The organism is Qipengyuania sp. YIM B01966, assembly GCF_016461955.1.
Classification (GTDB): domain Bacteria; phylum Pseudomonadota; class Alphaproteobacteria; order Sphingomonadales; family Sphingomonadaceae; genus QFOP01.
Genome location: NZ_JADMNM010000002.1, coordinates 1 through 55593, shown reverse-complemented (window position 1 = coordinate 55593; position 55593 = coordinate 1). Strand labels below are relative to the sequence as shown.

Below are 55593 nucleotides of genomic sequence, written 5' to 3'. Positions count from 1 at the left end.
TGGAGCAATGGCGCGACCATCTGGCGCAAGGCCTGCGCCGCTCGCCGCATACGGTGCGGGCCTATGGCGCGGCGGCGGCGCGGCTGCTGCGCGCGCACGATATCAGCGATTGGCCGACCCTCGCCGCGCTCGATGCAAAGGCGCTGAGGGCCCATCTGGCCGCGCGCCGCGCCGAGGGGTTGAGCAATGTCAGCACCGCGCGCGAATTGTCGGCCTTGAAGGCGCTGCTGCGCTTTGCCGGTCAGCAGGCCGGCACGCCCGACGCGGCCCTCCCCCGGCTGCGCGGCCCGCGCATCAAGAAGGGCCTGCCCCGCCCCGTCACGGCCGACGATATCGAACAATTGACCGCGCTGGTGGCGGATGAACCCGAAGCGGGCTGGATCGGCGCGCGCGACCGGGCGGTGCTGCTGCTGATGTATGGCGCGGGGCTGCGGATTGCCGAGGCGCTGAGCCTGACAGGCGCCGACCGTGCGCCCGGCGAAACCTTGCTGGTCACCGGCAAGGGCGGCAAGCAGCGTGTGGCGCCGATCCTGCCGATCGTGCGCGAAAGCATCGCCGATTATGTCGCGCGCTGCCCCTACCCCATCCCCGCTGACGAGGCGCTGTTTCGCGGGGCGCGCGGCGGGCCTTTATCGCAAGGGATGGTCCAGCAGGCGGTCGCCCGTGCGCGCGCGCTGCTGGGCCTGCCGGCTAGCGCCACCCCGCACGCGCTGCGCCATTCCTTTGCCTCGCACCTGCTGTCCGAAGGGGCCGATCTGCGCAGCCTGCAGGAATTGCTCGGCCATGCGAGCCTTGCCAGCACGCAGATCTATACCAAGGTCGATAGCGCGATGCTCCTCGCCACCTATCGCAGCGCGCATCCGCGCGAGCGGGAGTGACGCCTACTCGCCGGTGCAATCCTTGGGTCGCCAGGTGATGACGCGGTAGATATAGGCCACGAACGCCACGCCCAGCATAGCCAGCACGGCATAGCCTGCATATTGCTCGAAATTCTCCAGCGAGCCCGAGGCCCATTTGCCGGCCAGGATCAGCGCCGCATTCCAGATGGCCGATCCGGCAAAGGTGAACAGCAGGAACCGCCAGACGTTCATCTGCGCCAGCCCCGCGGGCAGCGAGATCATCGTCCGCATCAACGGGAAGAAGCGGAAAAAGAACACGATCACCTCGCCATAGCGGCGGAACAGCCGGCTTGCGCGGTCCACCTCGTCCATATCGACCGTCAGCCAGCGGCCCCAGCGATTGACGAAGGGTTCGAGCCAGCGATAGCCCCATTTGGCGCCGATCCAGTACCAGAAATAATTGCCCGCCGTGGTGCCGATCGTGCCGACGATCAGCAGCGGCCAGAACGCCATCTGCCCCTGTTCGACGAGATGGCCGCCCATGCCCATGATCACCTCGGACGGCAGCGGCGGAAAGATATTCTCCAGCGCCATCAGCACGAAAATGCCGAGATAGCCGCCGCGCGCGATGGCATCGATCACGAAGGAATTCATGGATCAGTCCTGAAAGGGTCAGCCGCCGGCCATCGCGGCGTGGCGCCGCTCGATCGCATCCCAGATGCGGGCAGCGGTGTCGGTTCCGTAGAAGGCATCGATGGCGACGATCCCGGTGGGCGAGGTGACGTTGATTTCGGTGAGATATTCGCCGCCGATCACGTCGATCCCGACAAACACCAGCCCGCGCCGCTTGAGATCGGGGCCTAGTGCTGCGCAGATTTCCTCCTCGCGCGGCGTCAGCGTGGCGGCTTCCGCCGAACCGCCGCGGGCGAGGTTCGAGCGGAATTCGCCCGCGCCCGGCTTGCGATTGATGGCGCCAGCGACCTCGCCGTCGATCAGCACGATGCGCTTGTCGCCCGCCGCCACCTCGGGAAGAAAGGCCTGGACCATGTGCGGTTCGGGCCAGGCATTGTCGAACATTTCGGACAGGGCCGACAGATTGGCCCCGTCCGCCTCGACCTTGAAAATAGCCTTGCCGCCATTGCCGTGGAGAGGCTTCACCACGATCGCGCCATGCTGCGCGTGGAAGGCGCGGATGTCGTCCAGGCGCCGGGCGATCAGCGTCGGCGGCATGAACCGCGCATAATCGAGCACCAGCATCTTTTCGGGCGCGTTGACCACCTCTCGCGGATCGTTGACCACCAGCGTGCGGCCCTTCAGCCGGTCGAGCAGGAAGGCGGCGCTGATATAGGCCAGGTCAAACGGCGGATCCTGTCGCATCAGCACGACATCGGCATCGGCCGCCAGATCGAGCAGGCGATAATCGCCGGCGGTGAAATGCCGCCCCGCCTCGCGCTGTACCGTCACCGGGCGGGCCCAGGCGGTCAGCCGTTCGGGCACATCGCCCCCACCCTGCCAGGCGAGCGAGCCGACCTGATATTCGAACAGGCGATGCCCGCGCGCCTGTGCCGCCAGCATTAGCGCAAAGCTCGAATCGCCGCTAATCGCGATATCTTCCAGCGGGTCCATCTGGACGGCGACGGTGAGGCTCAAGGCGCGTGCTCCTAGGGTTGCCAGGCGTTGACGATATGCGTCGGCGCGGTATCGGGCGCCAGCAATATCACGTCGACCCGCATATCGTCGCCGGGGCGCAAATAGTCGTGCGCGACCGCTTCGGCCGCAGCGGCCACGCGGCGCAGGCGGTATTCGTCGATCGCTTCGGCAAGCCCGGCGGCGCTGGCGCGGTATTTGACCTCGACGAAAGCGACCAGCGGGCCGCGGCGCGCAATCAGGTCGATCTCGCCCAGCGGCGTGCGCCGGCGGCGGGCGAGGATGGACCAGCCCTGCCGCTCGAGCCAGCGGGCGGCCTCTTCCTCGGCGACGCGGCCGGTGCGTTCGGCGCGGCGGCGGGTGGCGGGCGCTCTCATGGGCGGCGCAGTGCGAGCGCGCGGGCATAGAGCGCCTTGCGATCAAGCCCGGTCGCCCGCGCCACCTCGGCCGCAGCCTGCGAGGGTTTCAATGTTTCGAGCGCCGCCAGCAACAGCGCGTCGGCATCCTCGGGCGCCTCGGCCGGGCGGTCGGGCGGCGGGGCGATGACCAGCACGATTTCGCCGCGCGGCGGGTGGGCTGCGTAATGCGCGGCGAGCGCCTCGGCACTGCCGGTGCGGCATTCCTCGTGCAGCTTGGTCAGCTCGCGCGCCACCGCGACCTCGCGGCCCGGCAATATCTCGCCAATCGCCGCCAGCGTGCGCGTCAGGCGCGGGGCGGCTTCGTACAGCACCAAGCTTGCCGGGACATGCGCGAGGGCCTGAAGCGCATCCTTGCGGCCCTTGTCCTTGGGGGGGAGAAAGCCGGCAAACAAGAACCGGTCGGTCGGCAGGCCGGCCAGCGTCAGCGCGGTGATGGCCGCCGACGGGCCGGGCAGGCTGGTGATGGCAATCCCCGCCTCGCGCGCGGCGCGGACCAGGCGGTAACCGGGGTCGGAAATCAGCGGCGTGCCGGCATCGCTGACCAGCACCACCGCCTGACTCCGCGCCGCCTCGATAACGCGGGCGCGGTCGGCGTCCGAGGCATGGTCGTCATGACGCCACAGCGGCTTCGACAGGCCCAGATGATTCAACAGCTTGCCTGCCACGCGCGTATCCTCGCACGCCACCGCATCACAGGCGGCGAGCGTTTCGACCGCGCGGCGGGTGATGTCGCCGAGATTGCCAATCGGCGTGGCCACAATATACAGACCCGGCATCAAGGCTGGAGGAGGCGGGCTGAGGCTCACCGGCGCAGCTTTGGCGACAGGATGAGGGTGCGGCAAGTCATGATGACACGGATGTGGAACCGGCGGCAGTTCGCCGCGCTGGGGGTATCGGCCTTGCTGGCTGGCTGTCAGGTGATCCCCAGCAGCGGCCGGGTCGAACCTGTCCGCCCCGCCCCGCCGCCGCCGACGACCACCGTGCCCGCCCCCGGCAGCACCCTGCCGCAGGATGGCACCCGCCACCGGATCGCCTTGCTCGTGCCGCTGACGGGCAATTCGGCGGCGGTCGGCCAGTCGATCGCCAACGCGGCCAATATGGCGGTGCTCGATACCAGCGCCGACAATATTCGCATCACCACCTACGATACCGGAACCGATCCCGGCAGCGCGGCCGCGCGGGCGATTGCCGATGGGAACACGGTGATCCTGGGACCGCTCAACGCGGGCGACGTTCCCTCGGTGTCGGCCGCCGCGCGCCCTGCCGGGGTGCCGGTGATTGCCTTCACCAACGACATGACTGCCGCGCGCGGCGATGTGTTCGTGATGGGGCAGATGCCCGAACAATCGATCCGCCGCACCGTCGGCCATGCGCGCGCGCAGGGCGTCACCCGCTTCGCCGCGCTGATCCCGCAGAGCGATTACGGCCAGCGTGCAGAGGCGGCCTTTGGCGCGGCGGTGCGTGACAGCGGGGGGACGCTGGTGGCAGTCGAACGCTATGCGCCGGGCACTACTGAAGTCGCGGCGGCCACCGCGCGGCTGCGTCGCGCCGGTGGGTTCGAGGCGGTGCTGATCCCCGAAAGCTCGCGCATTGCGGCGCAGGCGGCGGCGGCGATCAAGCCCGCGACTGCCGCCAGCCCGCGCATTCTCGGCACCGAATTGTGGAGCGGCGCAGCCGATGTTCCGCGCGCGGCGGCGCTGCGCGGGGCGTGGTTCTCCGCCATGTCGGATGCGCGCTATCGCCGCTTTTCGGATACCTACCGCACGCGCCACGGCGCTGCGCCCTATCGGGTGTCGACCATCGGCTATGATGCGGTGCTGCTGGTGCTGCGACTGGCGCAGGACTGGCGCCCGGGCCGCCCCTTCCCGCTCGCGGCGCTCCGCGGCGACGAGGGCTTCCTCGGGCTCGACGGCCCGTTCCGCTTTGGCCGCGACGGGGTGATCGAACGCACGATGGAAGTGCGCGAAGTCCGCACCGGCACGGTGACGATCATCGATCCCGCCCCGCAGCGATTCTGAGCCTTCTGCCGATAACTTGCGGCGCGCTGCTTGATGCGTGGTGAGCCACCGCCGTATAGCGCGCGCCATGCCTGACGACGATCTGTTCGCCAACACGCCCGCCAGCTCGGGCGATTACGATGCCTCGTCGATCGAGGTGCTCGAAGGGCTGGAGCCGGTCCGCCGCCGGCCGGGGATGTATATTGGCGGCACGGATGACCGCGCGCTGCACCACCTCGCCGCCGAGGTGCTCGACAATGCGATGGACGAAGCGGTCGCAGGCCATGCCACGCGGATCGAGATGCAGCTCGATACCGGCAACCGGCTGACCATCGCCGATAATGGCCGCGGCATCCCGGTGGCAGAGCATCCCAAGTTTCCCGGCAAATCGACGCTCGAGGTGATCCTCTCGACGTTGCACTCGGGCGGCAAGTTTTCGGGCAAGGCCTATGCCACCAGCGGCGGCCTCCACGGCGTCGGCGTGAGCGTGGTGAATGCGCTGTCGAGCCTGACGCGGGTGGAGGTGGCGCGCGACCGCCAGCTTTATGCGCAGGAATTTGCTCGCGGCGTAGCGCGAGGGCCGCTGCAATCGATTGGCCCCACGCCCAACCGGCGCGGCACCACGGTCAGCTTCGTACCCGACACCGAGATTTTCGGCGACCGGCAGTTCAGCCCTAAACGCCTGTTCCGCCTCGCCCGGTCGAAGGCCTATCTGTTCGCGGGCGTGGAAATCCGCTGGAAATGCGCCCCCGCGCTCGCTGGCGACGATGTGCCGGTCGAAGCAGTGTTCAAGTTCCCCGGCGGCCTCGCCGATCACCTTGCCGAGCAGGTCGGCGAGCGCGAATGCGTCACCGCGCAGCCCTTCACCGGGCGGCAGGACTTTCCTGACGATCAGGGCCGCGTCGAATGGGCGATCGCCTGGCCGCTCTGGTCGGACGGCGCGACCAGCTGGTATTGCAACACCGTGCCGACCCCCGATGGCGGCACCCACGAGCAGGGCCTGCGCGCCGCGCTGACCAAGGGGCTGCGCGCCTTTGGCGAGTTGATCGGCCAAAAGAAGGCCAGGGACATTTCGGCCGACGATGTGATGGTCGGCGCCGAGATCATGCTGTCGGTGTTCATCCGCGATCCGCAATTCCAGAGCCAGACCAAGGACCGGCTTACCAGCCCCGAGGCCGCGCGGCTGGTCGAGAACGCCATGCGCGACCATTTCGACCATTTCCTGACCGACAATATGGAGCGCGGGCGCGCGCTGCTGGGCGCGGTGATGGAGCGGATGGACGAGCGGATGCGCCGCAAGGCCGAGCGCGAGGTCAAGCGCAAGACCGCGACCAATTCCAAAAAGGTTCGTCTGCCGGGCAAGCTCACCGACTGTTCGGGCGAAGGCAAGGGCGAGACCGAGCTGTTCATCGTCGAAGGCGACAGCGCCGGCGGCAGCGCCAAGCAGGCCCGCGACCGCAAGACCCAGGCAATCCTGCCAATCCGCGGCAAGATCCTCAATGTCGCCAGCGCCACCGCCGACAAGATCCGCGCCAATCAGGAGATCGCCGATCTCGGCCTCGCGCTGGGCTGCGGCTTCCGCAAGGACTGCAACGCCGACAATCTGCGGTATGACCGGATCATCATCATGACCGATGCCGATGTCGACGGGGCGCATATCGCGACGCTGCTGATGACGTTCTTCTTCCAGGAAATGCCCGAGATCGTCCGGCGCGGCCATCTGTTCCTCGCCCAGCCGCCGCTTTACAGGCTGACGGCGGGCAAGGAGAGCGCCTATGCCCGCGACGACGCGCACCGTACCGAGCTGGAGGCGACCCGATTTAGGGGCAAAAAGGTCGAGGTTGGCCGCTTCAAGGGGTTGGGCGAAATGAACCCAGGCCAATTGCGCGAAACGACCATGGACCCGGCAACCCGCAGCCTGCTGCGGATCACCCTGCCGCCGGAATACGAACAGCGCGCGGCGGTGGGCGAACTGGTTGACCAGCTGATGGGCCGCAACCCCGAACACCGGTTCAACTTCATCCAGAACCGCGCCGGCGAGCTCGACCCGGAACTGATCGACGCCTGAACGCCGCTAGCCGGGCGGTGGATGTGGCACCTCCCCCTGCCCGCGCGTCTTCCACAGCGACACCAGAATACCGCCCGTGATCAGCGCGAAGGTCACGCCGAGGCTGAATAGCGGCGGCACCTTGCCGCCGGGCATCAGGAAGTCGCCGATAAAGATTTTCGAGCCGATGAAGATCAACACCAGCGCCAGCGCATATTTCAGATATTCGAACCTGTGCACCATCGCCGCGAGCGCGAAATAGAGCGCGCGCAGGCCGAGGATCGCCATGATGTTCGAGGTATAGACGATGAAGGTGTCCGTCGTGATCGCGAAGATCGCCGGCACCGAATCGATCGCGAACACCAGGTCGGCCAGGTTGATGACGACCAACGCCAGGAACAGCGGGGTGGCCGCCAGCACCATCTTGCCGGTCTTCTCGCTCGGTACGCGGACGAAGAAATGCTGCGCGTGGAGCTCGGGCGTTACCCGCATCCGCCGCGATATCCACTGCACTACCTTGTTCGAGGCGAGATCGGGCGCATGGTCGCCGCTCATCAGCATCTTGATGCCGGTGGCAATCAGGAAGGCAGCGAACAGATACAGCGTCCAGTAAAATTCCTGCACCAGCGCCGCGCCCAGCGCGATCATGATCCCGCGCAGCACGATCACCGCCAGGATGCCCCACAAGAGCGCGCGGTATTGGTATTTCGGCGGGATGGCAAAGAAGGTGAAGATCAGGGAGATAACAAACACATTGTCGATCGACAGCGCCTTCTCGATGAAGAAGCCGGTATAATATTTCATGCCCAGATCGGCCCCGCGCTCGACCCAGATCCATGCCCCGAAAGCGAGCGCCACGGCGATGTAGAAGGCCGACAGCTTGAGGCTTTCGGCCACGCCCATCTCGCGGTCTTCCTTGTGCAGGATACCAAGGTCGAATGCGGTGAGACCAAAGACCAGCCCGGCGAAGGCCAGCCAGAACCAGACCGGCGTTCCCAGCCAGTCGACCATCAGAAATTCCATCGCGCAGCTCCCTGCCGAACTCGTTGAATTCGATCGGACGCACCGATGCCGGCCAGCTGCGCGAGAATGGGGGGAACGCGTCGGGCCAGCAGCATCGGTGCAATCCGATGCGGTCCGACATCACAAGGCAGGGAAACACTCCATGCCGTGCCAGAGGGGCCCGGTCCGCAGGCGCGGCCATAGCGCCATGCCGGCCCGGTGGCAACAAATCACGCGACAGCGACGTAGCGGCCGGCCCATGCAGCTATGACCGCCGCAGCAAAATCGGCGTCTTCCCCATCGGTCAGCAGATGATCGGCACGATCGAGGCTGACGAAGCTCTTGGGATGGCGCGCCGCCTTGAACAGCGCCTCGGCATTCTCGATCCCGACCTGCGTATCGGTCGGCGCGTGGAGGATCATCAGCGGTTTGCGCAGCCGCGCCACTTCGCCCAGCAGATCAGTCTGTTCGGCGCGCTCGACGAATTCGCGGCTGATCGAGAACGGCCGGCCGCCAATCGTCACCTCGGCTTCGCCCTGCCGGGTGATCGCCTCGACATCCCCCTTCAGATTGCCGAGCACGTGATGCACCTCTGCCGGGGCGCCGATGGTGGCGATCGCGCCAATCCGGTCGCCGCCAATATCGTCGGCCGCCGCGAGCACCGCCGCCCCGCCGAGGCTATGCCCGACCAGCAGCAGCGGCCCGGCAAAGCGCGCGTGCAAATGCTGTGCGGCGGCCACCAGATCGGCGACATCGGTGGTGAACCCGGCGCGGCCGAACTCGCCCTCGCTCCCGCCAAGGCCGGTGAAATCGAACCGCAAGGTTGCCATCCCGCGCGCCGCCAGCGCCCGGGACAGGGCGACGGCGGCCCGGCTCTGCTTGGTGCAGGTGAAGCAATGGGCAAACAGCGCACAGCCGCGCACCTCGCCCTCGGGAAGTTCGAGCGAGCCCGACAGCTTGTGTCCGGCCTCGGTGGTGATGGTCAGCGGCTCGGTTGCCATCGGCAATCCCTATGCGCCGCACCCTGGCGTTGCAACCGGCGCGGCGCTGCGGCATCAGCGTGGCAGGACGCTGGAGGAGCAGAGGTTTGCGCATTCATGATCTCGCCGCGATTGCGCTGGCGCTTGCGGCCGTGAGTGCGCCGCCTGCCGCCGCTGGACAAACCGAAGCTACCGCCGCCAGCCCGCTGGATGAGCGCGCGGCCGATATTGCTGCGGTGCTGCGCGGTGAGCGCGATCCGGCGCAGGTGTTCACTGCCCAGTTCATCGCTGCGGTTCCGCCCGACCAGCTCCGCGCCATAGGCACGCAGATGATTGCGAGCCACGGCCCGCTGCTCGGCGCGTCGATTACCGGGCGCGAAAGCGAATTTGCCGCGACGCTTGTGCTCGACTTCGAGCGCGCAAGGGTGAGCGGGCCGGTCCAGCTGTCGGCCACGCCGCCGCATCAGGTTGCGGGGCTGCTGATCCGGAACGTCGAGCCCAAGGGCGACAGCCGGGAAAAGATCATGGCCGATCTCGGCGCGCTACCGGGTTCGTTCACAGCGTTCTACGCCCCGCTCGATCCCGCCGCCACGCCGCTCTTGGCGCACCGGGCCGAACAACCGATGGCGCTGGGTTCCACCTTCAAGCTCTACGTGCTGTCGGCTTTGGCGCACGAGATTGCCGCGGGGCGGCGGCAGTGGGACGAAGTCGTGCGGCTCGACCAGCGATCCTTCCCCAGCGGCGCCATGCGCGATTGGCCACGCGGCGCGCCCGTCACTCTGCACAGCTTAGCCACCGCGATGATCTCGGTCAGCGACAACACCGCCACCGACCAGCTCATCGCCGTGCTGGGGCGCGACGTGGTCGAACGTGAAGTGCGCAGCACCCACGCCAAGCCGGCGCAGATGCTGCCGCTGCTGACCACGCTCGAATTCTTTGTGCTGAAAGCCGACCCCGCCCTTGCCCGGCGCTTTGCCCAGTCGAACGAGCAGGAGCAGGCGCGGCTGATCGCAGAACTGTCTGCCCGCCTGCGCGGCGATGCCGACAACGCCCCACCGCTCACGCTCGACCGGCCGACCGCGATCGACAGCGTGGAATGGTTTGCAACCCCCGCCGACCTCCAGCGCCTGCTTGGCCGACTGGCGGCCCTGTCCGACCCGACCGCGCGCGCGATCATGGCCGTCAATCCCGCGGTGTTGGCCGGGCGCAAGGCGGACTTTCCCTATATCGGTTACAAGGGCGGGTCCGAACCAGGCGTGCTCAACCTAACATGGCTGCTGGAGGCGCCCGGCGGCGAGTGGCGGATCCTCACACTGGGGTGGAGCAACCCCGCCGAGGAGGTCGATGCCGCGCAATTGACCGCCATGGCACAACGCATTCTTGCCCTTGGCGCCCCGGCCCCTTAACGCCCGCGTAAAGTTGCAAGGAAAAACCCATGACCCAGCGTTTCGAAGGCACCAGCTCGTATATCGCAACCGAGGACCTCAAGGTTGCGGTGAATGCGGCGGTGACCTTGCGGCGGCCGCTGCTGGTGAAGGGGGAGCCCGGTACAGGCAAGACGGTGCTGGCGCACGAGATCGCCAAGGCGACCGGCGCGCCGCTGATCGAATGGAACGTCAAATCGACCACCAAGGCGCAGCAGGGCCTGTACGAATACGACGCGGTTGCGCGGTTGCGAGATGGTCAGCTGGGCGAGGAGCGGGTCCACGACATCCGCAACTACATCAAGAAGGGCAAGCTGTGGGAGGCGTTCAATTCCGACCAGCTCCCCGTATTGCTGATCGACGAGATCGACAAGGCCGACATCGAGTTTCCTAACGACCTGCTGCAGGAACTCGACCGGATGAGCTTCGACGTTTACGAAACGCGCGAGCGGATCGAGGCGAAGGAACGCCCGATCGTCGTTATCACCTCGAATAACGAGAAGGAACTTCCCGACGCGTTCCTGCGCCGGTGCTTCTTCCACTACATCAAGTTTCCCGACCGCGAAACGATGCGCGAGATTATCGAGGTGCACTTCCCCGGCATCCAGAAGCAGCTCGTCTCGAAGGCTATGGACGTGTTCTACGACATCCGCGATGTGCCCGGCCTCAAGAAGAAGCCGTCCACCAGCGAATTACTCGACTGGCTCAAGCTCCTCCTGAACGAGGATATGCCGCTCGAGGTGCTGCAGGACAGCAACCCCAATCGGGCAATCCCGCCACTCCACGGCGCACTGCTCAAGAACGAGCAGGACATCATGCTGTTCGAGCGGCTCGCCTTCATGGCTCGCCGGCAGGTTTGATCAGCGCGCCAGCGCGTAAGCCAGCTCGAGATCGCCCCAACGGCGGCCGCGGATGATCATCGGAACATACACGTTGCGTACCACGCGGTAGCTGCTGGCGCTCTCGTCGCGGCGATAGACGGCCATCATGTAGGGGGCGTTGCTGGCCTTCGCCTTCCGGTCGCTCGCATCGAGGATGATGCGACCATTGCGGCAATAACGTGTGTCATGCTCGAGGTCGCCCGTCGGCTCGCGCGATTGCGCCGTCAGATGCGTGGGCAGAAAACCGTTCATGTCGGTGCACGCGCTGGCGAGAATACGCGCATCGGACTGTTCCATCCGGTCAAGCACATGGCGCCAGTTGTCATGCGCCCAGTCGGTCAGTCTGGTCCGGTAGCGTCTGGGATTACTGCCAGCGATTTCGATGTAATTCTGATCGAACAAGTCCGCTTCGGCGAGCCGGCCGGCATCGATCGCCTTTTCTGCGAGCTTGACGGCTTCTTCGGCAACTTCCTGCGCTCGCGACACCATGTAGCTGTCTTCGGGAGACAGCCCCGCCTGGACGATGCCATCGAACATGTCGTTGGCAATGGCTTCAAGGCCGCCAATCTGCGTATTTGCCTGCTGCAGCAGCGCTTCGTTGGCCTGTGCGGCACCCTCGTAACTCTCCAGCACGGTCTGAACCCTGCCGACATGGTCGGAGATCGTACCGGTGGCGCGGGTGATCCGGTCGTTATGGCGATCGACCTGTTCGACGAGATCGACAACTTCGGTAATGGTCTGGTCGATCCGCGCGACCGAGTTTTTCGCCTCACCGCTTGCACGCGCGCCGTTTTCGATCTGCGCGATGACCTGGCCTGCCTCCAGCCCCAGCATATCAATGGTGCGGGCAATCTCGTCCGTTGCCCTGCGAGTGTCGCTGGCCAACCCCTTCACCTCACTCGCCACCACCGCGAAGGTCCTCCCGGCATCACCGGCCCGGTGCGCTTCGATGGTGGCGTTGAGAGCGAGGATATTGGTGGTCTCGGCGATCTGCTCGATATCCTTGGAACAGCGCCTCACTTGGTCCATCGCGGCAGCAAAGCCGGTGACGTGGTGCGTCAATGTCTCGACCAGATCGAGCAGCTCGCTGACCTGGCCGAGCGATGACTGGATGAGCGCGGCACCCTCGCCAAGCCGCTCGATCGCCTGCTCCGACAAACCGCGCGCAGCATCGCTGGCGACGGATACCTTGCGCTGATCTTCCTCAAGTTCGGAAACGGTAATACGCAGCGCCGAGTGCTGGTCGCGCAGCGCGCTGTAGCTGTCGAGCACCGAACCAACTATCCCGGCGACATCGGCGCAGCCGACCGTGACCCTTCCGCAGCTTTCGGGAATGAGGTCGATGGCATTGCGCCCATCAACTGCGATTGCGCTGTATTCCATAGGCTTGTGCAGTCCCCTTGCTACGCGGAACATACGTCGCCCATGGTTAGCAAAGATTTAAGCTGATGGCTGGCGCGGTACGCGCCGGCGGGTTACGGTGGGCCCATGTTCTTCAATTTCGTTGACGAGTTGCGCGCTGCCGGCATCCCTGCCAGCTTCAAGGAACATCTGACGCTGCTCGAAGCGCTCGATCGCGATGTCATCGAGCAGACGCCCGAAGCGTTCTATTACCTGAGCCGCGCGACATTCGTGAAAGATGAAGGCCTGCTCGACCGGTTCGATCAGGTGTTCAACAAGGTCTTTAAAGGTCTGCTGACGGATTATGGGCAGAATCCGGTCGATATTCCGGAGGACTGGCTGAAAGCCGTGGCCGAGAAATTCCTCACGCCGGAGGAAATGGAAGCGATCAAGTCGCTCGGCTCTTGGGACGAGATCATGGAGACGCTGAAAAAGCGCCTCGAAGAGCAGCAGAAGCGCCATCAGGGCGGCAACAAATGGATCGGGACTGGTGGCACCAGCCCGTTCGGCAATTCAGGCTACAATCCTGAAGGGGTGCGGATCGGCGGCGAAAGCCAGCATAAGCGCGCGCTTAAAGTGTGGGAAAAGCGCGAATTCGCCAATCTCGACAACACGCGCGAACTGGGCACGCGGAATATCAAAATGGCACTGCGCCGTCTGCGCCGCTTCGCCCGCGAAGGCGCCGCAGACGAACTAGACCTTGACGCCACCATCGATGGCACGGCGCGGCAGGGCTGGTTGGACATCCATATGCGGCCCGAACGGCACAACGCGGTCAAGCTGCTGCTGTTTCTCGATGTCGGCGGATCGATGGACCCGTTCATCCGACTGGTGGAAGAATTGTTCAGCGCCGCAACGGCCGAGTTCAAGAATCTCGAATTCTTCTATTTCCACAACTGCCTGTATGAAGGCGTGTGGAAGGACAATCGCCGCCGCTGGCAGGAGCGGACCAACACCTGGGACGTGCTCCATAAATACGGCCATGATTACAAGGTCGTGTTCGTCGGCGACGCCGCGATGAGCCCGTACGAAATCACCCATCCGGGCGGCAGCGTGGAACACATGAACGAGGAAGCCGGCGCGATCTGGATACAGCGGGTGGCCAACACCTACCCGGCAACGGTCTGGCTCAATCCCGTGCCCGAAAAGCAATGGGGCTACTCGCAGAGCACGAAGATCATGCGCCAGCTGGTCAACGACCGGATGTACCCGCTGACGCTGGACGGGCTCGACGATGCAATGCGCGAGCTGAGCCGGAAACACGGCGCCTGATCCCGCTTAACCGGACATTCTCATATGATCGACGCGCCGCTTGTCGCGATCCTGCTGTTGACCGCGATAATCAACCTCATCGGCGCGCTGGCTTACGCCGCCCGCATTGCCGGGGTCCGAACCAAGCGCATTGCGATGTCCTTTGCCCTGTTTAATATCCTCGTTTTGCTATCGCGGACCTCGAACTCGTTTCTTGGGCCGTTCCTGGCCAAGCGGATCGAAACGCGGCTGCATGACGGGACGGGCGATCAGCTGTTCTTCGACATGCAACTCGTCCTCGCCGCCGCGAGCGTCGCGACGCTGATCGGCATCGTGCTCGTGCCGACCGCGCAGCGGCTGTTCAGCACCGCCATTGGCCAGTTCCAGCGCGACCGTTCGACTATCCGCCTGGTTACAGCCGCTGCCACCGCGCGGGGGCGCAAGGCAGTGCGACGATCCTTGCGGTTGCCGGGCATTCGCAATGTGCGCCAGCTTGGTCAGGGATCGGGCATCGGCTGGGGGGTGCTGGTAGCCAACTGCCTCGCCCAGTCGCTGCTTGCGGTGGGCGTGGTGGCCTCGCTCTATGCCGGTTATCTCGCGCCCGAATTCCGCGTTACCGCCTCGCAATTGTCGGCGGTGGTGAACGGCGTGGCCACCATCCTGCTGTTCGCCTTCATCGACCCGCAGCTTTCGGTGATGACCGACGACGCGGCGGAAGGCAAAGTGGGCGAAGCGGCCTTTCGGCGTACGATCACGCTCATCTCGCTCAGCCGCCTGGCCGGGACGATACTCGCGCAGGTCTTGCTGCTGCCCGCGGCGCTGCTGATCGCGTTCATCGCCAATAATGTCTGAAACAACCCGCGCGCATTCGCGCTTCTATCGGTTTCGCCGCGCTCTGGAGGCTTACGATCCCGGCAGCGGCTGGCGGCTGTGGCTCTACGAATTCCTGCTGTTCGGGTTCAAGCAGGCCTGGGCGTGCCTGTTCGGCGCGCTGTTGCTGGTGCTCTTGCTCGGTACGCACCTGTATTACCCCTTGGAGGGCACGCTCCACCGTTACGATTTCCTGACCCTCGCCGCGCTGGGCATTCAGGCCGCAATGCTGGCGCTAAGACTCGAGACCTGGCGCGAGGCGCGGGTGATCCTGATCTTTCATGTTGTCGGCACGGTGATGGAACTGTTCAAGACTGCTGCCGGCTCGTGGACCTATCCGGAAGCCAGCGTCCTCCACATCGGCGCGGTGCCGCTGTTTTCGGGGTTCATGTATTCGGCAGTCGGCAGTTACATCGCCCGCGTCTGGCGGATCTTCGATTTCCGCTTCACGCATTATCCGCCCCGCTGGACGACATGGCTGCTGGCGGCGGCGATCTACGTCAACTTTTTCGCGCACCATTGGACGCTGGACATCCGCCTTGCGCTGTTTGCTCTGACGGCGCTGCTGTTCGGGCGAACGCGTGTCTATTTCCGCAACTGGCGCGACCATCGCTGGATGCCCCTCCTGCTCGGCTTCGGCTTGGTGGCGCTGTTCATCTGGCTGGCCGAGAACATCGCCACCTTTGCCAATGCCTGGCGCTATCCGGGGCAAGAAGGCGTTTGGAAAATGGTTTCGTTCGCCAAGCTGGGCAGCTGGTACCTGCTGATGTTGATCAGCTTCGTGCTGGTCGAGTGGGTGCAGCCGGCGCGCGGGCTGGCTAGGTGTGACGATCCAGCTCCGCATTCATCCTGAGGCTGGCGCGCCAGAAGAAAAACGCCGGGATCAAGCCGAGGAAAGCGGCTCCATAAAGCACGTAGCGCACGCTCTCGTCCCCGAATTGCGGGCGCAGGACATCGGACAGGATACCGAAGAACAACGGCCCCAGACCTAGCCCGATGAGGTTCTGGAAGAACAGCACGATGGCCGACGCCATCGCCCGCGTCCGCACCGGCACCAGCCCTTGCGCGGCGGAATAGGTCGGACCGTAATAGAGTGAGTTGCAGATCGTCGGAACGACCAGCAGCGTCAGCGCTGCCCACCAGCTCGCTTGCTGATAGGCGAGGAATGCCACCGGCGCGGCGAGTGCCATGCCGATGGCTGGAGCGGTCAGCACATGGCGGCGATTGATGGCGCCAAAGCGGTCGGCCAGCCAGCCGCCCAGCCAGGTACCGAAGATACCCGCCGCGCCGTTGACGACGCCAAACCAGAAGCCCACCTCCCCTGGTGTCATCCCGTGGGTGCGCTGGAAGAAAATCGCGGTCCAGGTGGTCTTGCCGTAAGCTAGGAAGGCGGCCGTCGAACCGGCGACCAGCAACAAGACGAAGGCGCGCGACCTGGCGACCGAGCGCAAGGCCTCGCCCAGCGACATTTGCGGGGCGTGGGTCGGCCCGGCGACACCCGTCGCAGCGAGCGCCTTGGATGCGTCGTGGCGCGGATCGCGCATAAGCCACGTGACAATCAGCGCGAGGGCTATACCCGGCAGGCCGACGAGCAGAAACGCCCGGCGCCAGCCGACGAGGTCGGCCAATACCCCCCCGATCAGCATCCCCAGCAAGGTGCCGATGGGAATGCCAAGCGCATAAAAGGCCAGCGCCGAACTGCGTCGCTCGGGCGGCACCAGATCGCTGATCAGCGAGTGCGATGGCGGCGTGCAGCCCGCCTCCCCTACGCCAACCCCGATCCGCGCCAGCAGCAACTGAACGAAATTATGCGCCAGGCCGCACAGCGCTGTCATCAACGACCATATCGCGAGTGCGATAGCAATGATGCGTGGCCGGCTGCTCGTCGGCCGGTCGGCATAGCGCGCGATGGGGAGGCCGAGCGCGGTGTAGAACAGCGCGAAGGCAAGACCCGTCATCAGCCCGATCTGCGTATCGCTGAGGCCGAGATCGCGCGCGATCGGTTCGGCCAGAATGTTGACGATCTGCCGGTCGATGAAGTTGAAGATATAGACGATCAGCAGCAGCCACAGGGTCAGCCTGACACCGCGCTGGGTATTTGCAGCGGGCGTCTTCGGTGCTGCTGATGCCATTGCCGCTGTCCCCTCAATGCGCGCCGATTGTTCGGCTGGCGAAAGGCTCGGCTACAAGGCTGGTTAGGTCAACCCGCGATTATCACCGATAGAGTAGAAACTCGGCCGTGGCGTCGGGCCATGCCGCTTCATCCGGCCCGGCCCGCGCTTCCAGCGCGCCGGCATCGGCCGTCGGGTCATCGACCCATTGCCGCAGCGCCGGGCCGCCATTGATGACGTCGATCGCCAGCCGGTCGAACTCGTATTCGTAGGCAAAATCGCGCCACAGCGGATAGGCAGGGTATAGCGCGCGGATCGCCTTGAACGCCAGCGCCTGCAAGCGCCACGGGCGGAACGCGGCGTGATCGTAGAACGGCCTTTCGGCGTGGATCATCAGCCCGTGGCACAATTCACCCGCGTGCTTGTGGAAGGTTGGCGTGAACCAGCATTCTCGGATTGCACAACCCCCCAGCCACTCCGGCGCGATGCGGCGCATCTCGGCATGGATCGCCGCCGCATCGACATCGGGCGCGCCGAACAGCACTTCAAGCGGGCGGGTGGTGCCGCGCCCCTCGCTCAGCGTGGTGCCCTCGAGCATCACCGTGCCGGCATAGGCGCGGGCCATGTTGAGGCTGGCGGCATTGGGGCTGGGGTTGATCCAGATGCGATCTGTCGGCCAACCGAAACCAGGCGCGGACGTCGGCTGCCAACCGTCCATTTCCACCACACGGTAATCAACGTCGAGGCCGAAATGGTCGATAAACCAGCGCCCCATCTCGCCCATGGTCAATCCATGACGCATCGGCATTGGCGCGGCACCGACGAAGCTTTCCTGCCCCGGTACAAGCAGCGTCCCTTCGACCGGGCGCCCGGCGGGATTGGGCCGGTCGAGTACCCACACCCCCTTGCCCGACTTCGCAGCCTCCTCCAGCAGATAGAGCAGCGTGGTGACGAAGGTATAGATGCGGCAACCGAGATCCTGGAGGTCGAACAGGAACACATCGGCGCTCGACATCATCTGGCCGGTGGGCCGCCGCACTTCGCCATAGAGGCTGAACACGGGGATGCCATAGGTCGGGTCGGTCTCGTCCGCCGTCTCGACCATATTGTCCTGCTTGTCGCCCTTCAGCCCATGCTGCGGGCCGAATGCGCTGGTGACGTTGACCCCGGCGGCGATCAGGGCGTCGAGGCTGTGGGTCAGGTCGCACGTGGCCGAGGCAGGATGGGCAACCAAGGCGACCCGGCGGCCTTTCAGCGCATCCAACAGCGTTGGGTCGGATAGCAGCCGGTCAATGCCGAAGAGGGTCTGGGTCATGTCGCGCGCGCTGCCGGAAGGCGCGCGGTGAAGCAAGCCGGGTCGTGAAAATCAGGTGCCTCGCCGGTATGGGCGAGCGCCCAGTAGCTTTTGACCCCGCCCTCCTCCTCGATCACCGCGCACAAACCCAGCTCGCCAGCGATGGGGAGACCGGACGAGGGAATCGCCGCATCGAAGATCGCGAACGAACTGCCGATCCGCATCGTGCAATCGGGTTCGCGCAACAGCGGCGCTTCTGCCATCCCTTCACGGTAGGCCGAGAAGGAATAGAGGTTCCATCGCTCGGACGGGGACAGGTTCAGCTCGAGATAGCCGCAATCACTGCTCCCAACGGGCATGAAGGCCTCAAAGCAGGTGGTCTGCCACAACCCGTCCTCGCGCCCTCGCCCGGCAAAAGGCGGCACGATCAGGCGGCCCACCCCTTCCACCCGCCAGCGCAGCCGCAGCCAGTTGGCGTCGCGCCCGATGACACGCGCCTCCACCCCGCTGACAGCCAGCGGGGGGTGAGCGGGATGGGCGACAAGCTGATGCGTTTCCATTGCCGCCCCCCCATGCTAACCGCGCGGCGCCAAGACAAGCCGGGGCAGCCAATTCAATGTCGCAATACCAGTCCGATCTCCTGCGCGTACTCGACGAACGCGGCTATATCCACCAGCTGACCGATGCGGCCGGGCTCGAATCACTGGCCGCAAAGCAGGTGGTGCCCGGCTATATAGGCTTCGATGCGACCGCGCCTTCGCTTCACATCGGCAGCCTTGTGCAGATCATGATGCTCCGGCGTTTGCAGCAGGCCGGGCACAAGCCCATCGTCCTGATGGGCGGCGGAACTACGCGGATCGGCGACCCGACCGGGCGCGATGAAAGCCGCAAGATGCTGACCGATGCGACGATCGACGAAAATATCGCCGGCATTCGCACCGTGTTTGACCGGCTGCTGACCTTTGGCGATGGGCCGACCGATGCGGTGATGGTCAACAATCAGGACTGGCTGGGCGGGCTCGGCTATATCGAGATGCTGCAGAAAGTGGGCACGCATTTCACCGTTAACCGGATGCTGACTTTCGATTCGGTCCGCCTGCGGCTCGAACGCGAGCAGCCAATGACGTTTCTCGAATTCAACTACATGATCCTGCAGGGCTATGATTTCCGGCACCTGGCGCAGGAAATGGGCGCGCGGCTGCAGATGGGCGGCAGCGATCAATGGGGCAATATCGTGAACGGGGTGGAACTTGGCCGGCGGATGGACGGGGCCGAACTGTTCGGCCTCACCACCCCGCTGCTGACCACTGCGGACGGGGCCAAGATGGGCAAGACCGCGGCGGGCGCCGTGTGGCTCAACGAAGCGCAATTGCCGGCTTATGATTTCTGGCAATATTGGCGCAATGTCGATGACCGCGATGTTGGCCGGTTCTTGCGCCTGTTCACCGATCTGCCGCTGGACGAGATTGCGCGGCTTGAGTCGCTCGAAGGCGCGGAGATCAATCAGGCCAAGATTGTCCTTGCCAACGAGATAACTGCGCTGGTGCGTGGCGCAGAGGCGTCAGTTTCGGCAGCAGCGACCGCCGCCCAGACTTTTGCCGAGGGCGGCACAGGCGAGGATTTGCCGAGCCTCTCAGTTGGCGCCAACGGTATGCGCATCGGCGCGATCCTGACCGCGCTCGGCTTCACCGCGTCCAATGGCGAGGCCAAGCGCAAGGTCGCCGAAGGCGCGGTTCGCTTGGACGATGCAGCGGTCACCGACGCGGCTCATCTGGTCGCTATCGCGCCGGGGGAAACTGCGCGCTTGAGCCTCGGCCGCAAGAAGCACGCGGTGCTGCACTCCTGACAGAGTAACGCAAAATCAGGATTTTTCCGCGATAACTCCAGGCGAGGATTGCTGGGGAAGGAACGCGCGATGAGCGCAGGCGCACAACTTACCGTGACCGATCTGCGGCGGGCCGCCCGCCACCCGGTCGATCATACCGTGATCGCCGAGCACGCCCAGAAGGGCGAGGTGACGCTACATATCGCAAACCTGTCGGCGCATGGGTTCATGACCGATGACGGGATCGAATATGCGCGCGGCGACCGGCTGATCGTGCGCTTGCCGTCGGTCGGCCGGATCGAAGCCTACGTCATCTGGACAGCCATCGAACGCACTGGGTTTCAGTTCGAGCGGATCATCCGATTGGACGATTTCAATCGGATGATCGCCGCGATGCAGCCCAATCCGCGGCTCACCCGCCACCGCTGAGGAACAAGTTCGCCTAGCTGGCGGCCAAGCACTCGCCGCTTGGCAGCCATTCCCGCCGCTGCCATGCGGGGGACGTGCCCGAACCGACCACACCCCTCCAGATCGCCGATTACCGCCGCCTGTGGCTGGCGCGCTTTCTGGCCACGATGGCGACTCTCTCGCTGGTGGTGCTGCTGGGCTACCAGGTCTACGATGTCGCGCGCAGCGATTATGGGATGAGCAAGGCGGAAGGCTCGTTCTATCTCGGCCTGCTCGGGCTGGTCCAGTTTCTGCCGCTGTTTATGCTGACGCCGGTGGCCGGCCTGGTCGCCGATAAATATGACCGCCGCCACGTCGTCGTCGCGGCCAATGCGGTCGATTGCTGCATCGCTGCGCTGCTGGCCCTGCTAACGTGGCAGGGGGCGCTGACCCTTCCCATCCTGTTTGCGCTCGCCGCAGCGCATGGCGCGGCGCGGGTGTTCAATGGCCCGGCGCTGTCGGCGATCGCGCCCAATATCGTGCCCGCCCCTCTGCTGCCGCGAGCGATCGCGCTGAGTTCGATGGCCTGGCAGTCGGGATCGATGATCGGCCCGGCCGCAGGCGGGCTGCTGTTCGCGCTGAGCCCAGCCCTGCCCCACGCCGCATCGGCCGTGCTGCTGATCGTGTCGGCGGCTCTGGTGGCGATGATCCGCCCGGTACGCGCCGTACACGAGGGGCCGCCGGTGCGCCCGTGGCAGCAGATCGTCGATGGGTTCCGCTTTGTCCGCCGCGAGCGGTTTCTGCTCGGTTGCATCACGCTCGACCTGTTCGCCGTGCTGCTCGGCGGGGCGACCGCCATGCTGCCGGTCTTTGCCCGCGACATCCTCCATGTCGGTCCCGAGGGGCTTGGCCTGATGCGCGGCGCGACGGCCCTTGGCGCCGCGGTGGTGGCCGCATGGCTCGCCTGGCGTCCGCTCGAGAACAATGTCGGCGTGAAGATGCTGTGGGCTGTCGCAGGCTTCGGCGCGGCCACCGTCGCCTTTGCCCTGTCGCGCAATTTCGCCCTGTCGTTGGCGCTGCTGGCATTTCTGGGCGCGGCCGATATGGTCAGCGTGTTCATCCGCTCCTCGCTGGTGCAACTCTACACGCCCGACCAGATGCGCGGCCGCGTCTCGGCCATCTCCGGCCTCGCGATATCGGCTTCCAACGAACTGGGCGAAATGCGCGCCGGTGCCTTCGCGGCGATCATGGGGGCGACTGCGGCGGTCGCCGTCGGCGGTGTCGGCGCTGTGGTGATCACCGCGATGTGGGCGGCGATTTTCCCGGAACTTCGCCGCGCGCGAACCTTTGCCGTTCAGTATAACGCTTTGCCCGAACAAGACAGGGAAAGGGATCCAGCATGAAAGTCCAGTCCGTCCTCGAAACCATTGGCGGCACACCGCACATCCGCCTCGCGCGCCTGTTCCCCGATCACGAGGTTTGGGTAAAAAGCGAACGTGCCAATCCCGGCGGCTCGATCAAAGACCGCATCGCGCTGGCGATGGTCGAGGCCGCCGAACGCGACGGAAGGTTGCAGCCGGGCGGAACCATTATCGAGCCGACCAGCGGCAATACCGGCGTCGGGTTGGCCATGGTGGCGGCGGTCAAGGGATACCGGCTGGTGCTGGTCATGCCCGAAAGTATGTCGCTCGAACGGCGCCGGTTGATGCTGGCCTATGGCGCCAGCTTTGATCTCACCCCGCGCGAAAAAGGCATGAAGGGCGCGATCGAGCGCGCGCAGGAACTGGCCGCCGAAACGCCCGGCGCGTGGATCCCGCAACAGTTTGAAAACGCAGCCAATGTTGAAATTCACCGTCAGACCACCGCGCTGGAGATCCTGACCGATTTCGCCGATATGCCAATCGACGCGCTCATCACCGGCGTCGGCACAGGCGGGCATCTTACCGGCTGTGCCGAAACGCTCAAGAAAGCCTGGCCGCAGATGCAAGCCTTCGCTGTGGAGCCTGAACTCTCACCGGTCATTTCGGGCGGACAGCCAGGTCCCCACCCGATCCAGGGCATCGGGGCCGGGTTCCTTCCCGGCAACCTCCATACGCAAGCGATTGACGGCGCGATCCAGGTCGGTGCTGACGAGGCCAAGGAGATGGCCCGCCGCTCCGCTCGGGAAGAGGGATTGCTGGTCGGGATTTCGAGCGGCGCCACGCTTGCTGCGATCGCGCGCAAGCTACCCGATCTGGCAGCCGGAAGCCGCGTGCTGGGCTTCAATTACGACACCGGCGAACGGTATCTGTCAGTGCCGGATTTCCTGCCGGAGGCATGATGGCGGGGGGAACGCACAGCTACATGGATGGCGAAACCGCGCTCACCGCAGAGGTGTGGCATCCTGCCGGTCCGCCGCGCACAGCCGTGCTGGTGTTCCCCACGATCATGAATGCGACCAAAGCCGTCGAAGAAAAGGCCGCCCGCCTGGCCGAGGCAGGCTACCTTGCCATACTGTGCGATCTTTATGGTGCGCAGCCGGAGGATTTGGACGCCGCGAAGCGCCTCGCGACCGGGCTGCGCACCAACCCGGTAGCCTATCGGCGGCGATTGCGCGCGGCCGAGCAGTTTGGCCGCTCTCTCGCGCCCGACCTACCCATGGCAGCAATTGGCTTCTGCATGGGCGGGCAGGCGGCCCTGGAGCTCGCGCGCGACGGGGCGGAGGTGCTCCTGTGCGTAAGCTTTCATGGGCTGCTGGATACTGACCTTCCCGCGCAGCCGGGTGCAATTCAGACACGTATTCTCGTCTGCCATGGCGATGCCGACGCGCTTGTCCCTCGCCCGGCCGTCCTGGCGTTCTGGGAGGAGATGGATCGTGCCGGCGCCGACTGGCACTTCCACGCCTACAGCGGGGTGCCGCACGGCTTTACCAACCCCTACCCCTCCCCGGCGGACGGTCGCATCGCTTACAACGCCAGCGCCGACCGGCAGAGTTGGCAGGCCATGCTATCCATGCTCGACGAGGTGCTTATACCGGCCACTGGTGAACCGGCATCCCCGAGCGTTGGTGCTCGAGATAATCCGCCGTCAGCCTGAACAGATCGCCGTGGCGCCGATGATGCGCCAGCTGCCAGGCTGCGCCATTGCGCCCGCTGGCTGTGCGCGAGGCGACGATATCGAGATAGCGGTCGATCAGCGAGTTTTCGACGCCGTGCCGCTCCAGCCCGTCGCGCGCGGTCGTGCACAGTTCGTCGATTACCCCGCGGACGGGTCGCTCTTCGCCGCCAAACCATGCGATGCTGGCGTCCATCCCGTGCCGGGCGGCCGCGTAGAAATTGGCCTTGGCAATGTCGAACGGGAGCCGCGCCTCGGCGGGTCCGCGTTCGCGCGCCAGCATATGGACCGCGCCGTAATACAGCGCTGCATTGGCAAACATATCGATCACAGTCGGCCCCGCCGGCAGCACGCGCTGCTCGATCCTCCAGTGCGGCCGGCCATCCCCGGCAAACCCGATCAGCGGGCGCACCCAGCGCAAGATCGAACAACGGCACGCGCGTCTCGTGCCAAAGCGCGTGGCCGAACAGGAACGGGGAATTCGCGCCCAGCGTCAGCAGCGGCGCGCTGAGCAGGGCAGTGCCGCCCGCTATCGCGCTGTCGATCTCCATCACCAGCGGCGCATCGCCCCGCGCGCGCATCGTCTCGCGATTCAGCGCGTAATAGCGGTTGCTCGGCGTCATCTGCTCGAGCGACAGGTCGCTGTCGCGCAAGGTCGGCAGCGTGCCGATTGCGACGACCGTATCGACATCGTCATGCGCGTTGGCCACGCAGCGGCGAAACGTGGCGTCCGCTTGCTGTTCCATCAGCCGCAGACCGTCGCCGGCCAGCGGCTGCGGCGTGCCATTGATCTCGATATTGAACCGAGACAGCTCAGCCACCACCAAATGATCGGCCAGCCGCGTCAGGAAGCTCTGATTGTGCGGTGCCGGGAAGCAATGGCGATCGATCAGCCAGGCTTCGAGTTCAAATCCGATCCGGGCGCCGCCTTGTGCGAAAAGCGGCCCCGCCGGTCATGGTCGATCAGCAGGGCGGTCTCTTCGTGGAGGCGCGCAACGAACGCCCGGTGGTCCGCTTCGGTAAAGCCTGCCGCCCCGATTTCCTGGCCCGACCGCCCCGCCCCCTGCCCAGTTTGCCCGCCAAGCTAGGCGAGGCGGGCCCGGTTAACCAGAGCCCGCCCGTGCGCCTTCAGGCGGCGGTGGCGAAGGCTTCAGGCTCCAGCGCCATCATCGCCTCGGCCCCGGCTTCGAGCTTGCGGCGCAGTGCCCCGGTATCGGGCAGGAAGCGTTCGGCATAATAGCGCGCCGTGGTCAGCTTGCCGCGGTAGAAATCGGCATCGCCAGCGCCAGCGGCCAGCTTCTCCTGGGCGACCTTGGCCATCCGCAGCCACATCAGGCCGAGCGAGACGATGCCCATGATGTGCATATAATGGTGGGCGCCGGCCCCCAGATGGTTCGGGTTGGCCATCGCATTCTGCATGAACCACATGGTCGCCGCCTTCTGTTCGCCCACCGCCTTTTCCAGGCGCTCGGCAAAATCGGCCAGCTCGGCCACGCCTTTCGCCTCCGCGATCTCGCCATCGATCAGCGCGAAGAACGCCTGAATCGCCTTGCCGCCATCGCGCGCAAGCTTGCGGCCGCACAGATCCATCGCCTGGATGCCGTTGGTGCCTTCGTAGATCTGGGCGATGCGCGCATCGCGGACGAACTGCTCCATACCCCACTCGCGGATATAGCCGTGCCCGCCAAAGACCTGCTGCATATTGACCGCGGTGTCGAAGCCCTTGTCCGTGCCGTATCCCTTGATCACCGGCGTCATCAGGCTGATGATCAGGTCGGCCGCTTCGCGCTCCTCGGCGCTCTGCGCCTTGTGCGTCAGATCCACTTGCAACGCGCCCCACAGGCACAGCGCCCGCATCCCTTCGTTGAACGCCTTGGCGTCCATCAGCATGCGCCGCACATCGGCATGCACGATGATCGGATCGGCCTTGGCTTCGGGCTCTGCCGGGCCGGTCAGCGCGCGGCCCTGCCGGCGATCGAGCGCATAGGCGACCGCGTTCTGATAGGCGACTTCGGCCTGCGCGAGGCCCTGAATGCCGACCCCGAGACGCGCGGCGTTCATCATCACGAACATCGCGGCGAGGCCCTTGTTCTCCTCGCCCAGCATCCACCCGGTCGCGCCATCGTAATTGAGCACGCAAGTGGCATTGCCGTGAATGCCCATCTTCTCTTCGATCGAACCGCACGAGACGCCATTGCGTTCACCCAGCGAGCCATCCTCGTTGATGAGGTACTTGGGCACGATGAACAGCGAGATGCCCTTGGAACTGTCCGGCGCGCCCGGAGTCTTGGCGAGCACGAGATGAATGATCTGGTCGGTCAGATCGTGTTCGCCGGCAGAAATGAAAATCTTGGTGCCGGTGATCGCGTAGCTGCCATCACCCTTCGGCTCCGCCTTGGTGCGGATGAGGCCGAGATCGGTGCCACATTGTGGCTCTGTCAGGTTCATCGTGCCGAGCCATTCATGCGCCACCATCTTGGGCACGAACCGCTCTTTCTGTTCCTGCGTGCCGGCAGCAAGGATCGCCGCTGTCGCCCCGTGGGCAAGACCGGGATACATTCCGAACGCCTGGTTGGACGCCGAAACAAACTCCTCGATGACGGTGCCCAGCACGTGCGGCAAACCCTGGCCGCCGAACTCCTCGGGCGCGGTCAATGTCCCCCAGCCCGCTTCCCGGTACTGGTTGAACGCGTCCTTGAATCCGGCCGGCGTGGTAACAGTGCCATCAGGGTGGCGCGTACAACCCTCGTGGTCGCCAGCCGCATTGATGGGCTGGAGCACCTCCGCGCAGAAACGGCCGGCTTCGGAGATAACCGTATCGACCATGTCCTCGGTAGCCGCCTCAAACCCCGGCAGGTTGTTATAGCTCGCGACATCCAGCACCTCGTTGAGGATGAAGCGGGCATCGCGGGCGGGAGCGGTATAGGTGGGCATCGTTCAATCCTCGGACAGGGTTGTAAAGGTTACTGGCCAGCGGCGGAGTCAGCTGTCCAGTTGTTCGATCTGTTTGATGAAGGCGGTTAGGTCGTGAATCGACGAATCGATATCCGCCCGCTGCCGCTTGAGCTTGGCGACGTGGGCACGGCATTTCTCGACCGTGACGCGGCGCTGTTCGACCCGGCCGTCGCCCAGATCATAGAGGTCGATCATCTCGCGGATTTCGGTCAGGCTGAAACCGACATTCTTGGCCCGCATGATCCACGCAAGCCGCGCACGATCACGCTTTGAATAAATCCGCGACAATCCCTCGCGGCGGGGCGCGATCAGCCCTTCATCTTCGTAAAATCTCAGCGCGCGTGCTGTGCAGTCGAATTCTTCCGTCAGGTCGGAAATCGTATATTGCTCGCGCTCCAGCTTGTCCGGCCGGTCGATATGCGCCCCCGCGTGAGCGGCGGTCAAAGAGGGGCTGCTGGGCATCACCCCGACATAGCCGCAGCTTACGTAAGCGTCAATCGTCGAGCGACGTCAGCACGTCGCCCGCCACCTGCCGATAGAAACACGACCGCGCGCCTGTATGGCAGGTGGGGCCGGCCGGTTCACAGAGCAGTAACAGCGCATCCTGATCGCAATCGACACGGATCTGACGCACGGTCAGGCGGTTTCCGGAACTTTCCCCCTTCATCCACAACCGCCCGCGGCTGCGGGAATGGAAATGGGCAAATCCGGTGTCGCGCGTGGCCTGCAGTGCCTCCCGATCCATGTGGGCCACCATAAGCACCTCGTTATCGGCCATATCGACCACGACCGCCGTCAGCAGTCCATCATCACCGAAGCGCGGTTCGAACGTGTCGCCTTGCTGGTCGTTGCGCCTCATCGTGATCCCGCTTGTACGAGGAATTGCCAGTCCTCCGCCGATGCAATGTTTGTTGCACGATAACAACAATCATCAGTCAAAAATATCGCGATCAGTCGAGCAGGCTTTGCGCCGGGTAGGAATGATGGAAGATTGTGCTCACCAGAATTGTGGTGCCGAAAGAGCGCCGGGGTTCAGGGAGTGCAGCGCGGTCAAGATCGCGTGCACGGCGATGGTTTAGGATCGAGGCAGCGTCTGGGGGGAGGCTGCCGTGCCGCCGAGGCCGATCCGGCAATTTCGTCACGTGGCGCCCGGGGCCGATGGCTCCGGGCGTTTCGTTTGGCGGCTCACAGCTGATCGAGCACCCGCGCCCAGCAGGCAATCCGCACATCGCGCGCACCGGTGTGCTTCAATGCCGTGACACAGGCATCGGTGGTGGCGCCGCTGGTCACGACATCGTCCACCAAGACCACATTCGCCCCGGCGATCCTGTCGGCGCGCCGCCGGTTGACGGCGATGGCTCCGGCAAGTTCCTTGCGCCGCGCCTTGCGGCCGAGCCCACCCAGGCTACGGGTCCGCCGCTGGCGCAGCAGTGCGTCCACCACCAGCGTCCCGCCGCATCGCTGCTGCACTTCGCGTGCCAACAGCGCGGCCTGGTTGAACCCGCGGTGCCACAGCCTCCAGCGATGGAGCGGCACGGGAACGATCAGCCAGTCCGGCCCGAGCGGCCCCAACCGCGCTGCGATCAGCCGACCCATCATCGGGGCCAGCGCAAGCCTGCGGCCATGCTTGTAGGCCAGCACGATGCGGCGCGAGGCGTCGTCGTACAACGTGCCCGCAAAGATGCCCGCGTGCCGCGGCGGCTTAGCGAGGCATGGCGCGCACAGGCTGCCCGCCTCCGTCGCCATTCTGTCCGACAGAGGGCGCTGGCACGCCGCGCAGGCGGGCTGTCCGGGTAGCGTAAGTTCGCTCCAGCAAGCTGCGCAAAGGCCCGACTGCGCGGCGATGCTGTCGCCGCAGAGGGGGCAGCGGGGCGGAAAGATCAGATCGACAGCCGGGGCGAGCACCCTGCCGATTTCGTGCCGCAGGCCGTTCACGGCACGGCCCACCCCTTGCCAGCGCGGCGCGGCAGCGCCATCGTCGTGCCAATGAACGCAGCGCCGCCCCGGATTTTCGCACCGCATCGCCGCAGGGCTCGCTGGAACCGGATGATCGCGCAGCGCGAAACCGGCACAGCGGCGGGCTGGCTGCTGCGCGAAATGGCCGCTGACATCGCTGAGCGCGCCGCGTTCATGCAGCTCAGGCCGGCACGTTCGCTGATATTGGGCGATGCGAGCGAAGCGCTCGGGGGCGCGCTGCCGGGCGAAGTGATCGCAGCCAATCCGGCCACTCTGGACGAGGAGCAGCCGCTACCTGCCGGGCCGTTCGATTTGATCGCCAGCATCGGCCTGATCGATACGGTCAACGATTTGCCTGGCGCACTGGTCCATATCCGCAACGCGCTGGCGCCGGAGGGGGTCGCGATCCTTACCTGTCTTGGCGCGGGCAGCCTGCCCCGGTTGCGCGCGGCCTTGCTGGCCGCCGATGGCGACCGCCCGGCCGCGCGCATCCATCCGCAGCTGGACAGCAAGGCAGCGGCCGGCCTGCTCCAGCGGACGGGCTTTTCACGGCAGGTCAGCGACAGCCACGGCATCGACGTGTCATACACCTCGCTCGACCGCTTGGTCACGGACCTGCGCGACCAGGGCCAGCAGGGCGCTCTTGCCTCGTCGCCGCCACCGCTGACCCGGGAGCAATGGGACAAGGCCCGCTCGGCGTTCCTCGCCGATGCCGACGAACGCGGCCGTGTCAGCGAAAGGTTCGAGTTGCTGACCCTCACCGGCTGGCGCTGAGCGCCGCCTGCGCCGCAGCCAGACGGGCGATCGGCACGCGGTAGGGCGAGGCGCTGACATAATCGAGCCCCACCGCCTCGCAGAAGGCGATGCTGGCCGGATCGCCGCCATGTTCGCCGCAAATCCCCAGCTTGAGATCGGCGCGCGCCGCCCGGCCCCGCTCCGCCGCAAGCTCGACCAGCTGCCCCACCCCGTCGATGTCCAGGCTGACAAACGGGTCGCGGGCGAAAATACCGCGATCGACATAGATGCCGAGAAACCGCGCGGCATCATCGCGGCTGACGCCGAGCGTGGTCTGCGTCAGATCGTTGGTACCGAACGAGAAGAACCGCGCCTCCTCGGCGATCTCGCCCGCCATCAGAGCGGCGCGCGGCAATTCGATCATCGTGCCGACGATGTATTCGACTTCGCATCCGCTTTCGGCGAAAACTTCGGCCGCCACGCGATCGATCAGCGCGCGCAGGATCGCGAGTTCCTGCCGCGTGGCGACCAGCGGGATCATGATTTCCGGCACGGGCGCCGCGGCGCCGGCACCGATCAGCGCGCACGCCGCCTCGAAGATCGCGCGGGCCTGCATCTCGTAGATTTCGGGATAGGTAATCCCCAATCGGCATCCCCGATGGCCGAGCATGGGGTTGAATTCGTGCAATTCCTGCGCCCGGCGGCGCAGATGCTCGATCCCGTAGCCGGTGGCATCAGCCAGCTCGGCAAAGTCGGCTTCTGCCGTGGGGAGGAACTCGTGCAGCGGCGGATCGAGCAGGCGGATCGTGCACGGCAGCCCGGCCATCACCTCGAAAATCGCGCGGAAATCGGCACGCTGTTCGGGCAGCAGCTTGGCGAGCGCGGCGCGCCGGCCGGCTTCGTCTTCGGCCAGGATCATCTGGCGCACCGCACTGATGCGGGCGGCATCGAAGAACATGTGCTCGGTACGGCACAGGCCGATGCCTTCAGCCCCGAACTGGCGCGCCATGCGGCAATCGGCCGGCGTTTCGGCATTGGTCCGCACCCGCATCCGGCGGTGGCGGTCGGCCCATTCCATCACCGTGCCGAAGTCGCCGGCGAGTTCGGGCTCGATGGTCCGCACCTCGCCCGCCATCACCTGTCCTTTCGCCCCGTCGAGCGTGATGACGTCGCCCTCGGCCAGCGCCGCCCCGCCAATGCGCAGCGTGCGGGCGGCAAGGTCGATCGTCACCCCTTGCGCACCAGACACGCACGGGCGGCCCATGCCGCGGGCGACCACCGCCGCATGGCTGGTCATCCCGCCGCGCGCAGTAAGGATGCCGCGGGCGGCGTGCATCCCGTGAATGTCCTCCGGGCTGGTTTCGACCCGCACGAGGATCACCTTCTCGCCCCGTGCCGCCCATGCCTCGGCGGTGTCGGCGTCGAGCATGATCCGCCCCGAGGCGGCGCCGGGAGAGGCCGGCAGCCCGGTGGTCAACACATCGCGCGGCGCCACCGGATCGAGCGTCGGGTGGAGCAACTGGTCGAGCGCCATCGGATCGAGCCGGAGCAGCGCGGTGCGCTCGTCGATCAGCCCTTCGCCGACCATCTCCACCGCCATCCGCAAAGCGGCCTTGGCGGTGCGCTTGCCGCTGCGCGTCTGGAGCAGCCACAAGGCCCCGCGTTCGACGGTGAATTCGATGTCCTGCATATCGCGGTAATGGCGTTCCAGCAGGTCGAATACGCGCGCGAGCTCGGCATAGGCGGCGGGCATCGCCTCTTCCATGCTGGCGGGTTTGGCCCCGGCCGCCTCGCGCGCGGCGCGGGTCAGATATTGCGGCGTGCGGATGCCGGCAACGACATCCTCGCCCTGTGCGTTCACTAGCCATTCGCCGTAAAAGGCGCGCTCGCCGGTTGACGGGTCGCGGGTGAAGGCAACGCCGGTGGCGCTGGTGTCGCCCATATTGCCGAACACCATCGCCTGCACATTGACCGCGGTGCCCCAGTCGCCGGGGATGTCGTTCAGCCGGCGATAGACCCGCGCCCGGTCGCTGTCCCAGCTGTCGAACACCGCGCGGATTGCACCCCATAATTGTTCGTTCGGCTCCTGCGGGAACGGCGCACCATGTTCAGCCACAACAATCGCCTTGTAGTCATCGACCAGCGCCTGCCAGTCTTCCGCCTCCATCTCGGTATCGGCGTAGAAGCCCTTGTCTTCCTTGGCGATTTCGAGCGCTTCTTCGAACAACCCATGATCGACGCCGAGCACCACATCGGCATACATCTGGATGAACCGGCGATAGCTGTCCCAGGCAAAGCGCGCATCGCCGCTCGTGGCGGCAAGGCCCAGCACCGTCGCATCGTTAAGCCCGAGATTGAGCACCGTGTCCATCATGCCGGGCATCGACACGCGCGCGCCCGAGCGAACCGAGACCAGCAGCGGGTCGGCCGCGTCGCCGAACCGTTTGCCCACCGCGCGCTCGATATGGCCCAGCGCCGCGCTCACCGCATCGCGCAGCGCGGCGGAAAAATCGCCCCCGTCGGCGAGATAGCGGACGCATTCCTCGGTCGCGATGGTGAAGCCCGGCGGCACCGGCAGCCCGATTGCCGCCATTTCCGCCAGATTGGCCCCCTTGCCGCCGACCACGGCCTTGTCCTTCTGGCGCGGGTCGGAATGGTCGGCGCCGCCCCCGAACGGGAATACGGTCTGCGTCATCATGGCCCCCATTTACCTGGCCCCCATCAGGTGACAGCGATCGGGGGGTTTTGCAAAACTCTGCCTTGCCGCCAACCACCTGTCCCGCAACACTTTGTTGCCGCGTATGCAGGCCGGCTGTGTCACCTTCCGGTTCAGCCCTCGATCCGGCTGAAATCGGCCACCTGATGCACCGCATCGCGCAAGCGGGCGAGCAAAGCGAGGCGCGCCGCGCGCTTGGCGGGTTCAGGATCGTTCACCGTCACACTGTCAAAGAACCGGTCGATCGGCGCGCGCAGACTGGCGAGCGCCGCCATTGCCGCGGCGAAGTCTTCCGCTTCCACCGCCGCACGGGCCTGTGGCTCCGCCGCATCGAGCGCATCGATTAGCGCCTTTTCCTCCGGCTCGGGCGTGTAGGACAGCGGTTTTTCATTTGGCGTAGACGCCGCGCCGCCTTCCTTCTTGAGGATATTGGCCGCGCGCTTGTATCCGGCGAGAAGGTTCGCGCCGTCCCCGGTAGCCATGAAGGCTTGCAGCGCATGGACGCGGGCAAGGAGGCGCACGAGATCGTCCTCACCGCCCAGCGCAAACACCGCGTCGATCAGATCATGCCGGACACCCGCCTCGCGTTGCTGGACCTTGAGGCGGTCGGCGAAGAAATTGGGTAATGAGGCGAGGCCAAGATACCAGTTGGTGCGGGCATATCCCATCCGTCCCCTCGCCGCGATATTATCGGCAATATCTTCAGCCTCCATTATCATCCGCGCTGACCATTCGAAGTCGCGTGCATAGATTAGGAAGTGCACAGCGTATTCATCGTCACCAGGAGATTGATCAATAAGCCAACGAGCAGCTTGATAAATTGCGCTCTGCATAGTAAAACGTAATCTATTCTCAGATAATAATCGCAGAACTGCGATTACGGCTCTCCGCAAAGCAAATGGATCTTTTGATCCAGTAGGCTGCTCTCCAACTAAAAAGAACCCGACCAGCGTATCCAACTTATCCGCCAAGCTCACCGCCACCGTTACCGGCGCGGTCGGCACTTCGTCGCCCTGCCCGACCGGTTTGTAATGGTCGCGGATGGCGTCGGCCACCGCATCGGGCAGACCTTCGGCGCGGGCGTAGTAGCCGCCCATCAGGCCTTGCAGTTCGGGGAATTCGCCGACCATTTCGGTGACGAGGTCAGCCTTGCACAGCAGCGCGGCCTGTTCGGCCATGTCGGCGAACTGCGCTCGGCTCACCCCCGCTTGTGCTGAGCTTGCCGAAGCATCATGCAAAGCTGCGCCTTCGCGCCCTTCGACAAGCTCAGGGCGAGCGGGGATGGTAGCGGAGGAGAGGCTTGAACCCCCGACTATCCCTTCCTCAACCAGCCACCGCGCGAGCTTGGCTACGCGCTGCGCCTTATCCGCAACCGTGCCCAGCTTTTCGTGGAAAGTGATCCGCGCCAGCCCCTCGGCGTGTTCGGCCAGCGTCTTCTTGCGGTCCTGCTCCCAGAAGAAGCGCGCATCGGACAGGCGGGCGGCGAGCACCTTGCGGTTGCCGTCGATAATCGCCGCGCCGCCATCGCTCGCCGCGATGTTGGCGGTGCAGACGAAGGCGTTGGCGAGCGCACCGCCGGCATTCTCGCAGACGAAATATTTCTGGTTCACCCGCGCGGTGAGCTGTATCACCTCGGCCGGCACTTCGAGGAACGCCTCGTCAAACCGGCCAAGCAGTGGCACCGGCCATTCGGTGAGCCCGGCATTTTCCACCACCAGCCCGTCATCCGCGATCAGCGTCAGCTCGGCTTCGGCGGCAACCCGTGCGGCACCTTCGCGGATCAGCGCCTCACGCTCCTGATGGTCGACGATCACATGGCAGGCGCGCAGCTTTTCGGCGTAATCATCCGCACCGCCGATGGTGATCGGGCCCGGATGATGGAAGCGGTGCCCCAGCGTTTCCGCGCCGCTGGCGATACCCGCCACACTGAAATGAACGATGTCGCCGCCCAGCAGCGCGACAATGCCCGACAGCGGCCGCACCCAGCGCGGGGATTCGGTCGAGAGCGAGGCCGCCCCCCAGCGCATCGATTTGGGCCAGGCTAAATCGCGGATGATCGCCGGGATCGCCTCGGCCAGCACATCGCGCGTTGCGCGGCCCGGTTTGTTGATCACGGCGAACCAAGTCGCCCGGCCCTTCACATCGCGCAAGGTGAGCTGATCGCGGGTGACGCCGTTCTTGCGGCAGTACCCGTCGAGCGCGGCATCGGGTGCGCCCTCGGGCGGACCCTTGGCCTCTTCGCTCACCGCTTGCGTCGCTTCTGGCAGCCCACGCGCAATCAGCGCCAGCCGGCGCGGGGTGGACCAGACGGTGATGTCGAGCGCACGCTCATCCTGAGCCTGTCGAAGGATTCCGGCCGCGTCCAACTCACGGCGGAACAATCGCTCCAGCTCGGCGCGCGCGCCGGCCTGCATCCGCGCCGGGATTTCTTCGGAGCGCAGTTCGAGCAGGAAGTCGCTCATGCCGCCCACTCCGGGAAGCGTTCGGACCAGCCCTCGCGCTCCTTGGCCATGTGGGCTTCGCAGCTGCCCCGGGCGAGGTCGCGCACCCGGCCCATATAGCTGGCCCGTTCCTGCACGCTGATCACCCCGCGCGCCTGCAGCAGGTTGAAGACATGGCTCGCCTCGATCGCCTGCTCGTAGCCCGGGATCGGCAGGCCCGCGGCGAGGCAATTCTCGCACTCGGCCACCGTCTTGCGGAACAGGTCGAACAGGGTTTCGGTATCGGCCACCTCGAAGTTCCAGCGCGACATCTGCCGCTCGTTTTCGAGGAACACGTCGCCATAGGTCACGCCGCGCCCGTTAAAGTCGAGTTCGTACACATTGTCGACGCCCTGGATATACATCGCCAGCCGTTCCAGCCCGTAGGTCAATTCGCCCGCCACCGGCTTGCAGTCGAACCCGCCCATCTGCTGGAAATAGGTGAACTGCGTCACCTCCATCCCGTCGCACCAGACCTCCCAGCCCAGCCCCCACGCGCCCAGCGTCGGGCTTTCCCAATCATCTTCCACGAAGCGGATATCGTGCTTGAGCGGATCAATCCCGATCACGCCGAGGCTGTCGAGATAGAGCTGCTGGATATCGGGCGGGCTCGGCTTCAGGATTACCTGATATTGGTAATAATGCTGAAGCCGGTTGGGATTTTCGCCGTAGCGCCCGTCTGTCGGCCGCCGGCACGGCTGGACGAAGGCGGCGTTCCACGGTTCAGGGCCCAGCGCGCGCAAGGTGGTGGCGGGATGGAAGGTGCCCGCCCCCATCCGCATATCGTAAGGCTGGAGGATCAGGCAGCCCTGCGCACTCCAGAAATCGTGCAGCGCGAGGATCATGTCCTGAAAAGAGCGGGAAGGCTGGCGCGTCATGGCGCGGGGCAATGCCGCAGGGGGGCAAGGCGGTCAATGCCGCGCGCTCGGGAGCACGCCCGGCGACAGCATATCCTGACAGAATGTAAGGCGTGCTTGACATTGGCCGCGAATCGCTGCATCAATGTCAAGACAACCTGACAAATAGACAGGCAATGACGACGTGAACAACCGGCTAAAAGTGCTGCGCGCCGAGCGGAACTGGAGCCAGGCCGAACTAGCCGGGCGGCTCGACGTGTCGCGCCAGGCGGTCAATGCGATCGAGACGGGCAAGCACGACCCCTCGCTCCCGCTCGCCTTCCGCATCGCGCGCCTGTTCGGCCTTTCGATCGAGGAGATTTTCGATGACCAGCAGTAAACCGATACCCGAATTGTCCGGCGAAGCGCGGTTGGCAGCGAAGCGTCGCAGCTTCTGGCGCTATTTCGCGGCCGCCACCCTGCTCGCAGGGCTGGGTGGCGGGTTGCTCGGCAGCGGCGTGGCTCTACGCGAACTGGCGGGACTAAGCGCGTGGGCGATTGCCGCCGTGGGCGCTGCCTCCATCGTCATATGGGTCTGGTTTTCGCGCAACTATCTGCGCCGGATCGACGAGATCGATTTGCAGGATAATCTCTGGGCAAGCCTCGTCGCGCTTTATTTCTTCGTGGCCGCCGCGCCGTTCTGGCTGCTGCTGCACGAAGTCGCCCTGGCACCCGCACCCCAGCTGATGGCCCTCTGGTGGGCGACGCTCGCTGTCGCGGTGTTGGCGTATTTCTATCGCAAATATCGCTGACATTTTTTTATCCACACTCGTAAAGGAACAGACTATGATCCGCCATTCATTCCGCAAGATCGCTCTTGGTGGCAGCGCAGCCATCGCCCTGCTCGTCACGCCCGGCGCGGCGCTGGCCGACACGCAGGCCGCGCCACCCCCCGCAGGTGCAAGCCAGACTGCGGCGCCAGCAGTCGGCGCGCCGGCCCTGTGGCGCGTCGCTGACGACGATACGACGATCTATCTGTTCGGGACTGTCCACCTGCTGCCCGAAGGGCTAAACTGGTACGGTCCGGAAATCGCCCGGGCGCTGACTTCGTCAAGCGAACTGGTCACCGAAATCGCCGACGATGCGGCGATGGCCGCCGAGATGCAGCAACTGATCGCCACCCGCGCCATGCTTCCGGAGGGCGAAAATGTGCGTTCGCTGATGAGCGCAGAAAACAAGGCGAAATACGAAGCGGCTTTGGCGGCAATGGGTGTGCCTGCCGAAGCGTTCGATCGGTTCAAGCCGTGGATGGCGGCGATGACCCTGTCGATGCTCCCGCTGATCCAGCAAGGCTACAACCCTGAACAGGGCGTCGAAAAGACACTAATGCGTCAGGCCGGCGCGCCAGCCACGCGCGGCGCGCTGGAAACGGCTGCACAGCAGATCGACATCTTCGACAATCTGCCCCAGGAGACGCAGCTGCGCTACCTCGCCGAAGTGGTCGAACAGGCGCCCCAGATGAAAGCGATGATCGACGCGATGGTGGCCGAATGGGCGAAGGGCGATGCCGACGCGCTGGCGCGGATCATGAACCAGAACCTCAGTGACCCCATGCTGGCCGATCGGCTGCTGTACGACCGCAATCGTAATTGGGCGGCGTGGATCGATGACCGGCTCGACCGCCCCGGAACGGTGTTCGTGGCGGTGGGGGCTGGCCATCTGGCCGGCGCCAACAGCGTGCAGGATGCCCTTGCCGCGCGCGGTATCACGGTTAGCCGCGTCCAATAATGCGCCGGTGGCTCACCACCTTCCTGCTCGCTCTCGCGCTCGCCGGTTGTGGCGGGCGCGAGACGCGGGACAGCAACGAAAGCGAGGCCGCGCCGGCGTTGTGGGAACTGGCCCATGCGGACGGGCGGCCCGCCGGCTATCTGTTCGGCACCATCCACGCGCTGCCCGCTGGCGCTGAATGGCAGACCGAACGCATTACCACCGCACTGGAGCAGTCGGACAGTCTGGTGGTCGAAGTCGCCGCGCTCGATGACAGCGCGGCGATTGCGTCTATGTTCACGCGGATGGCACGCACGCCGGGCCGGCCGCCGCTGGCAGCGCGGGTCGGAGCCGAGCAGCGTCCTGCTCTCGCAGACGCGCTCGACAAGGTCGGCAGATCACCGAGGGACTTTGCCGACATCGAGACCTGGGCGGCGGCGTTGATCCTTGCCCAGGCTGCGGGTGAAGCGGAAAACCGCGAGAACGGGGTCGACCGGGCGCTGCTGGCCGCTAACCGCACGCGTCCGATCGTCGAGCTGGAGGGTGCCGCGGGTCAATTCGCTGTCTTTGACCGCCTGCCCGAGGCCGAGCAGCGCATCTTGCTCGGTGCCATCGTTGTTGAAACAAATGATCGCCCTGCCCAATCAGAAAGATTGGCGGCGGCCTGGCAGCGCGGCGATATGAAAGCCATTGCGGCAGAGGCGCGCAGCGGGGTGCTTGCCTCCCCGCCTCTACGCGAAGCGCTGCTCGACCGCCGCAATCGCGCCTGGGCTGCCGGGATCGCGGGCCTCGCCGATCAGGGCGGCCGACCCTTCGTCGCCGTGGGGGCGGCACATATGGCCCCGCCCGGCGGACTGCCCGATCTCCTCGCCGCAAGCGGTTTCGCCGTCCGCCGGATCCAGTAGCGCGCTTGCCTTTTGCGGCGCCCCGTCCTATGGGCGCGCCCTTCCCGGCCGTGGTCATCCCTGGAGGCGTGACCGGGAACACGATCAATCAACGCATTTTCGAAAGGCACGTACCATGAGCGACGCTCTGAACCTGCCGGCCGAGGCGCGCGAACGGGCTGGCAAGGGAGCCTCCCGTATTCTGCGCCGTGAAGGCCGGGTCCCCGCCGTGATCTATGGCGGCAAGGAAGAACCGACCCCGATCCATGTCGAGGAAAAAGAACTGGTGCGCCAACTGGGCACCGGCCATTTCATGAACTCGATCGTGATGATCGATATCGGCGGCAAGAGCGTGCGGACGCTGCCCAAGGATGTGGCGCTGCATCCGGTTACCGATCGACCCCTGCATGTCGATTTCCTGCGCCTGGCAAAGGACGCGAAGATCGAAGTCTCGGTGCCCGTCGTCTTCGTCAACGAAGAAGCCAGCCCGGGCCTCAAGAAGGGCGGCGTGCTGAATGTCGTGCGCCACGAAATCGATCTGATCTGCCCGAGCGACAGTATCCCGAACGAAATCGAAATCGATGTCTCGGGTGTCGAGCTGGGCGATTCGATTCACATCAGCGCGGTGACCCTGCCGACCGGCGCCGAAAGCGCCATCACCGACCGCGATTTCACCATCGCGACGATCGTTGCCCCGTCGGCCCTCAAGTCGAGCGAAGACGCCTCGGCCGACGAGGTGCCCGCGACCGAGCAGAACAGCGAAGCCGAATAAGCCTCGCCCCGCTATCGCACATGACGCCGGTCCCTTGCGGGGCCGGCGTCTTGCGTTAGTGGCTTGGGCCGGGCGAATTTCAGAAAGGATCGCGGCCGATGCAGATCTGGACCGGCCTCGGAAATCCAGGCCCGCGCTATGCGCTGCACCGGCACAATGTCGGTTTCATGGCGTGCGACGTGATTGCCGAGATGCACGGGTTCGGGCCGGTGCAGAAGAAGTTCTCCGGCTGGGTCCAGGAAGGGCGGATCGGCGACGACAAGGTGCTGCTGTTGAAGCCAGCGACGTTCATGAACGAAAGCGGCCGCGCTGTGGCCGAGGCGCTGCGCTTCTACAAGCTGGGGCCAGACGCGCTGACGGTGTTCCATGACGAGCTCGACCTTGCGCCGTTTAAGGTCAAGGTGCGGGTCGGCGGCGGGCTGGCGGGGCACAACGGCCTGCGATCTATCGACAGGCATCTCGGCCCCGACCCCTCGACCGGGCTCAGGGCAGGTTTTCGCCGGGTCCGCATCGGCATTGGTCATCCCGGGCACAAGGACCGGGTGACCGGTCATGTGCTGGGCAATTATGCCAAAGCGGAGCTGGACGATCTTGCCGCCATGCTGGGCGCGATGGGTGCGGAAGCCGGGTTGCTGGCAGTCGGAGACGATGCTCGCTTCATGAGCGATATCGCACTCCGCCAGCACGCCGCCGGCTAGCGACGCGGCAGCACAGGCTCCTCCGCCAGCCGGGGCCGCCAGCCCAGCGCCGCCATGCATTCAACGTAGAACCGATCGCGTTCCGCGCCGATGCGGATTGCGTTGACCTGCACCTCGCAAGTTTGTGCCGCTTGTCGGAAGGGTTTCAGAGATGGGTTGCCCATCCAGTCAGCCTCGGCAGTTGTCTGGCAGGCTCCCAGCGTAGCCAGGCAGAGGACCAGGCCGAGCGCAACACGGGGCGAATGCAACGTCATCATGCAGCACGGCATGACCCGGGCGCTGGCGAAATACAAGCAGGGTCGGCTTGTTAACTTCTTATGCGCCAATCCGTCCAGCAATCGGACAGCCTGCGTACGGCGCTGGCAAGACCGGCGCATAGACGTCATCCGGGCGGCGAACAGGGAGCAGCCAGATGATTCGCAAATCCGTTATCCTCGCCGGCGCCGGCCTGGCGCTGACCACCGCCTCGCCCGCCCACGCCACCTGGGATTGGTGGAACTGGGGCGGCTGGACCGGTTCGCACACGCACAATCCGACCTGCGGCCATACGTCGACCTCTAGCACGTCGACGACCTCAACCACCTCGACCTCGACCGGCTCGACCACCGGCGGGACGACCACCGGCGGCAGCACGACCACTGGCGGCAGCACAACAACCGGCGGCAGCACCACCACCGGCGGAACAACCAGCGGCACTCAGGTGCCGGAACCCGGAATGTTCGGAATGTTCGGCCTCTCGCTTGCCGCGGTGGCCTATAGCCGGCGCCGTCGCAAACAGGCCGCCTGAGCTCACGGGCAGGTCGGCGGTTCAGCCGCCGGCTTTTGCCGTCAACCCTGCCTCGCGCGCCGCATCGCGCAGGTAGGGTTCGGCCTTCGCATCGCTGAGATAGGGGCGCAGCAGCGCCGCCGCCTCCTCCCGCCGCCCTTCGGCCAGATGCAATTCGGCCAGGAACCGGGTGGCGGGCACGTAGTCGGGGTGCCGGGTATGCGTGCGCTCTGCTAGAGCCCGCGCCTGCACGCCTTGCCCCGTCCGGTTGAGCGCGTGGGCATAGAGGATCGCCGCATCGGCCGATTCGCGCAGCCGATCCTCGACCCGCTGCAAGGTTGCCCGGACGAGACCCCACTGACCGTCCTGCGCGGCCAGCCGCGCCTTCAGCAGCGCGACCGCAAGGTCTTCGGGTGCGGCAGCATGGGCACGCTCGATCAGCGGGCGGGCCGCGTCGATCTGTCCGGTCATCCCCAGCGCCTGGGCGTAGGCGACCAGCGCGCCGTGGCTGTCGGGATAAAGCCGGTGCGCTTCGGCCAGATGCGTGGTAGCGGAACCGGCATCGCCGAGCGACAATTCGACGCGCCCGGCGGCCAGCAAACCGTCAAGACCGTCCGGTGCCGCCGCCAGCGCGCGCGCCGCGTGCTGCCGGGCCCCCGCGCCGTCGCCTTGTTCGGCCAGAGCTAGCGCATGATCGGCATTAAGCCGCGGATCGTCAGGCGCGGCGGCGAGCCCGGCCAGACGTTCGGCAGCGGCTACCTCCATCCGGCCCGCCACCCCATGCGCCATCGCCCGCAATCGATACGCGTCGGCCGTGCTGTCGTTCGCCAGCAGGGTGAGCGCCGCCGCCGGATCGCCCCGGCGAATATGCGCCTCTGCCCGCAGGCGATCGAGCTGCCCCGGCCCCAAATCGGTGTTCGCCGCGGCCAACCTGTCGGCCATTGCCAACGCGCCCTCGCCATCGCCCAGCGCCAGCGCGGCGCGCAGGCGCAATTCGAGCAATTCGGCATTGGCAGGGTCATCACGCAGGGCAGCGCCGGCCTGGCGGTGTGCGTCGACCCAGCGATTGGCCGCCGCCGCCGCGCGGGCTTCTGCCGCCGGGTCGGTGGACGCGTCCTGGCAAGCGGACATGAGGGCGAGCGACAGGGTAGCGGCGAGGAGCCTGGTCATGATCATCCGCCAGCCATAAAGCTGCGCTCGTTGCAATCCGGCTAACATCGGGATAATGGGATGCGGGCCATTTGTCCTGAAAAGGGACGGGGGCAAAGCACCCCTATGGCTTATCCTGACGCGTTGTTATGCAGGCAGGGTAACCGGAGACTATCTCATGAAGCGTCTTGCCTTTTCCGTCAGCGTGGTCGCACTCGCTTTCGCCTCACCGGCGCAGGCTGATCCGATTACGCTCGATTCGGGCGATGTCGGGACCAGCTTCAGCGTCAATTATAACGGGTTTTCGGGGTCCACCGTCGTCAACGGGCTGACCGCACTGGCCAATTTCACGCTGACGGCCTTTACCGGCAACTCGGCGACGTTCAATTATTCGGTGACCAATACCACGCAGAGCCCGGTGACGTCGCGCATCTCGAGCTTTGCGTTCAACACCAATCCCGATCTGACGGGCGCGTATTCGACGGGCGACTATCCCTACACGGTGCTTGATTCGAATTACCCCAACGGGATCGGCACGGTCGATGTCTGCTTCAAGGCCGGCGGCAGCAATTCGTGCAGCGGCAATGGCGGGCTCACCAATGGCGAAACCGGCAACGGTACGCTCACCATGCTGTTCTCGCAGCCGCTCAGCGCGCTGACAATCGAGGATTTCTTCATCCGGTATCAATCGATCACGGGTGCAGGGTCGGTTTCGTCGGCCACCGGCACCGGCGTCAGTTCGATCAGCGGGGGCACCCAGGTGCCTGAACCCGGGATGCTGGCCATGTTCGGCCTCAGCGCGCTCGGTCTGATGTATGCCCGCCGCCGCCGCACCAGCATGCCAGGGCGTCCGTTCGCCGCCTGAACGCGCTAGCGCGCTTCTGCTTCACGCAGATGCGCGCGAATCGCGGGATTGTCCGGGGCTGTCGCAGCCGCGCGTCTGAGCAAGTCGGCTGCGCGCTCGCGGTTTCCTTGGTGTAGCGCCAGCCAGCCTGCCGTATCCAGGATCGAGGCATTGTCGGGTGCCAGCGCCAGGGCCTTCTCCGCCAATGGCAGCGCCCCGTCGACATCCCCCGCCTGCCCCATCGCATAAGCGAGGTTATTGAGCACCAGCGCGTTGCTGTCGCCGGTCCACGCCCGGATCCGGCCATAGGATTCGATCGCGGCGCGCCATTTCTGCTGGCGGATGGCTGCATCCCCCGCCGCCAGTTCGCGCGCCAGCCGTTGTGCCGGCGGGATAGCGGCAAATACTTCGCGCGCGGCGGAGGCATTGCCACTTTTCTCGGCTGCTTCGGCGAAAGCTGACAGGTCGGCGGGCGAGGCGTCCGGCCGCGCGGCAATCGGCCGCAGCGTCGCGAACGCCGCCGCTGCATCACCTCCGGCCAGTTGCGCGCGCCCGAGCAGGCGTTGCGCGGGAAGGAGGCCGGGCGTTTCGCGGATCAGGCCGGCGAGGATCGTGCGCGCTTGCTCGGTCAACCCGGTTTCCAGCAAGGCGCGGGCATACAGCAATCGCACTTCGGGAAGCTCGCTGCGTTCGAGAGGTTGCAAGGCTTCGCGCACTGCGCGCCATTCGCCCTTCTCCGCCTGCAGCCGCGCCTGCAGATAGATAACCCGCGGATCGTTCGGCGCCGCCGCTGCCGCCTGCGCAATCAGCGGTGCAGCCTCGGCGATCCGGCCCAGATCGCCCAGCACCCCGATCCTTCCGAACAAAGCTGCCTGGCTTTCCGGATAGAGGTGCGCCGCCTTTTCGTATGCGGCGAGAGCCGCGCGCGGGCGCCCTTCGCTGGAGGCGATTCGTCCCTCGGCGATCAGCGGATCGAGCGCCTCGCCATCTGCCGCGAGCGCTTTGTCCACCAGCGCGCGCGCCGCGGGCACCTGGCCCGACCGCAGTGCGAAGATCGCATGGTCCGCATAGAGCCGCACCTTGGTCCCGGTGCGCCCCGCGCCTGAGACAAATAGCTGCTCGGCCGCGCCCAGATCGCCGGTCCCGATCGCGGCCAGCGCTCGTAGGCGGTAGGCCTCGGCGCTCTCGTGCTTTCCGGCCAGCGCGGCAGCCGCAGCGAATTGGCCCCGCAGCAATTGAGCCTCGGCCTCCATCAGGTCGAGCTTGGCGGCTGGGCCACCCCGGGCACGGCGCAACCGTTCGAGCGCCGCCAGCGCGGCCTCGCCATCGCCGCGCTCGAGATGCGTCTGCGCCAGCATTCCCAGCAGCTCGGCATCGCCGGGCGCATCCTCCAGCGCGGCGACCAGTGCGATGCGCGCGTCGTTATAGCGGTGTTCGGCCAACGCCTGTTCGGCGGCCGCACGTTGCTCGGCCGGGCTCTTGCTGCACGCCGTCAGCGCCAGGGCCACCGCCAGCGCGAGAACCGCTCCGCCATGTGCCACGCGCCTGCCCATCGATCGCTCTCCCCCGCGTTTCGCTGGTCTTTATAGCGGCATAAGGTTAAGGGCGCAGCCTTCCTTTCATACCGGAGTTCACGATGGGTTTCCGCTGCGGGATCGTCGGCCTGCCGAATGTCGGCAAGTCCACCCTGTTCAACGCCTTGACCGAGACGCAGGCCGCGCAGGCGGCCAATTATCCGTTCTGCACGATCGAGCCCAATGTCGGCCAGGTTGCCGTGCCCGACGCCCGGCTCGACCAGATCGCAGCGATTGCCGGGAGCGCCAAGATCGTCCCGACTCAGCTCGCCTTCGTCGACATTGCGGGCCTGGTGAAGGGGGCGAGCAAGGGCGAAGGTCTGGGCAACCAGTTCCTCGGCAATATCCGCGAGGTTGACGCTATCGTCCACGTGCTGCGCTGCTTCGAGGATGACGACATCCAACACGTCGCAAACAAGGTCGATCCGATCGCCGATGCAGAGGTGGTCGAAACCGAACTGATGCTGGCCGACCTCGACAGCCTCGAAAAGCGCGTTCCCGCCGCAGCCAAGCGCGCGACGAGCGGCGACAAGGAGGCCAAGCTGATCGCAAGCGTGCTCGGCCAGGCGCTCGATCTGCTGCGCGAGGGCAAGCCCGCCCGGCTGACCGAGCCCAGGGATGACGAGGAAGCGCGCGTCTTCCAGCAGGCGCAATTGCTCACCGCCAAACCGGTGCTTTACGTCTGCAACGTCGCCGAAAGCGACGCAGCGACCGGCAACGCGCTGACCGAACAGGTATTTGCCAAGGCTGCGGCCGAGGGCGCCCAAGCGGTCGTGGTGTCAGCCGCGATTGAGGCGGAACTCGTGACGATGCCGGCCGAAGACCGCACCGAGTTCCTGGCCGAACTGGGACTGGAAGAAAGCGGCCTCGCCCGTGTGATCCGCGCTGGCTACACGCTGCTCGGCCTGCAGACCTTCTTCACCTGCGGTCCCAAGGAGGCCCGCGCCTGGACCTTCCACAAGGGCGCGCGCGCGCCGCAGGCAGCAGGTGAAATCCACACCGATTTCGAGCGCGGGTTCATCCGGGCCGAAACCATTGCGTTTGACGATTACGTCGCCCTGAAGGGCGAGGCCGGCGCACGCGAGGCGGGAAAACTCCGCCAAGAAGGCAAGGAATATCTTGTGCAGGACGGCGATGTCATGCTGTTCAAGTTCAACGTCTGAAACAGGAGCCGCGCCGTGGTCGACAAGTCGGAAAAGTTCAGCTGGCTGGTGCGGCTCGGCTATGCGGCGCGGGGGCTGGTCTATACCCTGCTCGGCTATCTTGCGCTGACAACCGCATCAGCGGCCAGCGCGGGGCAGAGCGCGGCGTTCGATTTTATCCAGAACGTGCCGTTCGGCCGGCCGATCCTTTACGCCACCGCGCTCGGCCTGCTGGCTTACGGGGTCTATCGCTTGCTCGACGCGCTGAGCAATATCGAGCGGCACGAACAGGACGCCGAAGGGCTCGCCGCGCGGTTGGGCGCAGCGGCCAGCGGGGTGGCGCACTTCGTGCTCGCCTGGACCGCGTGGCAGTTCGCCAACGGGACGGTGCAACGCGCGGCTGGCGACACGGGCGGAGCGGAAGCCGCCAGCACCCTGCTCGATTGGGACATGGGCGCGCTGCTGCTAGGCATCGTCGGGCTCGGCCTGTTCGCCGCTGCGGCCAAGCAGGCTTACGACGCCGTCACGGCCGGGTTCATGAAACACATCTCGCCCAGCGCGCCATCCCTCATCGAGCCGCTCGGCCGAGCGGGCCACGCGGCGCGCGCCGTGGTGTTCGCGGTGATCGGCTGGTCGGTCGTCAAATCCGCCTGGTTCGTCAAAGCCGAAGGGGTGCGCGGGCTTGGCGGCGCGATCGCCGCGCTGCGCGAGATGGGCTGGCTCTATACGCTGGTGGCGGTGGGATTGATCCTGTTCGGCATATTCAGCCTGATTTCCGCGCGCTATCGCACAATTCCCGATGTCAGCCGGGCCGATATCGCACCGCGCGTCTGAACTGCACCAAAGGGCTCCACAATGCTCCATTACGAAGACATCGAGATCGGCAGCAGCCACAGCTTCGGCCAATACGAAGTGACGCGCGAGGCGGTAATGGAGTTTGCCCGCCAATTCGACCCGCAGCCGTTCCATCTCGATGATGCGGCCGCCGCGCGGACGCATTTCGGCCGGCTGTCGGCCAGCGGATGGCACACCTGCGCGATGACCATGGCGATGCTGGTCAAAAATATGAGCGTGGTCGAACAGGCCGGCCTCGGCTCGCCCGGGGTGGACAATCTGCGCTGGGTGAAGCCGGTTTATCCCGGCGATACACTGCGCTGCGAGACAGAAGTCATCGCCAAGCGCCGCAGCCAGTCGCGGCCCGACATGGGCCTGTTCAAGAGCCGCGTGAGGACCTTCAATCAGCATGACGAACTGGTTCTGGAAATGGTCTCGAACGGGCTGATAAAGGTGCGCAACCCATCTGCGCCGATCGAGGCCGAAGGCTGACTTTTCAATCGCTTGCGGCGATTTTCCTACATCGATTCAAAGTGCTAGACACTATTTCGCGATTCGTCTCGCGCACTCTTTGACATCGTGATTTAGTCTCAACTGCCGCACTGCGCGGTGCCGTTCGCCTCGTAAGCGACCTGGTCGCGCTCATCGCTGACCACCAGCCGAGCGGGGAAATCGGTCGTTTCGCTGCCGCTCTGCCGCCCCTCGCCCTCCGCAATATCGAGCGTGAAGGCGTATTTCGCCCCGGTATAGCGCCCGCGCGCACCCAGCGGCAGCGCGGCGCTGCCTGCGTCAGGGGCGAAGCGGATCATCTCGCCCTTGATCTTCATCCAGCCGGCCCGCTCCATCGCCAGAAGGACAGGATCGGTGCCTGATGTCTCGGGCACGAACGCGCAAGACGCTCCAAACAGATCGTGCTTCTCGATATCGGCAAAAGCGATGGTCTGCGGGTTGATCGGTTCAGGCGGCACCTGCTGCGCCCGCTCGACCGCAGCAATGTCGGCCGCATCGGCGGCGGCTTTTTGCTCCGCGGTCTGCTCCGGCGCGCACGCCAGCAACGTGAGCGTGACGCCAAGGCCGGCGATGATCGGAAAGGCGCGCATGATATGTCTCCCTCGGCGGCCTAAGTGGCGTGATATCGCAGTCGGATCAACGCTTTCTGCGCGGCCTGCGGATTATCTCGATCGCCAACAACCCTATGTTAAAGCGGAAAAGCGTGCAAAGCTGAGCGCGCCCATCCCCTCATTTCCGCCCGAACAGCTTTTCGACGTCGCTCATCGCCAGCTTCACCCAGGTCGGGCGGCCGTGATTGCATTGGCCGGAACGTGGGGTGCGTTCCATCTCGCGCAGCAGCGCGTTCATCTCTGCCACTGACAACACCCGCCCGGCGCGGACCGAGCCGTGACAGGCCATGGTCGCCAGCACCAGGTCGAGCTTCTCGCCCAGCAGCAACGCGCCGCGTTCGGCGTCGACGCCGTTGGCGGCGAGATCGTCGGCCAGATCGCGCAGCAACTTGCCCGGATCGGCCGTGCCAAGCGCGTGCGGCAGCGCGCGGACCAGCATCGCATCGGGGCCGAACCGTTCAGCTGCAAGCCCCAGCCGGGTGAGTTGCGGCAAGGCCGCTTCCAGCCGGTCGCAATCTGTCTCGTCCAGCTCGACCACCTCGGGGAGCAGCAGCGCCTGGCTGCGCGCTGCTGCTTCGCCCGCGCCCGCCGCCCGCAGCCGCTCAAGCACCAGCCGCTCATGCGCGGCGTGTTGATCGACCAGCACCAGCCCGTCGGCGGCTTCGGCGACGATATAGGTGCCGGCAACTTGCCCCCGCGCGATGCCCAGGGGAAATTGCGCCGCGTCCTCTGGCAGCGCGTCAGCCGGTTCCGCCCTACCGGCAGGGGCGACCGCGCTGGCGGTGCCGGGCCCGGTCCACGGCATCGCCTGCTCGCGCACACTGCCCATCGCAGGCGCCCCGCCCCATCCGGTTCCGGCAAAGATCGACGGTTCAGCGGCAGGTGCCACCGGCTCGGCCTGCCAGCGCCCCATAGCAGCGGCATCGGGCGCCTGCGCGCTGCGCCGGTCGCCGCTGGCCAGCGCCTGCCGCAGGCCGGAAACGATAAACCCGCGCACCGCCGCCGCGTCGCGGAACCGCACTTCGGTCTTGGCCGGGTGGACGTTCACATCGACCTCTTGCGCGGGCAGGTCGAGGAACAGCGCCAGTACGGCGTGCCGGTCCCGCGCGAGCATATCGGCATAGGCCCCGCGCACCGCCCCGGTCAGCAGCCGGTCTTTCACCGGGCGGCCATTGACGAACAGATATTGGTGATCCGCCACCCCGCGATTGTAGGTCGGCAGGCCGGCGATCCCCGACAGGCGCAGCTCTCCGCGCTCGAGCGCAATCGCCAAACCATTGTCCTTCAATTCGCGCGCGACAATCTGCGCCACGCGGTCGGCCAGCGCCTCGCCCGGCTGGACCGCCAGCACGCGCCGTCCGTCATGCGACAGCGTGAAGCCGATGTCGGGGCGGGCCATCGCCAGCCGGCGCACCACGTCGAGGCAGGCGGCATATTCGCTGCGCGCGCTGCGCAGGAATTTGCGCCGCGCGGGGACGCGGGCAAACAGGTCCTCCACCCGAACCCGGGTGCCGGGCGGGATGGCGGCCGGGCCGGCGCTCACCACGGCTCCGTGATCGATGACAATCCGCCACCCCTCGCCCGCGCCGGCCGGCCGGCTGTCGAGCGACAGCCGCGCGACGCTGGCGATCGAGGGCAATGCTTCACCGCGAAACCCCAGCGTCGCGACCAGTTCGATGGCCTCGTCTGCGCCGATCAGGCTTTCGGGAAGCTTTGAGGTGGCGTGCCGTTCGAGCGCCAGCGCCATTTCGGCAGGCGCCATGCCGCAGCCATCATCGGTCACCTCGATCGCGCCGAGGCCGCCCTCGGCCAGCGTGATCCCAATCCGCCGCGCCCCGGCATCAATGGCATTCTCGACCAGCTCCTTGAGCGCCGCGGCGGGCCGCTCGACCACCTCGCCCGCGGCGATGCGGTTGACCAGAGTGTCAGGCAGGCGGCGGATATACGGCATCGGTTTTCGTGCCTAGCGACGAAGGGCTGCAAATTCGAGCCGAAGGGTGCACTTTCCCCAGCATAGCGCGCACAAAATTTTTCCCTTTTCGATTGCGCTTCGTTAAGGAGCGGCCATTCCCTGTCATAAACGGGTTCCGGCCGGCCGCGGGGCGCCGCGGCAGGGGCCCGCCACACCTGTAACGGAAACGACGCCGCCCATGAGCTTCCTCGCCAAACTTCTGAAACTCGGATCGCAGAATATGGCGATCGACCTCGGTACCGCCAATACGCTGGTCTATGTCCAGGATCAGGGGATCATCCTTAACGAGCCCTCGGTGGTGGCGATCGAAACGATCAACGGGGTCAAGCGGGTCAAGGCCGTCGGCGACGATGCCAAGCTGATGATGGGCAAGACACCCGACAACATCGAAGCGATCCGCCCGCTGCGTGACGGGGTGATTGCCGACATCGAGATCGCGGAAGAAATGATCAAGCATTTCATCCGCAAGGTACACGGCAAAAAGAGCCTGTTCCGCTATCCCGAAATCGTCATCTGCGTTCCGTCGGGCTCGACGTCGGTTGAACGGCGCGCGATCCGCGATGCGGCCTCCAATGCAGGCGCCAGCCAGGTGCACCTGATCCTCGAACCGATGGCCGCCGCGATCGGGGCGGATATGCCTGTGACCGAACCGGTAGGCAGCATGGTGGTCGATATTGGTGGCGGCACGACCGAAGTCGCCGTGCTGTCGCTGCGCGGGCTGGCCTACACCACCTCGGTCCGCACCGGGGGCGACAAGATGGACGAGGCGATCGTCTCTTACGTCCGCCGTCATCACAATCTGCTGATCGGCGAAGCGACTGCCGAGCGGATCAAGAAGGATTACGGTGTCGCCAGCGCACCGGCTGACGGGATCGGCGAGACGATCACGATCAAAGGCCGCGACCTCGTCAATGGCGTGCCCAAGGAAATCACCATCAATCAGGGCCATATTGCCGAGGCGCTGTCCGAACCGATTGGCGCGATCCTCGAAGGGGTGCGTATCGCGCTGGAAAATACCGCGCCGGAGCTGGCCGCCGACATCGTCGATCAAGGCATCGTGCTCACTGGCGGCGGCGCGCTGATCAGCGGGCTCGATGTGAAAATCCGCGAGGAAACCGGCCTGCCGGTTAGCATCGCGGAAGATCCACTGTCCTGCGTCGCGCTCGGCACCGGGCGCGCGATGGAAGACCCGATCTATCGCGGCGTCTTGATGACCGCCTGATCGGGGAAAGGGAGACGAGGCGATGAAACCGCCTGCGTCGCGCCGCACCGGTCATTCGCGCCGGGCGCAATATACCCAGTTTGGCGGCTATGTGCTGGCAGCTATCGGCGCGCTGCTGGGCGCGGTGCTCCTCGCCGTATCGTTGTGGCGCCCCAGTTCGTTCAACGGCCTGCGCGGCGCCGCTGCCGAGGTGACGCGCCCGGTCGGCGCTGCCAGCAGTGTCACGCGCACCAGCAGCCTCTCGTTGATCGAGAACATTCGCGGCTATCTGCGCGCCGGTCGCCAGAACGATGTGCTGAAACGCGAAGTAGAGATCGCCCGCATCCGTCTCGCGGAAACCGATGCGGTGCGGCAGGAAAATGCCCGGTTGAAGGCGCTTCTGGGTCTCGCCGACCGCGAGGTCCGGCCGATAGCGGTGACGCGGCTGATTGGCTCGTCCGCATCAAGCGCGCGGCGCTTCGGCTATGTTGGCGCAGGTGCGCATCAGGGTGTGACGGCCGGGATGCCAGTGCGCTCGCCGCGCGGCGTCGTCGGACGGGTGTTCGAGGTCGGACCCAACAGTTCGCGAGTGTTGCTGCTGACCGACAGCGAAAGCGTGCTGCCCGTGCGCCGCTCGACAGACAATGTTGTGGCATTCGCCGAAGGCCGCGGTGACGGCCGGCTGCGTATTCGCCTGGTCAATTTGGGGATCAACCCGCTCCGGGTCGGTGACGTCTTCGTGACGAGCGGTGCCGGCGGCTTTTACCGGCCGGGCATCGCGGTGGCGGTTCTGGTCGAGAAGGCAGCCGATGGCGGGATTGCGCGGCTGGTTGCGGACCCAGCCTCGGCCGATTTCGTCTCAATCGAGCCGGTCTGGCAGCCGGTCGCGGCAGTCGCGGCGCAAACGCCGAGCACCCAGCCAATAGATGCCGCGGAGTTGGCAGCATCGCCCGCTGCCGCCGAGACCACAGAGTGATGCAGCGCAGGGCCTGGGCGACGCGGCGCATAAATCGCGATCATTCGCCGGTACTGGCGCTCGCAGTCCCGGTGGTGTCGATCCTGGCGGCAAGTGTGCTCAGCACGCTGTCGGTGGCGACCGCCGCACCGCTGCTGCCGCCATTTGGGTTTGTCCTGCTGATCGCATGGCGGTTGCAGCGCCCCGGCCTGTTGGCCGCGTGGGCGGGTTTCCCGCTCGGCCTGTTTGACGATCTTGTCAGCGGCCAACCTTTCGGCAGCGCCATGCTGCTGTGGTCGCTGGCGATGATCGCGCTCGAAGCGCTGGAGACCCGCTTCCCGTGGCGCACCTTTGTACAGGACTGGCTCATCGCCGGAGCGCTTCTGCTGTCCTATATCGCGGCTGCGGCGCTGCTTTCGGGCGCCAGCGTTGGCGTGCCGGGGCTCATTGCCCTGATCCCGCAGACGTTGTTGACCATTGCCAGCTATCCGCTGCTTGCGCGGCTCGTCGCCTGGCTCGACCGGCTGCGTCTCAGCCGCGTGCGGAGGATCGGCTGATGAAGCGGCGCGGGCGGCGCATCAATCGGATCGTCAATTCGACCACTTTGCGGAACTCATTCGACCGCCGAACGCTGGTCGTCGCCGGTGCGCAAGCGGCCCTCGGGACGGTGCTGGCCGCACGGCTGGGCTATCTCGCGATCGCTCAAAACGAGAAGTACGAACTAGAATCCGAAAGCAACCGCGTCAACCTGTCGCTGATAACCCCGCGCCGGGGATGGATCCTTGATCGCAACAACGCGCCGCTTGCGTCAAACAAGGCCGATTTCCGCGTCGATATCATTCCCGACCGGATGGCGGATGCCGAACGCGGCGTGGACCAGTTGGCTAGCTTGCTCGAACTTGATGCGGGCACAGTGAGCGACATCAAGGACAAGATTAGTGGGGCGCGCGGTTTCCGCCCGGTCGAGGTCGCCAGCAAGCTCACCTACGATCAATTTGCCGCACTCAGCGTCCGGCTGCCGGAAATGCCCGGGGTGGTCCCGCAGCGCGGCTTCTCCCGTTATTATCCGACCGGCGCCTCGGTCGGGCATCTGATCGGTTATGTCGGCCCCGCCTCTGCCGAAGAGTACGAGAAGGAACGCGATCCGCTGCTGATCACGCCCGGATACAAGATCGGCAAGGACGGGATGGAAAAGCAGTTTGAACAGAAACTGCGCGGAGTTCCGGGAGCCCGGCGGGTCGAGGTGACGGCTCGCGGCCGGATCGTGCGGGACCTCGAAACGCGCGAGGATATTCAGGGCCAGCCGATCAAGCTGACCATCGACGGTCCGCTGCAGGATTATGCTGCGCGCCGGATCGGCCTTGAATCCGGCTCGGTCGTGGTGATGGACTGCCTGACGGGTGACCTGCTCTGCATGGCCTCAATGCCGAGCTTCGATCCGAACAGCTTCTCCGACGGAATCGGCAGTCTCGAATATGCGATGCTCAGTTCGGATGAGCGGGTGCCGCTGCGCAACAAGGTGCTCAAAGGGCTGTATCCGCCTGGCTCGACCGTCAAGCCCATGGTGTCGATGGCATTTCTGGAAGCCGGGCTCGACCCCCACGCAAGCGTATTTTGTGGCGGGGGATTAAGGGTCGGCAACAGAGTGTTCCGCTGCTGGAACCGGCGGGGTCATGGTACGGTCGACATGGCCAAGGGCATTTATCAAAGCTGCGACGTGTATTTCTACCACTTCGCGCAGAAGATCGGGATGCAGCCGATCGCTGACATGGCGCATCGCTGCGGCATGGGCGAGGAATTCCCCCTGCCCGTGGTGAGCCAGTTTTATGGGACTGTGCCCGATCCCCAGTGGAAGCTGAAGAAATTCAAGCAGCCCTGGCAGACCTTCGACACGGTCAACGCGACCATCGGACAGGGCTATATGCTGGCCAACCCGCTGCAACTGGCCGTGATGGCAGCGCGCATTGCGACGGGGCGCGAATTGCTGCCGAGGTTGATGTTCGATGCAACGGCCCCCAAGCCGGGTTCGATGAATTTTCACGGCAATCATGTCCAAATCATCCAGAAGGCGATGAGCGACGTGGTCAACGGTCCGGGCACCGCCGGACGCGCCCGCCTGCCGATCGACGGCGTGCTGATGGCGGGAAAGACGGGCACTGCGCAGGTAGTGGGCCTGAACCGGTCTGACGGTAAGTCAGGGGCGTGGAAGTACCGGGATCACGGTCTCTTTATATTCTTCGCGCCGTTCGACAATCCGCGATATGCCGGCGCGGTGGTGATCGAACATGGCGGTGGGTCGGGTGCGGCATATCCGATTGCGCGTGACGTGATGACCTTCATTTTCGATCCGCAAAAAGGGCTGGATGCGCTGGCCGCGCTCGAAAGGCAGTGGGGGGGAACAGCACAGCAACGACTTGAGGCGCGGTATGCAGCCTACGCTGCTGGTGCGGGCGAGTCGGTGAAACACTCTGCCCCCCGCCGCGATGCCGAAGTATTTGCACGCGTCGATGCCGAGGCGCGTGCGGTCGCGCGCGGTCCGGACCGGCCGGCAACCGCAGCAACCGACCCCGGCCCCGAACCCGATGCCGCGCCCTCGCCCGCAGCAACCGTTGTGCCTGGGGGTGTGCAGTGAACTCGATCGTCCCGGCGCCAGTCGCGCGCCAGCCCTGGGGCATGTTGATCCCGCTGATTGCTCTCGTCATGTTCGGCGGACTTGTGCTCTATTCCGCTGCGGGCGGCAGCATCACGCCCTACGCCGGCTCGCATTTGCTGCGCTTCTGCGTCTTTCTGACGATGGCGATCATCCTCAGCCTCACATCGCGCGAGTTGGTTAAGCTGGTTGCTTATCCCGTTTACGGCGCTGTGCTGGTATTGCTGGTCGCGGTCGAGGCGCTTGGATTCGTCGGCGGAGGCAGCCAGCGATGGCTCAATCTCGGCTTCATGCACCTCCAGCCATCGGAATTGATGAAGCCGGCGGTCGTGCTGGCCCTCGCCCGCTTTTACGACAGTCTGCCCCCCGGAATGACAGCAAGTTGGCGGGGATTGATTCCGGCGGGCCTGTTAATTGCCGCACCCATGGTTCTGGTGTTGCTCCAGCCCGACCTCGGCACCGCCTTGGCAATCGGCTTTGGCGGCGTGGTGGTGATGTTCCTCGCGGGTTTGCCACTACGTTGGTTCGTCTGGGGCGGCATCGGCGCCATGGTCGCCGCACCGATCGCGTTCTTCTTCGGCCTGCACGACTACCAGCGCCGGCGTGTATTTACCTTCCTCGACCCGGAAAACGATCCGCTGGGATCAGGCTATCACATAACCCAGTCGAAGATCGCCATCGGATCAGGGGGCCTCACCGGCAAAGGGTTCAACGAGGGTTCGCAAAGCCATCTCGATTACCTGCCCGAACCGCATACCGACTTCGTGTTCGCCACGATGGCGGAGGAATGGGGCTTGGTCGGCGGGCTGGCCGTCTTGCTTGCCTTCTTTCTGATCCTGCGCTGGGGCTGGTCCGTCTCGCGTGCGGCGCGCGACCGATTGGGGAGCCTTCTGGCTGGCGGTATGGTTGCGACGATCTTCTTCTATGTCGCGATCAATCTTATGATGGTCATGGGGCTGGCCCCGGTGGTTGGTATCCCGTTGCCCTTCATGAGCCATGGCGGATCATCTATGATGACCAACATGATTTGCCTCGGAACGCTGATGATGATCAATCGCTGGAACCGAAGAATGTCTGGGGCTCTGCTGGGATGAGTTGCGATTAGCGCTTGGAAGCTGCGGAACGCACGTTATATGCAGCCCCTCTCGATTCGGTTGCGAGCACAATTCGCCGCGTAACGGGTATGGACGCATAGCTCAGTTGGTAGAGCAGCTGACTCTTAATCAGCGGGTCCTAGGTTCGAGCCCTAGTGCGTCCACCAAATTCTAATTTGTTTGCAGGGCTTTAGCGATTAGCTTACAGAAGCGTTACATTGCCCTTCTCACGCTAGGTAGCTCTCTAGGTAGCAGCCTGACTTTTGTGTCGGCGATCGACATATCGCAAACGAAAGCTCCAAAAAGGCCACGCTTGGAATCCCAGCGCCAATTGCGCAAAAACTTGGCATCGTGTTAGGTTTGGAATATTCGACTGCCGACTTCTGCGTAATGCCGTTGTCAACAGATCGCGCCGGTGCCCGAGAGGGCTTAATTCGGGAACACGGTGAGGACCGGCTTTTGCTGATCCGAATCCGAGGCTGTCCCTGCAACTGTAAGCGGCGAGCGCGATGAACATCGCTTCCACCTTCGGGCGGAAGCAGCCACTGGGCCTCACGTTGAATTCAGCGTGGCCTGGGAAGGCCGTGCATCAAGCTATGACCCGCGAGCCAGGAGACCTGCCGGCGTTTGGTCGCTCTTGCTGCGGTCCAGGGGATGGCCATGGCACGGTAACCTCCGTCTGAGCGACGAACCATTGCGGCTGGGGCCGCATCGGAGACGTGTGTCGGCCGCAAATGGCGTTTCGGCCACCGCATGTTTCGGCCGCTTCTGCGGACTTGTCCCGGCCTAGTCGCTAAACGCCGGAGGATTCATCCGTGTTCACGATATTCTACACAATCGGTTTTGCCAGTGGCACGCTTGCTCTGTCTCTGGCGGGGACATCCTCCTGCGTTTCATCGCCAAACTCGGCACTTGGCTGCAGCACTAAACCAGATCGTGTTAGCAAGGTTCATGAAGGCAAGATCGGAGCATTAAGTGCCCCAAGCGCAGGAAGCGTCATCGGGTCGTGTCCCACGGGGTGGTG

The 55593-nt window shown here is 65.4% G+C and carries 54 protein-coding genes, 1 tRNA gene and 1 riboswitch (1 of these 56 only partly in view); of the genes, 32 read left to right on the top strand and 23 right to left on the bottom strand.

The window, feature by feature from the left end; all coding sequences use genetic code 11:
- A protein-coding gene (locus ILT46_RS02980; RefSeq protein ID WP_199503171.1) for a tyrosine recombinase XerC crosses the window boundary here: on the top strand, window positions 1-878 show its 3' portion. The gene continues 22 nt to the left of window position 1, outside the view; 878 of the gene's 900 nt are visible here — the last part of the coding sequence; its start codon lies beyond the left edge, outside the window; the stop codon is at window positions 876-878.
- Window positions 879-881: 3 nt separating this feature from the next.
- Here the strand turns inward: ILT46_RS02980 and ILT46_RS02975 are convergent, their stop codons facing one another.
- Genes ILT46_RS02975 through rsmI form a run of 4 tightly spaced genes read right to left on the bottom strand, consistent with a single transcriptional unit; the run spans window position 882 to window position 3681 of the window.
- On the bottom strand, window positions 882-1493 hold the full coding sequence (locus tag ILT46_RS02975) for a DedA family protein (RefSeq protein ID WP_199503170.1): 612 nt from the start codon (window positions 1491-1493) through the stop codon (window positions 882-884).
- Window positions 1494-1511: 18 nt separating this feature from the next.
- Window positions 1512-2489, bottom strand: coding sequence for a glutathione synthase (gshB, locus tag ILT46_RS02970; RefSeq protein ID WP_199503169.1), 978 nt, complete (start codon window positions 2487-2489; stop codon window positions 1512-1514).
- Between the two features lie 11 nt (window positions 2490-2500).
- Window positions 2501-2863 (bottom strand): YraN family protein, encoded by a 363-nt coding sequence (locus tag ILT46_RS02965; protein WP_199503168.1) that lies wholly within the window; start codon window positions 2861-2863, stop codon window positions 2501-2503.
- Window positions 2860-3681, bottom strand: coding sequence for a 16S rRNA (cytidine(1402)-2'-O)-methyltransferase (rsmI, locus tag ILT46_RS02960; RefSeq protein WP_199503501.1), 822 nt, complete (start codon window positions 3679-3681; stop codon window positions 2860-2862). The genes ILT46_RS02965 and rsmI overlap by 4 nt, the downstream gene beginning before the upstream one ends.
- A gap of 69 nt (window positions 3682-3750) precedes the next feature.
- On the opposite strand from rsmI, the gene ILT46_RS02955 reads away from it, so the two are divergent.
- Window positions 3751-4923, top strand: coding sequence for a penicillin-binding protein activator (locus tag ILT46_RS02955; protein WP_199503167.1), 1173 nt, complete (start codon window positions 3751-3753; stop codon window positions 4921-4923).
- A gap of 67 nt (window positions 4924-4990) precedes the next feature.
- Window positions 4991-6970 carry a DNA topoisomerase IV subunit B gene (parE, locus tag ILT46_RS02950; RefSeq protein WP_199503166.1) on the top strand — a complete coding sequence of 660 codons (1980 nt, stop codon included), beginning with the start codon at window positions 4991-4993 and terminating at the stop codon, window positions 6968-6970.
- Between the two features lie 6 nt (window positions 6971-6976).
- Here parE and ILT46_RS02945 read toward each other — a convergent pair whose 3' ends face one another.
- Both ILT46_RS02945 and ILT46_RS02940 read right to left on the bottom strand, forming a co-directional pair.
- On the bottom strand, window positions 6977-7972 hold the full coding sequence (locus tag ILT46_RS02945) for a TerC family protein (protein WP_199503165.1): 996 nt from the start codon (window positions 7970-7972) through the stop codon (window positions 6977-6979).
- Window positions 7973-8181: 209 nt separating this feature from the next.
- Window positions 8182-8952 carry an alpha/beta hydrolase family protein gene (locus tag ILT46_RS02940; RefSeq protein ID WP_199503164.1) on the bottom strand — a complete coding sequence of 257 codons (771 nt, stop codon included), beginning with the start codon at window positions 8950-8952 and terminating at the stop codon, window positions 8182-8184.
- An 86-nt stretch (window positions 8953-9038) separates the two neighbouring features.
- Here ILT46_RS02940 and ILT46_RS02935 point away from each other — a divergent pair, with 86 nt between their 5' ends.
- The gene (locus tag ILT46_RS02935; RefSeq protein ID WP_199503163.1) at window positions 9039-10337 is read left to right on the top strand and encodes a serine hydrolase; all 1299 of its coding nucleotides are present in this window, start codon (window positions 9039-9041) and stop codon (window positions 10335-10337) included.
- A 29-nt stretch (window positions 10338-10366) separates the two neighbouring features.
- Entirely contained in the window at window positions 10367-11215 is an 849-nt protein-coding gene (locus tag ILT46_RS02930) for an AAA family ATPase (RefSeq protein WP_199503162.1), read from the top strand.
- On the opposite strand, the gene ILT46_RS02925 is transcribed toward ILT46_RS02930, so the two are convergent.
- Window positions 11216-12619 (bottom strand): methyl-accepting chemotaxis protein, encoded by a 1404-nt coding sequence (locus ILT46_RS02925; protein WP_199503161.1) that lies wholly within the window; start codon window positions 12617-12619, stop codon window positions 11216-11218.
- Between the two features lie 105 nt (window positions 12620-12724).
- Here ILT46_RS02925 and ILT46_RS02920 point away from each other — a divergent pair, with 105 nt between their 5' ends.
- The 3 genes from ILT46_RS02920 to ILT46_RS02910 are packed head-to-tail and all read left to right on the top strand — an operon-like array spanning window position 12725 to window position 15611.
- Window positions 12725-13909 (top strand): vWA domain-containing protein, encoded by a 1185-nt coding sequence (locus ILT46_RS02920; RefSeq protein WP_199503160.1) that lies wholly within the window; start codon window positions 12725-12727, stop codon window positions 13907-13909.
- Between the two features lie 24 nt (window positions 13910-13933).
- Window positions 13934-14740, top strand: coding sequence for a lipid II flippase Amj family protein (locus tag ILT46_RS02915; protein ID WP_199503159.1), 807 nt, complete (start codon window positions 13934-13936; stop codon window positions 14738-14740).
- Window positions 14733-15611 carry a DUF817 domain-containing protein gene (locus tag ILT46_RS02910; RefSeq protein WP_199503158.1) on the top strand — a complete coding sequence of 293 codons (879 nt, stop codon included), beginning with the start codon at window positions 14733-14735 and terminating at the stop codon, window positions 15609-15611. Before ILT46_RS02915 ends, ILT46_RS02910 begins: the two co-directional genes overlap by 8 nt.
- On the opposite strand, the gene ILT46_RS02905 is transcribed toward ILT46_RS02910, so the two are convergent.
- From ILT46_RS02905 to ILT46_RS02895, 3 genes are all read right to left on the bottom strand, one after another.
- Window positions 15577-16890, bottom strand: a complete 1314-nt coding sequence (locus tag ILT46_RS02905; RefSeq protein ID WP_199503157.1) for a spinster family MFS transporter — start codon at window positions 16888-16890, stop codon at window positions 15577-15579. The genes ILT46_RS02910 and ILT46_RS02905 overlap by 35 nt on opposite strands.
- An 82-nt stretch (window positions 16891-16972) precedes the next feature.
- Window positions 16973-18184 (bottom strand): exo-beta-N-acetylmuramidase NamZ family protein, encoded by a 1212-nt coding sequence (locus tag ILT46_RS02900; RefSeq protein ID WP_199503156.1) that lies wholly within the window; start codon window positions 18182-18184, stop codon window positions 16973-16975.
- Window positions 18181-18723 carry a DOMON-like domain-containing protein gene (locus ILT46_RS02895; protein WP_199503155.1) on the bottom strand — a complete coding sequence of 181 codons (543 nt, stop codon included), beginning with the start codon at window positions 18721-18723 and terminating at the stop codon, window positions 18181-18183. The genes ILT46_RS02900 and ILT46_RS02895 overlap by 4 nt, the downstream gene beginning before the upstream one ends.
- A gap of 56 nt (window positions 18724-18779) precedes the next feature.
- On the opposite strand from ILT46_RS02895, the gene tyrS reads away from it, so the two are divergent.
- The 5 genes from tyrS (at window position 18780) to ILT46_RS02870 (ending at window position 23450) form a co-directional block, all read left to right on the top strand.
- A complete protein-coding gene (tyrS, locus tag ILT46_RS02890) occupies window positions 18780-20009 on the top strand; it encodes a tyrosine--tRNA ligase (protein ID WP_199503154.1) in 1230 nt (409 codons plus the stop codon).
- 69 nt (window positions 20010-20078) lie between these two features.
- Complete coding sequence (locus ILT46_RS02885) at window positions 20079-20417, top strand: PilZ domain-containing protein (protein ID WP_199503153.1); 339 nt, start codon at window positions 20079-20081, stop codon at window positions 20415-20417.
- Window positions 20418-20491: 74 nt separating this feature from the next.
- Complete coding sequence (locus ILT46_RS02880; protein ID WP_199503152.1) at window positions 20492-21778, top strand: MFS transporter; 1287 nt, start codon at window positions 20492-20494, stop codon at window positions 21776-21778.
- Window positions 21775-22695, top strand: coding sequence for a cysteine synthase A (cysK, locus tag ILT46_RS02875; protein WP_199503151.1), 921 nt, complete (start codon window positions 21775-21777; stop codon window positions 22693-22695). The genes ILT46_RS02880 and cysK overlap by 4 nt, the downstream gene beginning before the upstream one ends.
- A 23-nt stretch (window positions 22696-22718) precedes the next feature.
- Complete coding sequence (locus tag ILT46_RS02870) at window positions 22719-23450, top strand: dienelactone hydrolase family protein (RefSeq protein ID WP_233396963.1); 732 nt, start codon at window positions 22719-22721, stop codon at window positions 23448-23450.
- Here the strand turns inward: ILT46_RS02870 and ILT46_RS02865 are convergent.
- Window positions 23383-23880: a hypothetical protein gene (locus ILT46_RS02865; RefSeq protein ID WP_199503149.1), complete on the bottom strand. Its 498-nt coding sequence runs from the start codon at window positions 23878-23880 to the stop codon at window positions 23383-23385. The genes ILT46_RS02870 and ILT46_RS02865 overlap by 68 nt on opposite strands.
- A gap of 46 nt (window positions 23881-23926) precedes the next feature.
- On the opposite strand from ILT46_RS02865, the gene ILT46_RS02860 reads away from it, so the two are divergent.
- Window positions 23927-24556 (top strand): hypothetical protein, encoded by a 630-nt coding sequence (locus ILT46_RS02860; RefSeq protein WP_199503148.1) that lies wholly within the window; start codon window positions 23927-23929, stop codon window positions 24554-24556.
- Window positions 24557-24596: 40 nt separating this feature from the next.
- Here the strand turns inward: ILT46_RS02860 and ILT46_RS02855 are convergent, their stop codons facing one another.
- The 4 genes from ILT46_RS02855 to ILT46_RS02840 all read right to left on the bottom strand — a co-directional run bounded on the left by ILT46_RS02855 (window position 24597) and on the right by ILT46_RS02840 (window position 28358).
- On the bottom strand, window positions 24597-26402 hold the full coding sequence (locus tag ILT46_RS02855; RefSeq protein ID WP_199503147.1) for an acyl-CoA dehydrogenase C-terminal domain-containing protein: 1806 nt from the start codon (window positions 26400-26402) through the stop codon (window positions 24597-24599).
- A gap of 48 nt (window positions 26403-26450) precedes the next feature.
- Window positions 26451-26885 (bottom strand): MerR family transcriptional regulator, encoded by a 435-nt coding sequence (locus ILT46_RS02850; RefSeq protein WP_199503146.1) that lies wholly within the window; start codon window positions 26883-26885, stop codon window positions 26451-26453.
- A gap of 31 nt (window positions 26886-26916) precedes the next feature.
- On the bottom strand, window positions 26917-27282 hold the full coding sequence (gene hisI, locus ILT46_RS02845) for a phosphoribosyl-AMP cyclohydrolase (protein WP_199503145.1): 366 nt from the start codon (window positions 27280-27282) through the stop codon (window positions 26917-26919).
- A gap of 326 nt (window positions 27283-27608) precedes the next feature.
- Entirely contained in the window at window positions 27609-28358 is a 750-nt protein-coding gene (locus ILT46_RS02840; protein ID WP_370592305.1) for a double zinc ribbon domain-containing protein, read from the bottom strand.
- A gap of 51 nt (window positions 28359-28409) precedes the next feature.
- Here ILT46_RS02840 and ILT46_RS02835 point away from each other — a divergent pair, with 51 nt between their 5' ends.
- Entirely contained in the window at window positions 28410-29153 is a 744-nt protein-coding gene (locus ILT46_RS02835; protein ID WP_199503143.1) for a methyltransferase domain-containing protein, read from the top strand.
- Here ILT46_RS02835 and ppdK read toward each other — a convergent pair.
- From ppdK to ILT46_RS02820, 3 genes are all read right to left on the bottom strand, one after another.
- On the bottom strand, window positions 29137-31809 hold the full coding sequence (gene ppdK / locus ILT46_RS02830) for a pyruvate, phosphate dikinase (protein ID WP_199503142.1): 2673 nt from the start codon (window positions 31807-31809) through the stop codon (window positions 29137-29139). The two genes, ILT46_RS02835 and ppdK, sit on opposite strands and share 17 nt — an antisense overlap.
- A gap of 134 nt (window positions 31810-31943) precedes the next feature.
- Complete coding sequence (gene glyS / locus ILT46_RS02825; RefSeq protein WP_199503141.1) at window positions 31944-34292, bottom strand: glycine--tRNA ligase subunit beta; 2349 nt, start codon at window positions 34290-34292, stop codon at window positions 31944-31946.
- Window positions 34289-35188 (bottom strand): glycine--tRNA ligase subunit alpha, encoded by a 900-nt coding sequence (locus ILT46_RS02820; RefSeq protein WP_199503140.1) that lies wholly within the window; start codon window positions 35186-35188, stop codon window positions 34289-34291. Before ILT46_RS02820 ends, glyS begins: the two co-directional genes overlap by 4 nt.
- A gap of 163 nt (window positions 35189-35351) precedes the next feature.
- Between ILT46_RS02820 and ILT46_RS02815 the strand changes: the two genes are divergently transcribed.
- The 6 genes from ILT46_RS02815 to pth all read left to right on the top strand — a co-directional run bounded on the left by ILT46_RS02815 (window position 35352) and on the right by pth (window position 39267).
- Window positions 35352-35546 (top strand): helix-turn-helix transcriptional regulator, encoded by a 195-nt coding sequence (locus ILT46_RS02815; protein WP_199503139.1) that lies wholly within the window; start codon window positions 35352-35354, stop codon window positions 35544-35546.
- Window positions 35533-35958: a hypothetical protein gene (locus ILT46_RS02810; protein WP_199503138.1), complete on the top strand. Its 426-nt coding sequence runs from the start codon at window positions 35533-35535 to the stop codon at window positions 35956-35958. The genes ILT46_RS02815 and ILT46_RS02810 overlap by 14 nt, the downstream gene beginning before the upstream one ends.
- A 34-nt stretch (window positions 35959-35992) precedes the next feature.
- Window positions 35993-36934: a TraB/GumN family protein gene (locus ILT46_RS02805; RefSeq protein ID WP_199503137.1), complete on the top strand. Its 942-nt coding sequence runs from the start codon at window positions 35993-35995 to the stop codon at window positions 36932-36934.
- Entirely contained in the window at window positions 36934-37818 is an 885-nt protein-coding gene (locus ILT46_RS02800) for a TraB/GumN family protein (protein WP_199503136.1), read from the top strand. Before ILT46_RS02805 ends, ILT46_RS02800 begins: the two co-directional genes overlap by 1 nt.
- Window positions 37819-37933: 115 nt before the next feature.
- Window positions 37934-38569 (top strand): 50S ribosomal protein L25/general stress protein Ctc, encoded by a 636-nt coding sequence (locus tag ILT46_RS02795; RefSeq protein WP_199503135.1) that lies wholly within the window; start codon window positions 37934-37936, stop codon window positions 38567-38569.
- Window positions 38570-38667: 98 nt separating this feature from the next.
- Window positions 38668-39267, top strand: a complete 600-nt coding sequence (gene pth / locus ILT46_RS02790) for an aminoacyl-tRNA hydrolase (RefSeq protein WP_199503134.1) — start codon at window positions 38668-38670, stop codon at window positions 39265-39267.
- On the opposite strand, the gene ILT46_RS02785 is transcribed toward pth, so the two are convergent.
- Window positions 39264-39560 carry a hypothetical protein gene (locus ILT46_RS02785; RefSeq protein ID WP_199503133.1) on the bottom strand — a complete coding sequence of 99 codons (297 nt, stop codon included), beginning with the start codon at window positions 39558-39560 and terminating at the stop codon, window positions 39264-39266. The genes pth and ILT46_RS02785 overlap by 4 nt on opposite strands.
- 119 nt (window positions 39561-39679) lie before the next feature.
- On the opposite strand from ILT46_RS02785, the gene ILT46_RS02780 reads away from it, so the two are divergent.
- On the top strand, window positions 39680-40054 hold the full coding sequence (locus ILT46_RS02780) for a PEP-CTERM sorting domain-containing protein (protein ID WP_199503132.1): 375 nt from the start codon (window positions 39680-39682) through the stop codon (window positions 40052-40054).
- A 21-nt stretch (window positions 40055-40075) separates the two neighbouring features.
- On the opposite strand, the gene ILT46_RS02775 is transcribed toward ILT46_RS02780, so the two are convergent.
- Entirely contained in the window at window positions 40076-41209 is a 1134-nt protein-coding gene (locus ILT46_RS02775; protein ID WP_199503131.1) for a tetratricopeptide repeat protein, read from the bottom strand.
- A gap of 151 nt (window positions 41210-41360) precedes the next feature.
- Here ILT46_RS02775 and ILT46_RS02770 point away from each other — a divergent pair, with 151 nt between their 5' ends.
- Window positions 41361-42047, top strand: a complete 687-nt coding sequence (locus ILT46_RS02770; protein ID WP_199503130.1) for a cistern family PEP-CTERM protein — start codon at window positions 41361-41363, stop codon at window positions 42045-42047.
- 5 nt (window positions 42048-42052) lie between these two features.
- Here the strand turns inward: ILT46_RS02770 and ILT46_RS02765 are convergent, their stop codons facing one another.
- A complete protein-coding gene (locus tag ILT46_RS02765; protein ID WP_199503129.1) occupies window positions 42053-43579 on the bottom strand; it encodes a tetratricopeptide repeat protein in 1527 nt (508 codons plus the stop codon).
- Between the two features lie 83 nt (window positions 43580-43662).
- Between ILT46_RS02765 and ychF the strand changes: the two genes are divergently transcribed.
- From ychF to ILT46_RS02750, 3 genes are read left to right on the top strand one after another with little or no spacing between them, the layout of a single operon-like run.
- Entirely contained in the window at window positions 43663-44763 is a 1101-nt protein-coding gene (ychF, locus tag ILT46_RS02760) for a redox-regulated ATPase YchF (RefSeq protein WP_199503128.1), read from the top strand.
- A 15-nt stretch (window positions 44764-44778) separates the two neighbouring features.
- Entirely contained in the window at window positions 44779-45576 is a 798-nt protein-coding gene (locus ILT46_RS02755; protein ID WP_199503127.1) for a DUF1206 domain-containing protein, read from the top strand.
- Between the two features lie 21 nt (window positions 45577-45597).
- Window positions 45598-46068, top strand: a complete 471-nt coding sequence (locus tag ILT46_RS02750; RefSeq protein ID WP_199503126.1) for a MaoC family dehydratase — start codon at window positions 45598-45600, stop codon at window positions 46066-46068.
- A gap of 98 nt (window positions 46069-46166) precedes the next feature.
- Here the strand turns inward: ILT46_RS02750 and ILT46_RS02745 are convergent, their stop codons facing one another.
- The gene (locus ILT46_RS02745) at window positions 46167-46676 is read right to left on the bottom strand and encodes a hypothetical protein (RefSeq protein WP_199503125.1); all 510 of its coding nucleotides are present in this window, start codon (window positions 46674-46676) and stop codon (window positions 46167-46169) included.
- Between the two features lie 139 nt (window positions 46677-46815).
- Window positions 46816-48648, bottom strand: a complete 1833-nt coding sequence (gene mutL, locus ILT46_RS02740; protein WP_199503124.1) for a DNA mismatch repair endonuclease MutL — start codon at window positions 48646-48648, stop codon at window positions 46816-46818.
- A gap of 199 nt (window positions 48649-48847) precedes the next feature.
- On the opposite strand from mutL, the gene ILT46_RS02735 reads away from it, so the two are divergent.
- The 6 genes from ILT46_RS02735 to ILT46_RS02710 all read left to right on the top strand — a co-directional run bounded on the left by ILT46_RS02735 (window position 48848) and on the right by ILT46_RS02710 (window position 54736).
- Window positions 48848-49891 (top strand): rod shape-determining protein, encoded by a 1044-nt coding sequence (locus ILT46_RS02735; protein ID WP_199503123.1) that lies wholly within the window; start codon window positions 48848-48850, stop codon window positions 49889-49891.
- A 22-nt stretch (window positions 49892-49913) separates the two neighbouring features.
- A complete protein-coding gene (gene mreC / locus ILT46_RS02730; RefSeq protein ID WP_199503122.1) occupies window positions 49914-50846 on the top strand; it encodes a rod shape-determining protein MreC in 933 nt (310 codons plus the stop codon).
- Entirely contained in the window at window positions 50846-51382 is a 537-nt protein-coding gene (gene mreD, locus ILT46_RS02725; protein WP_199503121.1) for a rod shape-determining protein MreD, read from the top strand. Before mreC ends, mreD begins: the two co-directional genes overlap by 1 nt.
- The gene (gene mrdA / locus ILT46_RS02720; protein ID WP_199503120.1) at window positions 51382-53457 is read left to right on the top strand and encodes a penicillin-binding protein 2; all 2076 of its coding nucleotides are present in this window, start codon (window positions 51382-51384) and stop codon (window positions 53455-53457) included. The genes mreD and mrdA overlap by 1 nt, the downstream gene beginning before the upstream one ends.
- A 41-nt stretch (window positions 53458-53498) precedes the next feature.
- Entirely contained in the window at window positions 53499-54569 is a 1071-nt protein-coding gene (gene rodA, locus ILT46_RS02715; protein WP_199503119.1) for a rod shape-determining protein RodA, read from the top strand.
- A gap of 91 nt (window positions 54570-54660) precedes the next feature.
- Window positions 54661-54736, top strand: a tRNA-Lys gene (locus tag ILT46_RS02710).
- A gap of 229 nt (window positions 54737-54965) precedes the next feature.
- Window positions 54966-55208, top strand: a riboswitch (cobalamin riboswitch).
- The last annotated feature ends 385 nt before the right edge of the window (window positions 55209-55593 follow it).

Excerpts from the sequence above, each read along its gene's own strand:
- ILT46_RS02975 (WP_199503170.1), bottom strand. The coding sequence starts at position 1,493 with ATGAATTCCTTCGTGATCGATGCCATCGCGCGCGGCGGCTATCTCGGC.
- ILT46_RS02965 (WP_199503168.1), bottom strand. The coding sequence starts at position 2,863 with ATGAGAGCGCCCGCCACCCGCCGCCGCGCCGAACGCACCGGCCGCGTC.
- rsmI (WP_199503501.1), bottom strand. The coding sequence starts at position 3,681 with ATGCCGGGTCTGTATATTGTGGCCACGCCGATTGGCAATCTCGGCGAC.
- ILT46_RS02955 (WP_199503167.1), top strand. The coding sequence starts at position 3,751 with ATGATGACACGGATGTGGAACCGGCGGCAGTTCGCCGCGCTGGGGGTA.
- parE (WP_199503166.1), top strand. The coding sequence starts at position 4,991 with ATGCCTGACGACGATCTGTTCGCCAACACGCCCGCCAGCTCGGGCGAT.
- ILT46_RS02945 (WP_199503165.1), bottom strand. The coding sequence starts at position 7,972 with ATGGAATTTCTGATGGTCGACTGGCTGGGAACGCCGGTCTGGTTCTGG.
- ILT46_RS02940 (WP_199503164.1), bottom strand. The coding sequence starts at position 8,952 with ATGGCAACCGAGCCGCTGACCATCACCACCGAGGCCGGACACAAGCTG.
- ILT46_RS02930 (WP_199503162.1), top strand. The coding sequence starts at position 10,367 with ATGACCCAGCGTTTCGAAGGCACCAGCTCGTATATCGCAACCGAGGAC.
- ILT46_RS02925 (WP_199503161.1), bottom strand. The coding sequence starts at position 12,619 with ATGGAATACAGCGCAATCGCAGTTGATGGGCGCAATGCCATCGACCTC.
- ILT46_RS02920 (WP_199503160.1), top strand. The coding sequence starts at position 12,725 with ATGTTCTTCAATTTCGTTGACGAGTTGCGCGCTGCCGGCATCCCTGCC.
- ILT46_RS02915 (WP_199503159.1), top strand. The coding sequence starts at position 13,934 with ATGATCGACGCGCCGCTTGTCGCGATCCTGCTGTTGACCGCGATAATC.
- ILT46_RS02910 (WP_199503158.1), top strand. The coding sequence starts at position 14,733 with ATGTCTGAAACAACCCGCGCGCATTCGCGCTTCTATCGGTTTCGCCGC.
- ILT46_RS02905 (WP_199503157.1), bottom strand. The coding sequence starts at position 16,890 with ATGGCATCAGCAGCACCGAAGACGCCCGCTGCAAATACCCAGCGCGGT.
- ILT46_RS02900 (WP_199503156.1), bottom strand. The coding sequence starts at position 18,184 with ATGACCCAGACCCTCTTCGGCATTGACCGGCTGCTATCCGACCCAACG.
- ILT46_RS02895 (WP_199503155.1), bottom strand. The coding sequence starts at position 18,723 with ATGGAAACGCATCAGCTTGTCGCCCATCCCGCTCACCCCCCGCTGGCT.
- tyrS (WP_199503154.1), top strand. The coding sequence starts at position 18,780 with ATGTCGCAATACCAGTCCGATCTCCTGCGCGTACTCGACGAACGCGGC.
- ILT46_RS02885 (WP_199503153.1), top strand. The coding sequence starts at position 20,079 with ATGAGCGCAGGCGCACAACTTACCGTGACCGATCTGCGGCGGGCCGCC.
- cysK (WP_199503151.1), top strand. The coding sequence starts at position 21,775 with ATGAAAGTCCAGTCCGTCCTCGAAACCATTGGCGGCACACCGCACATC.
- ILT46_RS02870 (WP_233396963.1), top strand. The coding sequence starts at position 22,719 with ATGGATGGCGAAACCGCGCTCACCGCAGAGGTGTGGCATCCTGCCGGT.
- ILT46_RS02855 (WP_199503147.1), bottom strand. The coding sequence starts at position 26,402 with ATGCCCACCTATACCGCTCCCGCCCGCGATGCCCGCTTCATCCTCAAC.
- ILT46_RS02850 (WP_199503146.1), bottom strand. The coding sequence starts at position 26,885 with ATGCCCAGCAGCCCCTCTTTGACCGCCGCTCACGCGGGGGCGCATATC.
- hisI (WP_199503145.1), bottom strand. The coding sequence starts at position 27,282 with ATGAGGCGCAACGACCAGCAAGGCGACACGTTCGAACCGCGCTTCGGT.
- ILT46_RS02835 (WP_199503143.1), top strand. The coding sequence starts at position 28,410 with ATGAACGCAGCGCCGCCCCGGATTTTCGCACCGCATCGCCGCAGGGCT.
- ppdK (WP_199503142.1), bottom strand. The coding sequence starts at position 31,809 with ATGACGCAGACCGTATTCCCGTTCGGGGGCGGCGCCGACCATTCCGAC.
- glyS (WP_199503141.1), bottom strand. The coding sequence starts at position 34,292 with ATGAGCGACTTCCTGCTCGAACTGCGCTCCGAAGAAATCCCGGCGCGG.
- ILT46_RS02820 (WP_199503140.1), bottom strand. The coding sequence starts at position 35,188 with ATGACGCGCCAGCCTTCCCGCTCTTTTCAGGACATGATCCTCGCGCTG.
- ILT46_RS02810 (WP_199503138.1), top strand. The coding sequence starts at position 35,533 with ATGACCAGCAGTAAACCGATACCCGAATTGTCCGGCGAAGCGCGGTTG.
- ILT46_RS02805 (WP_199503137.1), top strand. The coding sequence starts at position 35,993 with ATGATCCGCCATTCATTCCGCAAGATCGCTCTTGGTGGCAGCGCAGCC.
- ILT46_RS02800 (WP_199503136.1), top strand. The coding sequence starts at position 36,934 with ATGCGCCGGTGGCTCACCACCTTCCTGCTCGCTCTCGCGCTCGCCGGT.
- ILT46_RS02795 (WP_199503135.1), top strand. The coding sequence starts at position 37,934 with ATGAGCGACGCTCTGAACCTGCCGGCCGAGGCGCGCGAACGGGCTGGC.
- pth (WP_199503134.1), top strand. The coding sequence starts at position 38,668 with ATGCAGATCTGGACCGGCCTCGGAAATCCAGGCCCGCGCTATGCGCTG.
- ILT46_RS02780 (WP_199503132.1), top strand. The coding sequence starts at position 39,680 with ATGATTCGCAAATCCGTTATCCTCGCCGGCGCCGGCCTGGCGCTGACC.
- ILT46_RS02775 (WP_199503131.1), bottom strand. The coding sequence starts at position 41,209 with ATGATCATGACCAGGCTCCTCGCCGCTACCCTGTCGCTCGCCCTCATG.
- ILT46_RS02770 (WP_199503130.1), top strand. The coding sequence starts at position 41,361 with ATGAAGCGTCTTGCCTTTTCCGTCAGCGTGGTCGCACTCGCTTTCGCC.
- ILT46_RS02765 (WP_199503129.1), bottom strand. The coding sequence starts at position 43,579 with ATGGGCAGGCGCGTGGCACATGGCGGAGCGGTTCTCGCGCTGGCGGTG.
- ychF (WP_199503128.1), top strand. The coding sequence starts at position 43,663 with ATGGGTTTCCGCTGCGGGATCGTCGGCCTGCCGAATGTCGGCAAGTCC.
- ILT46_RS02750 (WP_199503126.1), top strand. The coding sequence starts at position 45,598 with ATGCTCCATTACGAAGACATCGAGATCGGCAGCAGCCACAGCTTCGGC.
- ILT46_RS02745 (WP_199503125.1), bottom strand. The coding sequence starts at position 46,676 with ATGCGCGCCTTTCCGATCATCGCCGGCCTTGGCGTCACGCTCACGTTG.
- mutL (WP_199503124.1), bottom strand. The coding sequence starts at position 48,648 with ATGCCGTATATCCGCCGCCTGCCTGACACTCTGGTCAACCGCATCGCC.
- ILT46_RS02735 (WP_199503123.1), top strand. The coding sequence starts at position 48,848 with ATGAGCTTCCTCGCCAAACTTCTGAAACTCGGATCGCAGAATATGGCG.
- mreC (WP_199503122.1), top strand. The coding sequence starts at position 49,914 with ATGAAACCGCCTGCGTCGCGCCGCACCGGTCATTCGCGCCGGGCGCAA.
- mreD (WP_199503121.1), top strand. The coding sequence starts at position 50,846 with ATGCAGCGCAGGGCCTGGGCGACGCGGCGCATAAATCGCGATCATTCG.
- mrdA (WP_199503120.1), top strand. The coding sequence starts at position 51,382 with ATGAAGCGGCGCGGGCGGCGCATCAATCGGATCGTCAATTCGACCACT.
- rodA (WP_199503119.1), top strand. The coding sequence starts at position 53,499 with ATGTTGATCCCGCTGATTGCTCTCGTCATGTTCGGCGGACTTGTGCTC.